A 54,668-nucleotide genomic window follows, 5' to 3' on the forward strand; every position below is an offset into this window, starting at 1 on the left:
ATGCTGGACTGGGCGCTCGCGGCGCCCGCGAGGGCGAGCATGCCGACGAGCAGCACCGCGAGCGCGGTGAAAGGCCGGAGGAACCGGCGGGCGTTCGACTTCAGGCCGTGGATCGTGTTGTTCGCAACCATGTGCGTCACCAGGCTAACCTCGCCTCGGGGGGTGATAAGCAACCTGGATGCGGGTGTGAAACGCCTACGGCAGCGCGACGAACGGCGCGTAGGAGAAGGTGGCGGCGGCCCGGTTGTCTTCCGGCCGCGCGTCGCCCGCGCGCGGCTCCATCGTGACCGTCACGCGATACTGGTCGGCGGGCATCGGCGTGAGGCCCGCGCAGAACGGAGCGAGGTCGGCCTGTCCGCAGAAGCCCGAGAAGTCGCGCGTGAACGTCGCGCGCGCGCCGGGGGCGAGGCGATGGGGGTTGCCCCAGGAGCACACCTCGCGTCCGAGGGCCGCGCCCACCGGGGTCGTCGCGCGCACGCAGGCGTGGAGCTGCGCGTCCACCGACCCTCCGCCCGTGTTGACGGCCTCCACCGTCACGCGCAGATAGGGGCTCGCGAAGCCCGCGGGACCGACCGAGAGGGCGGTCACGACGAGGTCGTGCGGTCCGCCCGCCGCGTGCGCGGGGGCGACGAGCGCCGCCGCGATCGCAAGGATGACGGCGAGCGGGCGCGCGTGCACGCGTCCGCGTGGGCTTCACGCCCTATAAGCATAGGCCTGTCCGCGCGGGAGGGGGCGGCCCGGACCTTGGCACGGTCGGCGAGCCTTCCCCGGAGCATGGGGAGCATGAGGTCGGCTCGGGCGCGTGTGACGGACGCGCCCATCGGGTCGCGCGCCGCTCCCGGCGGCACGGGCACGGCACCCATCCTGCGGAGGGGTCATAAGCGTTGAGCCAGGGGGCCCGGACGTGTGGTTTTCCCCTGGAAAAGGGGGAGAGAACGGGCGATCCGGAAGTCCCGGGAAAACCCCTGCGAGCCCGGACCGGGGGCCGGGCGGAGGGCGCTGCCGCGGGTCATCCGCGATCGATTCCCGCGACGCTCCGGGCTCGGGGCGGGCTGGGAAAGCTTAAAAAGGGCAACGGACCCTAACGGGGCCCGAGGGCCTATGGCGAAGGAACAGAAGGGCGCTGGATTCCAGCAGGCGGCCGGTCTCATCCGCTATTTCGATGCGGAAGAGGAGACGGCCATCCACATCGACCCGCGCATCGTCCTCGGGCTCGCCCTCGGCACGGCCTTCCTCGTCCTCTTCCTCCACTGGTACGCGCCGGTCTGAGGAGGCGTATTGACGCTTCTTGCCGGCTCGATCCGGGGTCCTGACGGATTCTTCGAGGGTTGGCTCCGCGTCGACGACGGCCGCATCGCGCGGGTGGGCCGCGGCCCGCCGCCCTCGACCCCCGACCTCCGGGGCGTCGTCGTGCCGCGGCCGCTCAACGCCCACACCCACGTCGGGGACCACGTCGCGCGCGGGCTCGCCCCCGCGGGCGCGACGCTCGCCGACCTTTTCGAGCCTCCGCACGGCCTCAAGCACCGCGTCCTCGCCTCGACGCCGCCCGAGGCCCTGGTCGAGGGGATGCGCCGCGCCATCTCGGAGCTCGCCGCAAGCGGCGCGCGCGCCGCGCTCGACTTCCGCGAGGGCGGCGCGGACGGCGTCGCCCTCCTCGCGAAGGCCCGCGCACCGGACGCGCCGCGCGTCCTCGCGTTCGCGCGCCCGCCGCCTGGATCGGCCCCGGGCGATCGCCGCGCGATCCGCGAAGCCCTCGCCGAATCCGACGGGCTCGGCCTCTCCGCGCTGCGCGACGTGGGGATCGAGGCGGCGCGCGCGATGGCCGAGGAGGCGCGCGCGGCGCGCCAGCCCGTGGCGCTCCATTTCAGCGAAGCCGAGCGGGAAAGCGTCGAAGCGGCGCTCGACCTCCGTCCCGCCTTCGTCGTCCACGGCTCGCACATGACCCGGGACGATCTCGCGCGTCTCGCGGACGACGGCGTGCCGCTCGTCGTCTGCCCTCGCTCCAATCTGCGCCTCGCGAAGCTCGTCGACCTCGCGACCGCGCGCGGGGCCGGCGTCAGGATCCATCTCGGCACCGACAACGCGATGCTGCAGACGCTTTCACCTTGGGAGGAAGCCCGGACGCTCCGCGACGCCGGCGTCGCGGTCGATCTCGCGCTCGAGGCGCTTCTCGGTCCCGCGACGGGATTCGTCCTTGCGGGCATCGATGTGACGCCGGTCGAGGAGGACGCGCCCGCCCACCTCGCGGTTCTCGCCCCGCAGGGGACCGATCCACGCGCGGCCATGCTCGGACCATCCCCGCCCGTGCTCCTTGGCGTCGTCGGCGAACATCCATGAGGGAGGTCGGCGCTTCCGCCGCGTGAGCCGCCCGGACGACGCGTCTCTCGCGACCTTCGAGGACAAGACGCAGAAGGAGACGTTCGTCCGCGGAACGTTCGACGCGATCGCGCCGCGCTACGACCTCTTGAACCGCGTGATGTCCATGAGCCTCGACCGCTCGTGGAGACGCGCGGCCGCCGCGCTCGTCGAGCCTCGGGCGGATGGAACGTATCTCGACGTGGGCTGTGGCACCGGGGACCTCGCCCTCGCCGTGCTCCGCCGAGCCCCCGGCGCCCGCGTCGTGGGCGTGGACCTCGCGCGCGCGATGCTCGTCGAGGCTCGCCGCAAGGCGCCCGCGCTCGAGACGGCGCACGCCTCCGCCCTCGCGCTTCCGTTCCCGGACCGATCGATGGACGGGGCGCTCGATGCGTTCGTCCTCCGGAACCTCGCGGATCTCGACGCCTTCTTCCAAGAGGCCCGTCGCGTCCTGAAGCCAGGCGCGCGTCTGGTCAACCTGGAGATCGGTCGTCCTCGCGGGCGCGTCTTCGGCCCCCTCTACCGATTCTACTTCTACCGCGTGATGCCGCGTTTCGGTCGCGCGCTTTCGGGGAACTCGACCGCGTACCAGTATCTCGCGGACTCGGTCAAGGTGGTGGAGACGCCGGAGGCCATCGCGGAGCGCATGCGCCGCGCGGGCTTCGCGGACGTGCGCGTGAGGAGCTTCATGCGCGGCGCCGTCGCGGCCATCCACGGCCGGGCGTGATCACGCGGGCGCGGCGCCCGCGGACGGCGCGGGCGCGGGTTCGGCGAGGGGCTCGTCGGGCTTGAACGACAAGTAGACCCGCAGGACGAAGAGCGCGAGCGCGGTACCGATGGGCGCGTAGAGGAACGTCGCCGCGAGAAGGCCTGGACCCTCGCCGACGGCCCGCTGAAGCGGGCCGAGGAGGACGCTCGCTCCGCCGGTCGCAAGAAGGAGGAAAAGGAGCATGACGAGCGAGGTGCCGAGATGGTCGGCGACGAGGCGCACGCTCCCGCGGATCGCCGCGACGGGGCCCGATCCTTCCTTCACGATGATGCACGGCGCGAAGATGACGAGGAACTCGACGAGGAAGGCGCCGAGCGCGTAGTTCGTGAAGTAAGGCGTCCGGGGCGCCGCGAACAGGACGAAGATGGCGAGGCCCGCGAGGAGGAGGCGGTACACGAGGAACGCGCGGAAATGCCGACGCGCCCCTTCCGCGAAAACGTCGACGAACGAGGCGACCGGCGCGTCGGCGCGGTCTTCGTAGACGCGCATGAGGAGGGCGATGAAACCGCCCTCGGCGTAGGCGGTCACGATCACCATGAGCGCAAGGAAGGCGAGCGCAGGGGCGATCCCTGCGTCGCGGAGGAAGGCGAGCGTCGCCGCATTGTGGACGTCCGCGACGGAAGGCATCGCCTCCGGGATGGCGTAGGGAAACGTGGTGAGGCGATAGCCGCCGGGAAGCATCGCGGCGTCCCCGAAGGCGCCGAACACGAGGAGGGCGACGACGAGGCCCACGAGGTCGAAGAGCGCGACGGCGACGGCGGGGAACGGACGTCGAAGCACGGCATCGAGGCTCGACCCGAGCATCTCGCCGACGCCGAGCGCGCGTTCCATGCTATTCCTTGCTCTTCTTCTTGCGATCTTCCTCGACGATCCAAGGGAGCTTGTTGTTGCCCTTGCGCGCGGGCCGGAACCGGTACGGCTCGACGGCGCGACCAGCCTTCACGTGCTCCTCGAGGATGCGCCTCGCGCCCTCCTCGTCCACCCCGGCGTACCAGACGCCTTCGGGGTAGACGACGAGGTTGGGCCCGTGGCCGCACTGGTTCAGGCATCCGGCCGCGTTCACGCGGACCTCGTCACGGAGCCCGGCTTCCTTCACCCCGTCCTTGAGGATCGCCCGAATCGCGTCCACGGGTCCGTCCTTGCGGCACCATGGGCCTGCCGTGCACACGAAGACGTGGCGTTCGTAGGGTCGTTCGAGCCCCTCGTCACCCATCGTTCGCGGGACGTCGGTCGGTGGCTTAGCTTTTCGGCTCCTTTCCGTCGGCTTCTCCGTTCCCCGCGGGAAGCGTGAACCGGAACGTCGCGCCCCCGCCCGGCCGACCTTCCGCCCAGACGCGCCCGCCGTGGCGGCGGATGATGCGTTCGACCGTCGCGAGACCCACGCCCGTCCCGGGGAACTCGCTTGCGGGATGGAGCCGCGAGAAGGCCTTGAAGAGGAGCGGCGCCTGCGAGGCCTCGAATCCGACGCCGTTGTCCATCACGTGGTAGACGCGCTCGCCGCCGGTCTCCGTCGCGCCCACGGCGATGCGCGCCGAGGATACCCGGCCCGTGTACTTCCACGCGTTTTCGATGAGGTTCTCCATGACCGCGCGAAGGAGGACGGGGTCTCCTCTGGCCGGCAACCGCCGCGGTATCGCGACTTCCACGACACGCCCGGGCTCTCGCGCGCGCAGATCCGCGACCACGTCCCGCGCGATGTCGGCGAGGTCGATGTCCTTGCGATGGAGCTCGGTCCGCGTGACGCGGGAAAGCTCGAGGAGATCATCGACGAGCAGGCTCATCCGCGACTCTTCGGCAAGGATCCGGTCGACGAGCTCGAGCGCTTCGTCGTCGAGCGACTCCGTGTGCTCCTCGCGGAGGATGCGCGCCATGTATTCGATGCCGCGCAAGGGCGCGCGCAGGTCGTGGCTCACCGAATAGGAGAAGGTGTCGAGCTCCTCGAGGGCCGCTTTGAGATCCCGGTTCGCGGCCGCAAGCGCGCGCGTGCGCTGCCGCACGTGCTCCTCGAGCGCTTCGTTGAGCCGCCGAAGCCTTGCCTCGGCAAGGTGGCTCGTCGTCACGTCCTCGTGGGATGCGACAATCGTTCGCTGTCCCGAGGTGTCCCGGACGCCCTGCGCGTGGAGGACGAACCAGCGCTCCGCGTCGGGGCTGTGGCATGGGTACTCGTAGGTCCATCGCTCTCGCCTCCCGTCGAGGATCTCGCGGATTCCCTGGGCGACGACCCGCGCGTCCTCGCTTCCATCGCCGGTGGCCTCCTCGCAAAGCGCGACATAATCCACGCCGATCCCGTAGTTCGGAAGCGCAAGTCCGTTCTCGTCGCCGAACCGCCGCCACGCGACGTTCACCGCGGCAATCCTCCCGTGACCGTCGAGAACGGCGATGTTGAGCGGGACCGCGTCCAGGGATGCCTGGAGCAGGCGATCGGCGACGGCTAGATCCGTCTTGTTCTCCTCGTCCTGGAGCACGAAGACCGCCGCGCGGTCTCCGTCGCGCTCGACCGAGACGCCCGTGACGGTGACCGTGGCCGTTTTCCCTCCCGGGCGTCGGACGACGTCGCCGAACGAGCGCGCGAATTTCTCGCCTTCGAGGATGCGCGCCGCGGCGCATTGGTCGCGCGGATGGTCCTCCGCCGTTGCCCTGGGACGGTGGAGGAGCGCGAGAAGCGATCGACCCTTCTCGTTCTCGCTGGCGGGGAGGAGTTTCACCGCGGCGTCGTTCATCTGCTCGACGAAACCCGCGGCGTCCGTGACGACGACCGCGAAAGGCAACGACGCGAACAGGGCCTCCTTCAGGCGATATCGGCGTGTCAGGTCGTCGATGAGGGTGAGGGCGCGATCCGGGTCGCCATCGGTGAGCGCGGTCCGGGCGCGGTCGATCATTTCGACATCGCCTGACGTCGGCCGGACGGTCGGGGGCTCCTCGAGGGGCCGCTTGGAATGCACCTCGTGTTCCTCCTCGCGGACCCGTGGGGCCGCGATCGGGCCATGTTTCATGCGGCTCGTGCTTTAGTATTCTGGACGGGCTTCAGGCGGAGGCGGCTTCGAACACCTGGGTGAGAACGCGGACGAGCTCGGGCCAGCTGCGGTCGCCCGACCATCGTTCGGCCTCCCCTTTTCGGCGGGCGAACAGCGCTCGCCGTTCGCGCACCACGACGGTGGTGGGAACGCTCTTGACGCCGTAGCGGCGCGCCACCTCCGGGACCGTGTCCACGTCGACGGTCACAAACGTGAACCGGAGATCGGGGAAGCTGCGGCGCATCTCGCGGGCGGCCCTCAGGAACTTTGGCGTGTACGAGCGGCAGGGGGCGCACCAGGTGGCGCTGAAGTCGATGACCACGACGTCGTGCTCCCGGAGAAGGGCGTCGAAGTCGGTCTCGGTCGGATTCTCGACCACCGTCGCCACGGGTCCCCGTGTGCCCGTCCTCCGACATATAGCCTTGCCGCAACCGATCGTGATCCGTCCCTTTCATGACCACCTCGGGCGTTCGGCGCGTCATGCTGTCCCGTCGCCGCTCGGGCCGGGCCGCGATCGCGCTCGGCGTCATCGGCCTCGCGCTGCTTGCGCCCCTCGTGGTCCACGCGATCCAGTCCTCCCTTGCGGGAGCGGGCCGTCTTGCCACGTGGCAGGTCGTCGCAAGCGCGCTCGGCGCCGTCCTGGGGATCCTCGGGGGAGCGACGCTTCCGCGCACGGCGCGCGGCGCCATCCTCGTTGCCGCCGGGGGCGTGATCCCGATCCTCTTCCTCGCGCCCCTCGTCGCGTCCTCCTTCGCGTCGCTCGGTTCCTGGGAGAGTCTCGCCTTCGTCGCCGTCCACTTCTGGGCCTTCGGCCTCCTCTACGTCGGGGTGTCCGCGGCCCGGGGCCTCAGGCTCGAGGCCCGCGAGAAGCCGCTCCACTGGCATTCGCCGTGAGACCTACTCGGGAACGGGCGTCTCGGGGGCGGTCGGCCCGCGGGATCGCCTGAAGCCCCCGGCGAGCGTCGTCGCGAGGGCCCAGTCGGCGGCGTGCAGCGCGAGGGCCATGACGGGGCCCGCGATGATGCCGTCCGCGAGGCCGTCGCCTCCGATCACGAGGTAGCCGCCGACGGCCGCGGTCGCCGCGACGACGTCGGGCGCGAACAGGATGTGGAGCGCGTCGCCGCCCACGAGGAGCCCCAGGAAGCTTCCCGCGAAGGCCGTCCGGAAGCCGTCCGCGGCGCGGTTCGTGCGGACGCGGACGTGACGGGCCGCGAGGAGGGCGGCCGCGACGACGAATCCCAGGTGCACGACGACGCCCCGGCCCGGGACGAGCGTGCTCGCGAAGTAGGCGACGACGACGAGCGCGCCCGCCGAGAGGAACGCGACGCCCTTCCGGGGGAGGAAAATGAGCGACGCGCCGAGGAAGACAAGCGAAAGCCAGGTCATCTCGACGCCCGTCGCGAGCGGGAAATGCGCGTTGAAGGGATCCGTGGGCCCCGCGCCCAGGGGAACGCGAGCGCCGTCGGCCGCCACGCGGTACACCGCGAGGGAGGCGAATTCCGCCGGGAGGCCCGCTCGGCGCTCGGCGTGGTCCACCACGGCATACCATTCTCCCGCGCGCGGGACGGAGAAGCGCACGTCGAACGACCGCACGTCGGCCCGCTCGAGGTGCGGTTTGAAAACCTTGCCCTCGCGAAACCTCTGGAATCCCTCGGCATCGAGGACGAGGAGACGCACCTCGGGGCCCGCCTGGACGCGACCGGTCGCGGCGAAGTTCTCCCCGGGGGCGTCCGCCCGCACGGTGAAGTAGAGGAAATGGCCGGGTTCGAGCACCCGGACCGGCGCGGCCTGCGCGACCGCGGGGCCGGCGACGAGCGTCGCGAGGAGGAGGGCGAGGAGCAGCCGTGCGCCGGCGCGCATGGCCCCCCGTTCTCTCCCCGGGGCGGGATAAGCTGCGTGGGCCTCCCGAAGAGTACCTGTTCCCCTTCGCCCATAACCGAAGCGTGGACCCCCGTCGCCGCGCCCGCATCGGCATCGCCCTCGGCATCATCGGCCTCCTCGCCTTCCCGGCCGTCAACGCCCTCATCCTCTCGGGAGGCGTCTACACGCTGCTCGTCGGCCGCCTCGGGTCGAACACGCTTGCGAACGTGACGCTCGTCCTGTTCCTCGTCGCGCCGCTTGCGGGTCTCGTCGGCGGCGTCGTGACGCTTCGCGGAGGCCGCGGCGGGTCCTATTTCCGGGCGGCCGGCATCCTCGGATCGCTCGCGATGCTCATCGTCGTCGTCTCCGTTCTCGGGAGCGGAACGCCGAGCGACGTCACGCTCAAGATCCTCGTCGCGAGCTTCTGGGCGCCCGCCCTCCTCGCGCTCGGCCTATCGCGGAAGGCCCGCTGAGGGGCGCCAGAAGCCTCGCACCTCGGCCAGGAGATCGCGGGCGACCCGCGGCTCGAACCCGTCGGGATACGCGTCCCGGTATGAGCCCCACGCGAACCGCTTGTCCATGAGCACGACGACGCCCCGGTCCCCGGGGCCACGGATGAGACGACCCGCGGCCTGGAGAACGCGGGACATCGTGGGATAGACGTAGGCGTAATTGCGGCCGTTGGCCTTCCCGAACTTCTGCTCGTAGTACGCGATGAGGCTCTGCACCTCGAGCGTGGGCGCCGCGAACGGCAGACCCACCACGACGACGCCTTTGAGGAGGTTGTTCTCGTAATCGTAGCCCTCGCTGAGGCTCCCTCCTTGGACGCCCATGAGAAGCGCGTCCGCGGGATCGTCGCGCAGGCGCGCGACGAGCGCCTGCTTCTCGCTCTTCCCGAGCTCCCGCGCCTCGACGACGAGGGGCTTCGCGAGCTTGTCGCCGATGCGAAGGCGGACCTCTTCGAGGATGCCGTAGCTCGGGAAGAACGCGGCGACGTTGCCCGGGATCGCGTCCGCGACGCCCGCGAGGCGCGTGGCGATGCGGTCGTACATCTCGGGCGAGCGCTCCTGGTAGGACGTCGTCACGTCGCCGTCCACGAGGACGAGGCGGTTCTCGCGGGGAAACGGCGAGCGGTACGCCTTGAGGACCGCGCGCGCGTCCCCGAGCCCGAGAACGTCGCGCGTCATCTCCATGGGATGGAGCGTTCCGCTCATGATCACGGAGGCGTGGACGCCCTCGAACACGGGACGCGCCAGCACCGACGGATCGAGCACGAGATACTGCAGCGTCGGAGCGGGGTCGCGTTTCCACACGCGCGCGAGGCCGCGGCGCTCGATGCGCCAGTTCGCGAGGAACTCGCGCAGGGTGTCGATGCCCCGCGGCCCTTCCTTCTTCTCCTTCTCGTACGCGGCGCCGGCGGCCTCGAGCTCGTCGACGAGCCCGTCGTAGTCGACGCCCGCGAGCGAGAGGCCCCGCACGCGCCCGAGGTGCTTGGAGACGCGTTCCATGAACTCGTCGCGCGGAACGAGCCGCTCGGCGCCGGCGAATCCCCGCTTCTCGTCCGCGAAGGCCATGAGGACGTCGTTCCCGACCTTCTTCGGCGCCTCCGCGAGGTCCGGCAGCAGGTCCTTGAGCGATTCGACGAGGCGCGCGACGCGCGAGGCGTCGATGTCCATGAGCTCGTCGATCGCGTTCGCGATCGCGTGCTCGTTCAGCTCGAGCGTGAGATGGTCGCGGATGCGATCGGGCAGGTTGTGCGCCTCGTCGACGACGAGGATCACGTCCGAGAGATCGATCTTGAGGCGCTCCGCGATGCCCGATCTCAGGTCGCTGAAGAAGTAGTTGTAGTCGCACACGACGACGTGCGCCTGCGCGGCGACGTCGAGGGCGGCCTGGTGGGGACATACCTCCATGTCCGTCGCGACGATCACCGCGTGCTCGACGTGGTGGATGTCCTTCTTGAGAAGCTTCACGGCCGCGCCGTTGGGATTCTCCCAGTAGCGGCACTCGCCGCTCACCTGCTGGCGATGGCAGAATTCCGAGAACCGGCGCGAGAACATCTCGCGGGCCTCGCGGCGGGGGCACATGTCCTGCTTGCCGATGACGTCGCTCACGACGAAGGGGACGCCGGACTTGCGGCGCATGTCCTTCAGCGTGTCGACCGCGAGGCGATGCTGGGACTGCTTGGAGGTGAGGAAGAACACGCGCTTGCGGTGCTTCAACGCGTACGCGACGAGCGGCGCGAGCGTGGAGACGGTCTTCCCGAGGCCCGTCGGCGCCATCGCGACGAGATGCCCGCCGCGCTCGGCCGTCTCCTTCACGTCGGCGATGAGCGCGCGCTGCCCTTCTCGGACGCTCGCGTAGGGAAAGAGGTCGAGGCCTGCGGGGACCTCGAGGGTCGCGGGCGCCATCGGCTCCCTCGGCTGCGGTTCGCGACGCGCCGGCGCCGCCGCGCGCGGAAGCGCGGCCTGCCGGGCCCGCGCGGGCCGCGCGACGGGCATCGCGCCCTCGCAGCGGGGACACACCGCGTGGTCGCTCCCGGCCCGACGTTTGAGGAGCCCCTTGCACGTCGGGCAGAACACGCTGCCCCCAACCGGGGGATCCGGCATAAAGGACGCGGGGGGAGTGGGCACGCGCGCCGAACGTGGCGCGGCGCCTTCAGGCGTCTCCCGAGGTCACCCGCCGACGGCGGCCACGCGCGCCGCGAGGTCCGCGGGCGAGAACGGGCCGCCGCGCGAAAGCCGGTCGACGAGGTCCACGACCGGGCCCTTCCGGACGCGGTCGAGCGCGGCGTCGCGGTCGAGGCCGCGCACGAGCGCGAGATCGCGCGTCGTTTCGAGGAACCTGAGCACGTCCCGCACGACCGCCGGGATGCGGGCCGCGACCTCGGCCGCAGCGAAGGAATCCGTGTAGGTCGCGGCGAATCCCGCCCGGTCCGCGGCGTCGGGCGCGAACGCGTCCGGGCACTTCGCGGACCAGGCGGCCGCGGTGCCTCGAATGAGCACGGGATACGCCCGACAGACGGCGGGCCGTTCCTCGTAGGCGCCGCAGAGCACGACGGTGCCGTCCTCGCGCGGACGCACGGGCGGCGGGAACTCGGAGGCAATGCGCGAGACGTGGAGCGGGCACGCGCGCGTCGCGAGCTCCCAGACGAGGACGATCACCTGCTCGCGATCGATCGCGACGAGCGAAGGGACGAAGGCAATCGGGACGCCGCGACGTTCGGCGGCGTCCATCATGCGTCCCCGCTCCCAGCTCCAGACCGGGAGCCCCGCCCTCGTGGGGAGACCGTAGAGGCCGAAAGGCGCGAGCGTGTCGAAGGAATCGGGCCACGCAGGCGCGTCGCGCTCCTCCAGGTTGAGGCAGCACTTGCCGCAAAGCGTGCACGCGAACGCCGTCACGCGCGAGCCTCCTCGAGGTCGGCCGCGTCCACGAGGCGGCCCGAGGCGAGCGCGCGCGCGAGCGCTTCGCGCGGGAGCGCATGGCGCGGCGCGACGAGGCCGCGCGCCTCGAGGCGCTGGAGGCGCTCGACGGCCTCGGCGGGCGCGCGCCTCGCGGCGATGGCCGCGGGCATGCACGCGGCGTACGCCTTCGGCCAGTCGCCGTTTCCCGGCTCGAAGGCCGCGTCGCACGAGGCGCTCGCGGTCCAGCCGCCCCTGCTGTGCCGGAGCGGATACGCGCGGCACGCGGTGGGCCTGCGGTCGTAGATGCCGCAGCGATTGTCCTCGCCGACGAAGGGGCAGACGTCGTGCTCCGCCTCCCACGCGAAGGCCACGAGGCCCAGACGCTCGTCGAGGGCCGCGAGCGAGGGGCGGAAGGCGAGCCCGAACCCCCGGCGCTTCGCCTCCGCGAGCATGACGCGCCGTTCCTCGCTCCACACGGCGAGGCCTCCGCGCGACGGCAGGAGGTAGAGCCCGAAGGGGGCGAGGTCGTCGAAGGCCGCCGGCCAACGGGGGTCGGGGAGGTCGACGAGGTGACGGCAGCAATGGCCGCATCCGTTGCACGCGAAGCGCGCTCCGGCCGTCCCGACGGGGATCACGTCCGCTCATCGGGCGGTCGCGCTCAAGTAGGTTTCGAGCCCGCGAGGAATCCCGCGAAAGCGTCGAGCGCGCGGCCGCGGTGGCTCAGCCGGTTCTTCGTTTCGGTGGGAAGCTCCGCGAACGTGAGCGACTGGCCCTGGGGCACGAAGACCGGGTCGAAACCGAATCCGAGGCCTCCGTCGCGGGCCGTCTCCGCGATCACGCCCTTCGAGATGCCCGTGAAATAGCGCTCGCCCGCTTCAGGCGACCAATATCCGATCACGGCCTCGAATCGCGCGGTGCGGTCCGGCGCGCCTTCGAGGAGCTTCAGGATGCCCGGGACGCCGATGGTCTTGAGCGCGTGCGCGCTGTAGACGCCCGGGAATCCCTTGAGCGCGTCGACGAAAAGCCCCGCGTCGTCGACGAAGAACGGCTCGTCCACGATCTTCCGGGCCGCGGCCACTTTGCCGCGCGCGACCTCCTCGAGCGTATCGGCCTGGAGTTCCGGGAGGTCGAGGGTCCGCATCACGCACGCGTGGCCAAGGCGCGCAAGCAGGGCCGAGGCTTCGCGGTGCTTGCCCGCGTTCCCGGTGACGAAGTGGATCCGCACCTCACGTCCCCCGGTAGCGTCCCCTGCGCGCGATCTCCTCCACCTTCTCCTCGACCGCCCTCGTGCCGCCCCCCGCGCGGTAGCCGTCGAGGACCCGGGCGAAGGCGTCGGGGATGTCGGCGTGGGTCGCCGTGAGTCCCTCCATGAGGACGTGGAGGTCCACGCCCTTCGCCTCGTCCTCGTCCGTGGGGGACGCGAGGCCGAAGTCGATGAGCGCGAGCGCGCCGTCGGGCTGGACGAGCACGTTCGAGGTCGTGAGGTCGCCGTGGACGAGATGCGAGGCGTGGAGCCTCGCGCACGCCTCGCCGAGCGCGCGCAGGAGCCCCTCGGCGCGCGCGGGCTCGCGGTGGAGCGTCTCCTTGAGCTGCTCGCCTTCCAGGCGCTCCAGCACGAGGAGCGATTCGGCCTCGTGCAGGTCGTACACGAGCGGCGTGCGCACGCCCGCGCGACGCGCGCCCACGAGCGCGCGCGCCTCCGCGCGGGTCCGGGCCGCGCGCAGGCTGCGGTCCAGGAGCGCGTGTCGGTATGGCTTCGGCGATCGGCGCTTCGTGATCGCCGCGCGCTCGATGAGGCGCGTCGCGGCGACGACGGCTTCGGCGCCGTGGTAGGCCCCGTCCACCGCGCCGAGGAAGACCCTCCGCTCGGGGCCGCGCCAGCTCACGGCGATGTCGTCGGTCCGCTGGCGCTGGTCCACGATCGTCTCGCTGAGATCCTTCGCGGCGTGCGCGCGCTGCATGTATCCCTGATGCGCGATCATCGCGCCGTTGTCGATGAGGAGACCCTTCGCGGGTCGGTACGCCTTGGCTCCGCGCGCCTCGGCCATCTCGCGCGTCATCTGGAAGAGGCGCTCGTTGCACGCGACGCCGCCGCCGAGCACCACCTCGTGCTTCTCGGTGTGGGCGAGGGCGCGCTCCGTGACCTCGGTGAGCATCGCGAAGGTCGTCTCCTGGATGGAGAAGCATACGTCCGCCATCGATTCGCCCTTCGCGAGGTGGGCGCGCGCGGCGGTGAGGATGCCGCTGAAGGCCATGTCCATTCCGCGGATGCTGTAGGGGAGCTCGAGAAGCTTCGAGCCGCCCTTCGCGATCTTCTCGATCTCCGGCCCGCCCGGAAAGGGAATGCCCTCCTCGCGCGCGAACTTGTCGAGCATGTTGCCGACGCCGACGTCGAGCGTCTCGCCGAAGACGCGGTAGCGACCCTCGGTGTAGGCGATGATCTGCGTGTTGCCGCCCGAGGCGTAGAGCAGCACGGGGTCGTCGGCGGGCGTGACCGCGCGGCCGATCTCGAGGTGCGCGACGCAGTGGTTCACGCCGACGAGCGGTTTCCCGGCGGCGATCGCGAACGCGCGCGCGGCGGTCGCGGCCGTCCGCAGGCACGGGCCGAGGCCCGGGCCCTGGCTGAAGGCGACAAGGTCGATGTCGCGCGCCGCAAGCCCCGCGGTCGCAAGGGCCTTCTCGAGGATGGCGCCCGCGACGTCCGCGTGGTGGTTTGCCGCCTCGCGTGGGTGGATGCCCCCCGACTCGGGGCGGAACATGTCGAGCGCGGAGGCGAGGATCTTCGGATCCCGGCCGTCCTCCCGCGTCTCCTCGACGATGCCCACGCCGAACGTGTGGGCGGTTCCTTCGATCCCGAGGACCTTCATCGGGCCTGCATGGCGGGTTCTGCTGAAAGGGGTTGCGGCGACCTCCCCAGGCGCCTGAGCGGCATCGCGAGGTGGCGTCGCGCCCTGGCGGGCGCCTCGTGCCACCCGAGCGGGACCCGGCGGGGCTCGTCCGACCACGTCGCCGCCTCCTCGCCCGCCTTGGCCCCGCATCCCTTGCACCGGTGGCCCGCCCCGCGCCCGGCGCTGTGCATGCTGCGGTCGCAGGCGCTGCACCGCGGGTTCGCGACCTTGACGCGCCGCGGGGCGAGCGCGTCGATGCGCAGCTTCTCGAGGCCGAGCGTGAGCCCGTTGTCGGGCGCCGCATGGAGTCCTCCGCAGGCGATAAGCGCGTCCCCCGGCCGGAGCGCCATGACGATGTCGCGGAGCGCGCGCGTCGGCGCGTAGGCGGCGAGCGTGACCCGGGCCCCCTCGTCGCCGAAGGCCACAAAGGCGTGGCCGCCGGCGCGCCACGGCTCGCCGAGGACTCGTCCCGGCATCCGCGCGCTCGCGAGCGCGCGGGCTTCGGACGGTCGGAGGTCGACGAGGTGCTCGTCGGTCGCCTGGTTGGTCTCGAAGAGCGTCCACTCGGCGAAAGATTCGCCCACGAGCGTCGCGAGCGCGCGGGGGAGCGCGTCGGGATCGTCGCCCCTCAAGCCCGCGAGGACGGGACACGGCGACGAGGGCACGCACACCACCTCGTCGTTCACGTCGTCGTAGGAATCGAACGTGCTCGGGAAGGCGCGTCCGATCGCGGCGACGGAGGCCTCCGACACGTCGCGGGGCGATCCCCAGCGCGGCTTCGCGCGGTACGCGATGGCCTCGAAGGTGCGGTCGAGCGGCGTCCAGGCAAGGGCCGCCGCGGCGCCGATGAGTCCGCGTCCTCCCTTGAGTCCCGAGTACCGGGCCCCGGCGGCTTCGAGCGCCGCGCGCGCGTCGCCGAGCGGCACGATGTCCGTGACGGCGCGCTCGTAGAACGCGCGCGGCGGCCGCGCGCGCGAGACGACCCAGCCCGGCTCCGTGCCCTCGGCGTCGGTCCGGGCCCATTCGGCGAGGACCGCGCCGAGCCGCTCGAACGCCTCGTCGGGATCCACGGGGTCGTCGGGGGCGGCGCGCGCGTAGGCATGTCGCCTGCCGGCGGGAAGCGAGGCCGCGACCGCGATCGGGTCGCCCGCGCCGCGGCCGAGTGCGAGCGCGAGCGCGGCGTTGCCGCGCGTCTTCCACGGAACGTTCGGGTTCAGGCGCACGAGGCGCGGAAGGCCGACGGGATCGCATTCGGGGAAGGCTTCGAGGACGCGGTTCACGAGGAACGTGCTGCACATCCCGTCGCGCGCGTCGGTGTCGTCGAACGCGAGGTGGAAGGGCACGCGGCGACGAGGGCCGGGATGGACGATAAAGGAGAGGAGAAAAGGGGTCGGGCCCGGCGGCGCGCCGGGCCCTGGCGATCGCTCAGTGCTCGTGGCCGGCGTCGTCGACGTCGTCGGCGACTTCCTCGAGGATCGCGCGGTCGTACGTCAGGGAGTGGATCGAGACCTCCCCGAGCGCGACGAGGCCGTCGATCGTGAGCGTCCAGGCGCCGGCGATCATGGCCTCGGGGTTGACCCGGGTGTGGCTGTAGCCGTCCTCGCCCCAGACCTGGAAGCCCGAGTCCTGCCAGGCGGCTTCACCGGCTTCGCTCGCGAAGCGGGCCGAGAGGCCGGTGGTCGTGCCGGGATTCGTGAGCGTCATGCGGATCGCGAGCGGCGGCGTGGGCATCTTGAAATCGTACTTCTCGTGCACGCCGAGCGGGGACTGCAGACGCGCGGTGCGGTTGACGCTCTCCACGAGGCTCAGGTTGCGCCAGGCGAGGATGGGCATCGCGCCGCCGTCGAGCGTCGCGAGGACGTCCGTCGCGTGCTCGGCAACGTAGACGACGTATTCGCCCGAGCGCTCGACCGCGATCTCGGCGACCGCGTCCTTCTCGGCGAGGTCGCCCGCGGCGATGAACTCGTCGAGGGGCCCGTACACGACGAAGCTCGCGCCGTTGAAGCGGTGCTTGTAACCCGAGGGTCCCCAGGGGTAGGCCTGGCCGTGCTTTCCGCTGCCCTGACCTTCTTCGAGCGGGCGCGAGAGCGTGAGCGTCGAGACGCCCTCGGGGACGTCGATCGCGACCGCGGTGCCGCGGGCGATCGTGACGCCTTCGAGGACGACGACGTCGGGCTTCACCTCGATGGGCGTCGCGACCGGCTCGATGACGACGCGCTTCACCGAGAGCGTCGTGAGGTAGAGGATGCCGTCGAAGCGATCCGCGGACGCGGTGACGTCGACCGCGCCCGCCGCGAGGTTCGCGGGGTTGATGGTGCGCTCGCCCGAGGCGCCCATGACGAGGCCGGGGCCGTGCGAGGTGCCCGACTCGCCGCGGATCGTGACCGCGGGACCCGAGGCCGTGACGGCTTCGGCGACCAGGTTCTCGACGGCGCCCTCGTAGAGGATCGTCATGAAGACCGGCTGGGCCTTGAGGTTCACCGTCAGGATCTTCGAGAACGCGCCGCCCTCGTCGGCGGTCGCGATGCGGTGGTCCTGGCGGTGGACGAAGGCCTTCTGGAGCTTGAGCGTGCCCGGCGCCTCCTCGGAGCGGAGGCGGAAGGAGAGCGAGCCCTCCTTCACGTCGTACACGTAGACGATGTACGCGCCCGCGACGGGCTCCACGATGTTCGCCGCCGAGACGGCGTTCGAGAGCTCGTAATAGCCGACGCGCGCGTCGGTCGGGTCGAGCACGGAGAACCTCGCCGCCGCGGCGTCGCCGGTCGGCGTGAGGAAGACCTCGAGCGCTTCGGCTCCCGGGGGCACCGGGACGAGGTAGCCGGCCCCGGCCGTCGCGCGGCCTTCGTATTCGAACCACTCGGCGCCGAGGGCCGTGCCGGCGAAGACGAAGCCGGCGAAGCCCGCGAGGACGGTGGCCACGGCCACCAAGGTTACCTTCGATCGCTGCATGGAGCGGATCACCGACCCGCGAGCCGGGGGTGCGCATATAGGGAGATTGGACGGCTCCTTGAATTCTCGAACCCGGCGTTGTCGCGATTCAAGGCCGCGACCACAAACCCTAAGGAGGGTTCAGGCGGCTTCAAGAAGGGAAAGTGGAGGCTCGCCACCGATGAAGAACGCCGGAATTCTCGTTCTCGCCGCCATGCTCGTCGCCGCCCCTCTCGCCTCCGCGGCCTCCCCGGGCGAAGCGACCGACGCCGTCGAGGACCGGCTGGACCTCGGGTGGCTCTTCGGGTGGTTCGGCTTCTCGGCCCCGCCCGAGAACCTCCCCGTCTTCGTCACGGTTCCCCGCGCGGAGGACGTCCTCGCGACCGCCGACGTCCCCAACGAGCCGCGGTTCATGATCTTCGAGTCGAAACAGGATCCCCCCGCCGCGCGCGAAACGTCCCCCGAACCCGCGCGCGAGGAGCCGCGCCGAGCGCGCGCGCCCCTCGCCGCGCCCCCCGACGCCGCGATCGTCGTCGAGGCCGTGCGCGAGGCGCCCGGCGCGGCGACCCATCCGATCATCCGCGCCCTCGACGCCGTCGCCGGGCTCGCGCGCGACGTCGGTCGTCTCCTCGGGATCGTCCCCGCGGAGGAGGCGCGCGACCTCGAAGCCGCCTCGACGCCCGTTGCGGGCGTTCCGGTGCGCGAAGCGCCCGGAGCCGCCGTCGGCGAGGCCGCGGCCCTCGCGGGCCTCGCGATCGTCGCGGTCGCCGGAGCCGCGGCCGCCGCGAAGGGTTCAGGGGCCTCCGGCCTCCGGCGCCTCATCGCGCTCCTCGCGTTCACGCGCCTCGGCAAGGAGGACGTCCTCGGCCACGCGGCCCGCGACGCGCTCTATGCGCGCGTGAAGGCCCGGCCCGGCCTCTCGCTCCACGATCTCGTCACGGGCTCCGAGGTCGGCCGCACCGCGGTCCAATACCACCTCGACGTCCTCGAGCGCGAAGGCCTCGTCGTCTCGAAGCGCGCCGGTCGCGTCCGCGTTTATCACGCGGCGGGCCAGCGCGTCGACGAGGCGGCCGCCGCCATCCTCGACCACGCGACCACCCGGACCATGGCGCAGGTCATCGCGCGCGAACCGGGCGTCGACCAGCGCGGCCTCGCGGAGCGGCTCGCCATCTCCACGAGCCTCGCCCACTGGCACCTCGCCCGCCTCGAACGCATGAAGGTGGTCGCGAAGGTCCGCGACGGCCGCCGTGTCCGCTATTATCCTGGCGAGGGTTTCGCGGCGCTCTCGCATCTCGTTCAGTGATAGGTCCGGGGCGCGAGCAGCCTCCACGAATAGGCCCGCTCGAAACCGAGCGAGCGGTAGAGCGCCTCCGCGTAGGCGTCGCGGGTCACCTGGAGCGTCAGCAGGCCGCCCCCGGACTCCTCTTGGTCCCGGATGATGCGACGCAGGATGGCGGTCGCGACGCCGCGACGACGGGCGGAGGGTTTCGTGCCCATGTTGTAGACGCCGCCCACGTCTTCGGATCGCGAGAGCAGGCCGCACCCCACGACTTCGCCGTCGAGCTCCGCCACGTAGGCGCGGCCGCCCGACTCGACCCAGCCCGCGGTGATGTCGAGAAGCCCCGGGAAGAAACCGCGCGACATCCCGAACGTTTCGAGCGTCACGTTGAGGAAGAGCGGCAGCTCGCGCGCCTCCAACTCGCGCACGCGGAGGTCGCCGGGCGCCGCCCGCGGCCGCGCGCGAGGCTGCATCGCGGGGTCGTGCACCATCACGCTCAGCTCCGAGAGGAGCCGGAAACGGCCGAGGCGGCTTTCGAGGTCGGAGGGCCTCGTGAACGGCGTGACGTGCACGCACCACGGCAGGCCGCGCTCGCGGAAGAGGTCGTGCGCGTCCTCGACCATCTCCCCGATCCGCGCCGGCGGGACGTCGATGGACGCGACGCGGTTCATCGACGGGCTCGCGAGGCCCGCGAAGCCGACGAGCGTGTAGCCGTCCCGTCGCCGCTCGAAGTGGCGGGCGGAGCCCTGGGCGAGGAGCGCAAGGTAGGCCGACTCCAGCGTGTCGTGGAGACCCCGCAATCCCCCGTCGGTGACGACGGTCACGGCCTTGCACTGGGCGGACGGGATACATGTTGGTTTCTCCAAGGATCGGCCGAGGCGCCGTCATGTTAAGGACGGTCGGCGCCTTCCCCAGCAGCGTGGCGGCGACGACAGAGCGGTATCGGGGCGACGCGGAACGGCTGGAGGCGCGCCGACGCGCCTATCTCGATCCCGCGTTCCTCGCCTCGCTCCCTGCGCGCGCTGGCCTCTCCCCGGGAGACCGCGTGCTCGACCTCGGCACGGGCGGCGGCTTCCTCGCCCGGGCCCTCGCGCGTTCGATTCCGCTCCGCGTGACGGGTCTCGATCTCGACGCGGGGGCGCTCGCCTGGGCCGCGCGCGCGGTCGCGGACGAGGGCCACCGCTGGATGGACCATGTGCAGGGGGACGCGACGCGCTTGCCGGTGAAGCCGGGGCGCTTCGACGCCGTCGTGTGCCTCACCCTCCTCTGCGTCGTGCCCGACCCTGCCGCCGTCGTCCGCGCCGCGCGCGAGGCGCTCAAGCCGGGTGGACGCTTCCTCGCGATCGAGTGGTCCGGGGTGGGCTCCTTCTCGGATCCCGCGGACCGGGAGCACGAGGTCCTCGCGCGCGAGGCCGCCGCCGCGTGGGTGCGCGGGTTCGACGCGGCGCACGGCGCCCGTCACCACCTCGGCGGCGACGTTCCGGCGCTCGCCCTCGATGCGGCCCTCGACGACGTGCGCGTCGGAGGCCACCTCGCCGTGTTCTCGCCGGCCGACCGATCGCGTCCCCTCGCGGATCGCGTGGAGGCGGTGCGCAACGAGCGCGCGGAGATCGGCCCCTCGCTCGAGCGCCGGCTTTCGACGGGCGGGATGCCCGAGGAGCGCATCGCGCGCTATGTCGCGAAGCGCTCGGCGGCGCTCGACGCGCTCCTTGCGGACCCCACGGAGGCGCGCTTCGCGCGCGCCGCGTGGGTGCAGACGCTTCCGATGACGGTGGTCTCCGCGAAGCGCTAGGCCCGATCCGCCTCGAGGAGATGCGCAAGCACCTCGCGCAGGTCCTTTCCCTCCACGACGCGCGTCGCGGCCTTGCGCACGCCGTAGTCCGCGGGGTTCACCGCGACGGAGAACGAGGCCTCGGCGAACATCGGCGCGTCCCACACGCTGTTTCCGACCGCCGCGACGCGTTCCTTCGGAACGCCCAGCTTCGAGAGGACCTCGCGCGTCGGGCGGCCCTTGTCGCGGATCTCGACGAAGCAGATGCCCTTGCCCGCGACGCGTCCGGCGTCGTCGAGCGCGAGGCCGTTCGCGACGTACATGTCCATGCCGAGGTCGACCGCGACCCGGTGCGCGAGGACGTCGAGCCCGCCGCTCATGATGCCCGTCGCGATGCCGCGGGCGTGGAGCGCGTCCATGCATTCCTTCGCGCCGGGCATGAGCTCGGCCGTCGCGAGGATCGACTCGATCTCCTCGACGTGGATCTCGCGCCCGCCGAGCTTCCAGAGTTCGATGTCGGAGCGCATGAATTCATGGTCGTCGATCTCGCCGCGCGAGTAACGCTCCCAGTTCGCGGCGTTCGAAACGCCGAGCGCATGATGGATCATCTCCCAGCTCGACAGCTTGTCCACGAGCGTCCCGTCCATGTCGAAGAGGACGAGCTCGAATCGCCCGCGGCGGTCGGGATGGATCTCGTCGCGCGGGGGCCGGCGGTGCGTGGACACCATCTGGAGCCAGCCGTTCGCGAGGTCGATCGCTTCGCGACGGGAACGGTGCGTCGGCGTCGGCATGGGATTGTGGCGCATCGGGCGGCAAGCGACTTAACGTTTCGCGGGACGAAAGTGTCTTGCATCCGAAGGCCGAACACGGGGACGGGGTCGCGCGTGGTGGACACATCCGTATGGGAGATCCGTTGCAGCGATTGCGCGTGGCGCGCGCCGCTCTTGAGCGAGCAGCAGGAGCGGGCCACGACACGCTGTCCGAAATGCGGCTCGACGTACCTTTACGAGCTGCCGATGTCGGACGAGCCCCTTCCCGGCCGCTTCCACTGAGCGGCGTACGCCTCCTTCTCCCCGGCGAATCGGGTCAGGTCCTCCTCGAACGCCTGCGCGAGCGCGAGGGCCGCGTCGCCCGCCTCGCGCTCCACCTCGGCGATGCGGTCCGTCGCGATCGGGCAGCGCCCCTCGTGCCCCCGGTCGACGAGGAGCCTGAGGGGTCGCCCGAGGACCTGTCCGCGCGTGCCGGCGGGTGACGGTCGCTCCCGAGGGTCGAAGGCGCCGTCGTCTCCGGCCATTTCGTAATAGAAGGGGAAGAGGCGGCACATGAGGGGTTTCGACGCGTGGACGCCGCAGCCGCCCGCGGCGTCGAGGAAGACGCACGCCCCGTCCTCGCGCTTGAGGAGCTGCGGAACGCGACCGTCCGCGAGGGCGACCCGCGTGAAGAGAAGATTTCCCTCGCCGAAGGCCTCGCGCTCCCACGCGGGAAGCGGCGCGAGGCGCGCGAACGACGCGCGCGCTCGGCCGGTCGCGCGCTCGAGCCGCTCGACGTCGCGCGGCGTCACGAAGACCGTCCACGGCATCCTGCAGCACGCGCCCCCGCAAGGGCCGCACTCGCGGAAGTCGACGCGGCGGCCGAGGGCCGCGAGCGTGGCGTCGTCCGGGAGGGTCACGAACGTTCCGAGGCGGCGAGGCGTCAAGAAGGTGCCGGAGGCGTCACTTGACGGGCCGCCCCTCGAGGTGCGCCTTCAGGCTCTTCAGGAAGGCCTCCCAACCCCAGGCGAAGCGATCCATCCATTCCTCCTTACCCTCGAAGCCCTCGTGGCGCAACGCGACACGCGTGCCGTTGCGCTCCGTCGAGATCGACCACGTGACCCGGCCCCACCAGGGCGGATTGTAGTCGGTCACGATCTGCGTGGGCGTGATCTCGCGGTAGGTGGCCGTCACGGAGCCCTCGGGCCCGTTGAAGGCGAGCTGGCCGCCCACGCGGAAATCGACCCGCGCGTCGTCAAAGTACCAGATCCGCAGGCGCTCCTCGTTGCGGAAGGCGTCGTAGACCTCGTCGGGGGGAGCCCGGATGAGGATCGACCGCGCCACCGCTGAACCTGTCGTCCCCGTGCTCCTTCTCATGCTGACCCGGGGCGGCTTCGGCCCGGGCGGGGATAATGGTTTCTCCTAAGATCGGCGCTTCGAGCCCGCGAGCTTGACGGGAAGCACGAACTTCTCGTCCTGCAGCATGGTCGAGATGATGGCGCGCTTGAACTGGCCGTTGATCTGGTAGAAATCGCACGTGAGCTTGCCCGGAGGAAGGATCCGATGCTGCGTGCATCGTCCCATCCAGTGCAGGCAGTTTCCGCAATCGGCCTGGAGCATCCGTACCCGGGAGCGAGAGGCCGCCCCGGCTTATCAAGCACGCGATGCGGTGCCGCCCTTCGCTCAGGCTGTTATCCTTGACGGCCGGGACGGGGTAGGCGCAAGCGATTTTCACGCCCGCGTCCCACGCACCTCCGCATGGCGGAGCGACGCAAGTCAAAGCGCCCGATGACCCTCAGCGAGGCCGGCCGGAAGGGCGGGCAGGCCGTGAAGCGCAAGTATGGCGCCGGCTTCTACCAGAAGATCGGCAAGAAGGGCGGCGAGAAGGGCGGACAGGTCCGCAAGCGCGAGCTGGGTCCCGAAGGGTACCGCAAGCTCGGCCACAAGGGCGGCGCCGCCGTGGTCGACAAGTACGGTCCCGAGCACATGTCCAAGATCGGACGCAAGGGCGGCCACAAGGGCGGCGAGGCCCGCGTGGCGCAGTCGCGCGCGGCGGAGCGGACGACGCGTCGCCGACGCTGACGACCGGAAGCCTTTGGGCGGGGTCGCGCATGCGGGATCGATGGCTCCGTGCCCCGCGTGCCTCACGCCCCACCCGCAGCATTTCGTCGTCAAGGCCCGCACGGACAAGCCGTGGCGCGGCAAGAGCTTCGACGCCGACGCGGCGGTGGGAGAGGCGGGCATCGCCATGATGCGCGCCCTCGACCTCGACCCCGCGAATCGCGCCGCCTTCCTCGATTTCGCCACCCACGTGCACGTCCGGGCCGTCCCCGGGGAGGCCGCCCCCGCGCGCCTCGGGACCGACCGATGGGACATCCACGTGGGCGTCTCCGGCACGATCCCGGCCGCCCTCGTCCCGAAGCTCCGGGAGGCGGCCCTCGCGGCCGTCCGGGGGAGCCGGGGCTTCGTCTCGGCCGAGCCCGCTTGAGGTTCCCAAGTCCCCTTTTCCCCTCGTCACCTGGTCGCCAGGTCACCAGGGCGCCTTTGGGAGGGTCCTTGTCGGGGACGATCCGAACCCGTGCGATCCCATGGTGGCCGGACGTACCCCTCTCATCGCAGCGGCCGTGGTGGCCTTCCTCGCCGCGACGGGCCTCCTCACCGCGCTCATCCAGCCGTCCGACGGCGAAGTCGAGGTCACGCTCGATGCGAACCTCGGCTCCTCCTCGGGCCACGCGCTCTTCTCGGGCCTCGGACCCGTCTCGATCCAGGTCTCGCGCTCCTCCGTGGGCTTCGGCTCCGTGAACCCGGGCGAGCGCTCGGCGGTGGTCGAGGTGCAGGTCTCGAACGTGGGCGTGCTCCCCGTCGAGATCCGCGTCGAGGTCGGCGACCTCGTCTCCTCCGCCACCGGCGCCTCGATCCCGGCCGAGCGCGTCAAGGTCTCGACGAGGGCCCCGGCCGCCGACGGATCGGCGCCCGCGCTCGGCTCGCTCGCGATCCAACCCGGCGCGTCGACGACGCTCCGCCTCTGGCTCGACACGCCTCGCGGCACGGCGCAGTACATCCCCGCCGGCGACTATTCGGGCCCCATCACGATCGTCGCGAAGGGGGTGGACGCGTGAGCCGTCTCCCCCTGATCCTCTGCGTTCTCCTCGGCCTCGCCGTCGTTCCGCACATCGCGGGCGCGGAGAACATCGACGCGCGCGCAGGCGTCCAGAACGTCGCGCCCCGCCTCCTCGAGGTCGGATTGGGCGATCTCGACGACGATGACGACGACGAGGGCGACCAGGTCGACCCCTCGCCGGGCGAGGCCCGCAAGATCGAGGTCTGGGCGCGGGCCCAGGACGACAACGGCTGGAAGGACTTCGCGTCCGCGAGCTTCGTCGTCAAGGCCCCGAGCGGCGCGACCGTCGCCTCGGAGGTCGAGAAGGACGGCAAGGACAAGTCCGGTCGGACGCTCCGGTTCGAGACGGAGGTGGAGCTGCCGGAGAAGCCCGAGGCGGGTCTCTACAACTACGACGTGGAAGTCGTGGACGTGCACGGCGCGAAGAGCAAAAAGTCGGGCTCGTTCCTCGTGACCGAGATCGTCGCCTACGCGATCGACGGCAAGAGCGTGGTCTTCGCGAGCGGTCCGCTCGCGCCCGGCTCGTCGACGCGCGGCAACCCAGCCTCGCTCGCGATCCGCAACACGGGCAACGTCCCGCTCCACCTCCAGATCTCGGGCACGGATCTCACCGCCGTCGGCTTCGACGCGAAGATCGCATCGGAGCGCATCCGCTACGCGCCGATCGCGAGCCTCTCGGGCGAGCGCGGCCTTCCCAAGGGCCCGTTCGTGGACACGTCCTTCCTCATCCCGGTCGGCGGGGCCGCGAAGCCAATCTATTTCGCGATCGACGTTCCGACGGGCGACGAACAGTACATCCCGGCCGCCGATTACACCGGCAGCATCACGCTCGGGGTGGTGGTCGCCCGATGAAGGCCCTCATCGCCGCGCTTCTCGCGGCCCTCGTTGCGGCGCCCCTCGTGGCCCCGTTCGCGTCCGCCCAGGACACGGCCGGCGGCGGCGGTTTCGCGATCTCGCCCGCCGAGCTGCGCGTCCCGAACGCGCTCTTGCGCGGCGGATACTACGAGGCGACGATGCGCCTCCAGAACTCGCACGATCACGCGGTGACGATCACGCCGTCCGGCGCGGGCGCGATCGCGTCGTGGATCCGGACCGACCCCGCGGAGCCCTTCTCGATGGCGCCCGCCACGTCGCGCACGCTCCGCGTCATGGTAACGGTCCCCGAGGACGCCGCGAACGGCCCCTACGAGGGCGCCGTCCGCATCGACATCTCGGGGCACGGCGCGCCGACGGAGACGGGCAGCGTCGCGAGCGTCAACATGGCCTTCGCGCCCGCGGTCAAGCTCTCGGTGTCCGGCGACCAGGTCCGCCGCCTCGCGTTCGAGCGCGCCCGCGTTCTCGACGCGGAGGCCGGCCAGCCCGTGACCTTCGTGTTCGACGTCGTCAACACCGGCAACGTCCGGGCCGCGCCCTCGTTCGCCGTCGCGATCGAGGACGCCGAGGGACGCAAGGTCCACGAGGAGACCCTCAAGGGCCTCGAGATCGCGCCCGGCGTCCGATCGGCCATCGCGCTCAAGACCTCGCGCGGCCTCGCCGTCGGCGCCCACGAGGCGACCGCGGCCCTCGTCGCGGACGGCGAGCCCCGCCCCCGCGAAGGGCTGGCCTTCGAGATCCACCCCGCCGGGACCCTCTCCCGATCGGAAGGCAAATCGGGACAGCTGGCGGGGCTCTCCGCCGACGCGCGGCCGCGGGCGGGCTCGCTCGTCAAGGTCACGGGCGTGTTCGCGAGCGATTCGACGCGCGCGATCGACGCCGCGCGCCTCGTGGGTGAGGTCAGCCGCGACGGCGCGCGCGTGGCGCTCCTCGCGGGCGACGGGCTCGCCGTGCTTCCGGGCACGTCGCGCCCGCTCGACGCCTACTGGACGCCGACCGAACCCGGCGTGTACCGCGTCAAGGTGTGGGCGACCTACGACGGCCTCGAAACCGAAGCGCGGGAGATCGATCTCATCGTCGAGCCTCCCGCGGGCGGCAAGGTCCCCCCGACGGGCGCGGGCACGACGGACGCCTCGGGCGCTTCCGCGCAGAAGCCGAAGGGCATCCCCGGCCCGGGCGCGCTCGCGATCCTCGGCCTCGCGGGCGCCGCGGCGTGGGCGATCCGGCGACGGGCGTGATCAGGGGCGGGCGGACTCGCGCGCGAGGGCGTCGAGAAAACGCTCGCTCGGAAAAAGGCCCCGACCGCGCCACCGTCGCGCTTTCAGGTAACGACCCTCGTCGAGGCGCGACACGTGGTAATAGACGACCCGTTGCGAGAGCGCGAGCTGCTCCGTCAGCGCGCGCACGGAGATGCCGGGCGTATCCGCGATGGCGCGAGCGACGCGCGCCCCCGTGCCGTGGCGGGGGAAGGCGACCTCGTGCCTCGGCGGCACGCCGGCCGCCGCGTCGTACACGTATCGGCGGCGCCCGACGTTCACTGAGCGCACGAGCCGCGCCGCGCGGAGCGTTTCCAGGTGGAGGTAGAGGCTCGCCCATCCCACGCCGGATTCCCGCTGCAATTCGCTCAGGCCCAGTCCCGGCTTGCGGCGCACGCACGCGAGGATCCGGAGCGCGGCCTCGGAGGGCGCCGCGGGGCGGACCGCTCGAGCGAGGGCGCCCAGGAAGGGCGCGGCGACAAGGGTTCCCGGCAGGATGTCGAGGGGAAGCATGGGACCACGGCCGCGGGGCAGCGGATGGTCGCCCGGTACCCGGTGCATGCTCTTGACGATTGTGGAGAATTAAGTTGCAAGGCGTGCATTCGCCTTGTTATTTTACATCATTCCTCCAACGCGACGTCAACTTTTCCCGCCCCGGTTCTCGCGACCGCTTCGTCCGCGAGGCGTTCGGCGAGCCGAGCCGTCGACGTCCTCGACGAGCCGCTCGGGAGGGTTGTAGGCCACGCGCAGGGGCAGGCCGAGATCCGCGACGAGCGTCGCGACCCCGGGGCCCGGATGGGCGGCGACGTGCAGCGCGATCGCGCGCCGGGCGCGACGCAGCGGCTGGGGCGGACGGGGGCCTTTGCGGGGGACCCCGCGTCCTTCACGACCGGGTGGAGCTCCTCGCGCCGCCCCTCGGACAGGGATCACGTGTCCCTCGCCCTCGAGGACCGCGAGATGATGGTCGAGGGAGCCCCAACCCCCAAGGAGAAGCCGCGCGAGCTCGCTGACGGCGATGCCCGGCGATTCCAGGATCAGGGCGAGGAGGGCGCCGCCTGCGGCGTCCCCTCCGCGTTCCGCCCGAAGACGGCGCGGCGTCCACGAGGAACCACGCCACGAGGCTCGCGAGACCGGGAAAGCCGCGCCGCAGGATCCCCACGCATCCTCGAAAACTTGGCGCGCCACGGAGGCCCTGCGGGCGCGCGCCGCCCTGGAACCCGGGGTGGGCCGGACAGGAGAAACCAGCGCCCCGGGCTCCACGGAGGGGATCCGTGGATCCAGCCTCGGATGCGCGGTTCACCGCATGAAACCTGGCCAAAGGGACGAACATCCCCCGTTTCCCGGCGGGTCAGCGAGGTCTCACGGCGGGGGCACACACTCGACCGCAAGCAGGAACGGGGGAATCTCGCCGAGCCTCAGCTCGACGTGGATGCAGTTCGTCGCGGCCACCGCATCGCCTTCCGCCCCGTCGATCACGGCGGAGACCGCGTAACCGGCATAGACGTGGTTCGTCACATGCAGGTTGGCGGGCGTCTCCTCGATGAGCGTCCGGGCGCCGCTCGAAGAAACACCGTAGACGCGGTAAGCCTCGGCGCCCACCACGGGATCCCACACGAGCGCGACCGTGCCCGCCTCACCGACCGCGAACGAACGGACCCAATCGGGAACGTCGTTCGGATCGGCCGTGGCGTTCAACGGGACGACGAGGGCGATGGTCAGGGCGCACGCGAGCCAGCTCGAAATTCGAAGCATCGCACCCTCATCGCGCTTACAGCTCATCATGACCGCCGTTGTTTGTCACATGGTCCCTCCATCAGGCTCTTGGGGGGTGGAGGCCATTGGAGGCTCGTTGGCACGACCCAGCGAGCTTCTCCGAGCGATCGCAGCCCTGGTCCTCCTCAGCGCTCCGTCCGTGGCGGCCACCGCCACGACCGGGGAGTTCGGCATCGCCGGCCCCGCGACGTTCGAGGGGCCCGCGACGCTCGGGGGGCCCCTCCTCGCGGCGTATGGCCGTCCCGAGCCGCAGGCGCTCCTCCTCCAGGCCGCGCGCGCCACCCTTTCGGTCTCCGTCTACGAAGCCACCTACGTCGATGCCGGAGCCGGGACGAGCACGACGCCCGAGAAGCGGACGTTGGCCTTCGAGGTCGCCCATGTGACCCTCGTCGGCGCGCGAGAGGGTTATCTCGCGATCCTTCCGAAGGACGGCACCCGGGGGACCCTCACGGGCGACGCGCTCCGCTTCGAAGCGAAGGACCGCACCACCTTCGGCGCCGCGGTCGTCGGACAACCCGCCGACGAGCGGACCCGGATCTTCTCGCACACCGTCAGCACGCCGCACCTGCTCGCGAACGATTTCGAGGCCTCCATCGGCCCCCGCTTCGCGCTCAAGCTCTACGGCCCCACCCTGATCGTGGAGACGCCCGAGGGGCGGGAGGAATTCGCCACGGGCCGATTCCCGGACCCCATGCTCCCCCGCGCCGCCACCGGGCGCGACGTCTGGCTCGTGGCCGAGGTCGCGGCCGAAGCCTCGATCGGCCGTGGCGCCGACCTCGCGCTCGCGCTCGGCCCCTCCCACGTCCGCTGGTCGGACGCCGTCGATTTCCTCGCCGCGCACGGCCAGCTCCAGGCCGATGGCCTCCACCCGCTCGAGCGTCCGGGGCGCGTGCGCCTCGAAGGCGACTTCGAGGGCCGCGTCGAGCCGGCGCCGCCGAGCGCGGCCACGCTGACCTTCGCGGGCGATCTCCGACGCGCCGTGTATCCGACGGGGGTCGTCGCCACGGGGCAGACGGGGCCGATCGTCCCGCCGGCAGGCGACCTCCTGCTTCCGGGCCTCGGCGTCCTCGCCCTCGGGGCCGTCGGGGCGCTCGCCGTCCGCGCGCTGCGCGGCCGGCGGGTCCGCTCCGCGCGCGCCGACGCCGCGCGCATGACGCCCGAGGATTGCCTCGCGGAGCACGCGCGCGCCGTCGAAGCCGAGGACTGGTCCGCGGCCCTCGCGTGGACGCGTCGGGCGCGCCGCCTCGCGCCCGCGAGCGCGCGACTCGCGCACGACGAAGCCTTCGCGCTCGAGCAGCTGGATCGCCTCGACGCCGCGTTCGAGACCTATGCGGAAGCCGCCGCGATGGGCACCGACGGTTTCGCGGATTTCGGCGCCGCGCGGTGCGCGGCGCGGCTCGGACGGCCTCGCGACGAGATCGTCACGTGGCTCGCGCGCGCCCTCGAAGCCGATCCGGGGCTCTCGATCGACGTCCTCGCCGACCCGGACCTCGCGCCGCTCGCGCGCGACCCGCGGCTCGCGGATCGGTTCCGTCGCGACTGACGGCGAGGCCCCTCGTGCCCGGCGAATTCACAATGCTTCTCCAAAAGGGCCATCCCTCGCGAAGCCCATGGACGGGCCCGTCTGCCGCGGCGGACCGACCGCCTCGGGGGGTCGGGGTGGGCCGGACAGGAGAAACCGCGCCCCGACGCCCCCCGAGGAGGGTTTCGAAAAGACGGGCCGGATTTACATGGAATCTCCAATGAGATGAAAGGCTGCGGGAGCAATCCCGCTTGTCGCGGCGTTTATCGCCCGCCGCGGCGTCAACTCGCGGAGTCCGGGCGTGCCGACCTGCGCGCTCCGGCTCCAAGAGTCTTTCACAGGGACTCACGAAACCATCAGGCGAATGTCTTGAGGAAAAATGTCGGTCTTGAGGGCTCCGCGTCGACGCGTAGCCTTGGGCCTGCGGCGCCGTACCTTGGGCGCCGTTCCCCACGGCCGACCTCATGCGGTGTTGTGACGCCATCCTGCCCAATGTTGGGACCCTTTGGAAATTCACATGTTCTCTCCAGAATTGTCAAGGCGTCGCCCGCGCTCCCTTCCGTGATGGTGGCGAGGCGGGAGTCGATGACGGTCCTTCTCGCAATGTTCCTCTCGGCGACGTCGGTAACGGCGGCTGTCGCACACGAGGGGAGTTCGTTGGCCGAGGACCGACAGTCCCTCAGCGGCCCCGTTGAAATCGATGGATTGTGGCTTGCGTCCTTACTTTTCACGGACGGATCCGAAGGCCGAATCCTGGATGTCCATTTCGACGCGATCCGCGTCACCGTCTATGAACGCCCTTTCCTCGAGGCGCACGGCGTCGATGCGAGTGTCCGGCAGTTCCAAGAGAATTTCTCCTTCGGACCCGGGATGGTTCAGGCGCAGGGTCACAAGCCCGGCCTGCTCGGCATCATTCCGGCCTCGCGAACCATGGCCTCGATCAAGCATGAATCTCCATCCTTGGAAAGGCGCGAACGCGGTCACCTGGGTTCAAACGGCACGAGGGAATCCATTCCCGACAACGCGCCTGCCTTCGGCATGACCATCGACGAGCCCCACTCCCTGATCAAAGGGGGCGTTCTCAACGGCACTTCCCTCTGGCGCATGAAGGTCTATGGCCCGAGGGTCATCGTCGAATCGGAAGGCGATGTCGTCGTGTTCACGACAGGGAGAGAATATGAGCGCGTCGGTCGGGCGCTCACAGCCGGGCGCGACGTCTGGCTCGTCATCGAGGCCGAAGGACGAGTGGTCGTCAGAAGTCACGCCGCCCTCACGACCGCCCTGTCGAATCCCTGGATCTCTTGGAGCCCGGAGATCGCCGCGGCCGAGCCCCACGTTGTCGTCGCGGAGCGTCCCGATTTCCTGCTCCCGGGCCTCACCATCCTCGCCGTCGCCTTCGCGGGCGCCGTCGCGCTGCACGCTCGATTCACGCGCGATCGGGAACCCTCGGGGCGCGTGCCGACCTCGAGCCTCACTCCCGAAACGTGCCTTGCGGAAGCCTCGCACGCGGCGACCGCGGGCCAATGGGGCCGGGCGCTCGAATGGACGCAGCGCAGCCGCCGGCTCGCGCCAAAAAGCGCGCGCCTCGCGCTCGACGAGGCCTTCGCGCTCAAGCAGCTTGGCGACGTGGACGGCGCGATCGAGGCCTACGGCGAGGCGGCCGCGCTCGGCGACGACGGCGTGGCCGAGTTCAGCGCCGCGCGCCTCGCGGCCTTCGCGGATCGGCCGGCCGTGGTCGTCGCGATCTGGCTCGAACGCGCCGTCGCGCGGGACCCGGGCTTCGCGGACGAAGCGCGGCTCGATCCGGACCTCGCGCGGTACGCCGGCGACCCCCGGGTCGCGCGGATCATCGGATCCGGCTGAGGCCTACATCCCGCCCGGCAGCCCGAGCTGGCGCGCGATCACGATGTGCTGAATCTCCGAGGTCCCCTCGTAGATGGTCGTGACCTTCGCGTCGCGCATGTAGCGCTCGACGGGATAGTCCGTCGTGTAGCCGTTGCCGCCGTGGATCTGCACCGCGGTGATGGCGGCGCGCTGCGCGACCTCGGTCGCGTAGAGCTTCGCCATCGCGGCTTCCTTCGTGAAGGGTCGGCCCATGTCCTTGAGGTACGCCGCGCGCTGCACGAGAAAGCGGGCCGCGTCGACCTGCGTCGCCATGTCGGCGATGTAGAACTGGATGGCCTGGAAGGCGCCGATCGGCTTCCCGAATTGCTCGCGCTCCTTCGCATAGGCGAGGCTCGATTCGAGGCACGCGCGGGCGATGCCGAGGCCCTGCGCGCCGATGCCGATGCGCGAGGCGTCGAGCGCCTTCATTGCGAGCTTGAACCCGTCGCCCTCCTTCCCGAGGAGGTTCTCGGCGGGCACGCGGGCGTTGTCGAGGACGATCTCGCTCGTGACGCTCGCGCGGATGCCCATCTTGTGCTCGACGCTCGTCGGCTTGAAGCCGGGCGTCTTCGAAGGCTCCACCACGAACGCGCTCAGGCCGCGGTTGCCGGCCTTCGGATCCGTGCGCGCCATCACGATGACGTGGCCCGCGTGGTGGCCGTTCGTGCACCACGTCTTCGTGCCGTTCAGGACGTAGTGGTCTCCGTCGCGCACCGCGGTCGTCGCGAGGCCGCCCGGGTCGGACCCGGCGCCCGGCTCGCTCAGCGCGAACGCGCCGATGCGCTCGCCCGAGGCGAGCTTCGGGAGGAACCGCGACATCTGCTCGGGCGACCCCGCGTCCACGACCGGGTGGACCGCGACGGAGGTGTGCACGCCGTAGGTGACGCCGACCGCCGCGTCCCAGCGCGAGAGCTCCTCCATGATGAGCGCGTAGGTGCGCGCGTCGAGGCCCGCGCCGCCGTATTCGACGGGCGTGACCGGGCCCAGAAGGCCGAGGCCGGCCATCTTCTTCAGGATGTCGTGCGGAAACTCGGCCGTCTCGTCGCGACGCTTCGCGGTGGGGCCGACTTCGCGCTCGCAGAACTCGCGGACGGTCTTGACGATCAGCTCCTGCTCCTCCGAGAGGTCGAAGGCGTAGCCGTCGCGGGCGCCGGTCATGAGGCGCCCAGAGGGGGGCCGTTACATAACCTTAACCGGAGGGCGGCGCGCGGTCTCACCGCTTCCAGGCGCCGTCCGGGAGCGCGGTGTACACCGCGTCCACCTCGGCCTCCTCGTAGGCGGCCTCGTCGTCGACGAACGCCCCGGAGGCGGCCTCGATGCGGTCCGCGCGCAGGAGCCAGTAGTGGGTGCGCCACTCCTGACCGTTCCAGAGCAGCGTCTCCTCGCTCCTCGTGGTGAGCAGGCCGTGGGCCTGGAGGAGATAGAACATCTGGCGCTCCTCCGGCTCGAGGAGGTTGTCGATCACCTGCGACTCGAATCCGAAGAGGTCGAGCACCTGCTCCGCCTGGCTTGCCGCCGACTCGCGAGGTATGCGCAGCCGCTCCGCGATCGCGCCCGCGAGCGACTCCAACGTCAGGATCCCCATAGCATCCCACCTGCCACCCGGGGAGTCGGCGAGTGTGCTACTTGGCGTTTTCGATTTGCATCGGCGACGGCGACTCGCGCCTCACTCGATCGTGGCGATGATGTCCTTGGACTCGACGCTCTGGCCGAGCTTGACGTGGATCTCCTTCACGACGCCCTCGACGGGAGAAGGGATCTCGTTCTGCATCTTCATCGCCTCGAGGACCGCGACGACCTGGCCGGCCTTGATCGCGTCGCCCGCCGCGACCTTGATCGCGACGATCTTCCCCGGCATCGGCGGCTTCACGCGGCCGCCGCGCTTGCCGCCCGCGCCCGCTGCGTGGTTGCCGGGGACGCCGCCGGGGCGGAAGTCCTCGACGCGCACCTCGGCCGCGCGGCCGTCGACCGCGATGCGGTCGCCGTCGGCTCCGATCACGAAGGTCTGACCGCCGACGGTGGCCTTGACGCCGCCCTGGAAGGGCTCGGTCCTGACCTCGAAGATCTCGCCGTCCACCTCGACCTTCACGACGTCCGCGGTCTTGGCGACGTAGAGGTCGAACGTCTTTCCGTCGACCGTGAGCGTGACGTGCATCAGAGTCCCCTCCGCGCGGCGAGGGCCCAGGGGGAGACCGCGGGTTCGGTCGCGGCGGGAGCGCGCGCCGAGGCGCCCTGGCGGTGGTGGTAGCCGCGGATGCCGCCGCCGGGGAGGCGCTCGAGCGCCGCGGCGATCGCGGCCGCGCGCCGGCGCTCGGCGGACTCGAGGTCCTTCGCCTCCTTCTCGAGGCGCTCGACGATGCCGCGGTGGCCGATGAAGCCCGTCGAGAGGTCGCCCTTCAGGAACGCCTCGTCGCGGACGACCATCTTGTGGAACGGGATGTTGGTGATCGGACCTTCGAGGACGAACTCGTCGAGGGCGCGGCGCATGCGGTCGATGCACTCCGCGCGGTTCGAGCCGTGGGAGAGGAGCTTCACCGCGAGGCTGTCGTAGAACGACGGGATGGTGAAGCCCTCGTAGAGACCGGAATCGACGCGCACGCCGGGGCCGCCCGGGGTCGCGTAGCGCGTGACCTTGCCGGGGGATGGCGCGAAGCCGTGGTACGGGTCCTCCGCGTTGATGCGGACCTCGAGGGCGTGGCCGCGGAGGACGATGTCCTCCTGCTTGTACGGAAGCGGCATGCCGGAGGCGACGCGGATCATGGTCTTCACGAGATCGACGCCCGTGATGAGCTCCGTCACCGGGTGCTCGACCTGGAGGCGCGTGTTCATCTCCATGAAATAGAACTGGCCGTCCTTGTAGAGGAACTCCATCGTGCCCGCGCCCGAGTAGCCCACGGACTTGGCGAGCTTCGCGACGCGTCCGCCCATGTCGGCGCGCATGGCGGCCGTCATGACGGGCGAGGGGCCCTCCTCGAGGAGCTTCTGGTTGCGGCGCTGGATCGAGCACTCGCGCTCGCCGAGATGGATGACGTGGCCGTGCTCGTCGCCGATGATCTGGAATTCGATGTGGCGGGGGTCCTCGATGAACTTCTCGATGAAGACCTCGTCGGAGCCGAAGGCGGAAGCCGCCTGCGCGGAGGCGTCGGCCACGGCCTTCTCGAGCTCGTCCATGCGGCGCACGATGCGCATGCCCATGCCGCCGCCGCCGTGCACCGCCTTCACGATGACCGGAAGGCCGATGCGCTCGACGACGTCCTTCGCGTCGGAGGGGTCGACGGGACCGTCGCTTGCGGGGGCGACGGGGACGCCCGCGCGGATGGCGTTGCGCTTCGCGCTGACCTTGTCCCCCATGGCCTCCATCGCCTTCGCGCTGGGGCCGATGAACTTGATGCCCGCCTTCGTGACCTTGTCCGCGAAGGTCGCGTTCTCGGAGAGGAAGCCATAGCCGGGGTGGATGCCCTCGGCGCCCGTCGCGAGCGCCGCCTCCACGATGCGGTCCTGGACGAGGTAGCTCTCGCGGCTCGGGCCGGCCCCGATGTGGACGGCCTCGTCGGCCATCCTCACGTGGAGCGCTTCCCGGTCCGCGTCCGAGTACACGGCGACGGTCTTGACCCCGAGCTCCCGGCACGCGCGGATGACGCGGACCGAGATCTCACCGCGGTTGGCGATGAGGATCTTGCGGAACACGCGCCGACGACGTGACGGGCAGATAAAAAGGCTTCTCCCCCGGCCGCGGACGGCGGGCCGTCGCCTTCAAGGCTCCACCGGGGGCGCGGGGGCGACCGGCGCGGTCTCGGCCCCCCGCTTGGCCCGCGCCGCGCGCAGCGCGCTCGCCCGGATTCCGTACACCGCGTAGAGGACGAGGCCCACGCCCATCCAGGCCGCGAACCCGTAATGGATGAGCGGACCGAACGTGGCCATGAGATAGAGACAGGCCCCCACGCCCGCAAGCGGCACCCAGGGCGACCCCGGGCAGCGGAACGCGCGCGGCGCGTCGGGCTCGGTGCGCCGGAGGACGACGACCGCGAGGCAGACAATGGCGAAGAAGAAGAGCGTCGCCTCGTTCGTGAGCATGATGAGGAAGTCGAGCGGGAGCGCCGCCGCCGAGACCGCGACGATCGCGCCGAGGATGAGCGTCGTGCGGTTGGGCGTCGCGTGCTTCGCGGAGACGGCCGCGAGCCACGAGGGGAGGAGCCCGTCGCGCGCGATCGCGAGCACGATGCGCGTCGTCGCGAGCTGGAAGACGAGGAGCACCGAGAGCGTCGCGAGGAGGCCGCCCACGTTCAGGATGACGGCCGCCCATCCGAGGTCCGCGTACCGCAGCGCGAAGGCGAGGGGCTCGCCGCTCCTCAGAAGCTCCGACGGCGCCATGCCGGTGAGCACGAGCGCCGCGGCGACGAAGAGCACCACGACGATCGCGAGCGACGCGAGGATGCCGAGCGGGACGTTGCGGCCGGGATTGCGCGTCTCCTCGGCGGCCGTCGAGACGGCGTCGAAGCCGAGGAAGGCGAAGAACGCGAGGCCGGCACCCGCGACGATGCCTTCGACACCCTTGGGCGCGAAGGAGGTGTAGTTCGCGGTATCGATCGCGGTCGCGCCGAGGACGATGAAGAGGAGGAGCGTGCCGATCTTCATCACGACCAGCGCGGAGTTCCAGGAAGCGCTCTCCTTGACGGGCCTCAGGAGGAGGATGGTGACGAGGCCGACGACGAGCGCCGCGGGCACATCCACGAGGCCGCCCGCCCCGGGCGTCGCGGTCCAGGTCTGAGGCAGGGCCATACCGAAGGCCTCGGATAGACCGGACAGGTTGTCGCTGAAGCCGCTCGCGATGGCCGCGTTCCCGACGCCGTAGCTCGCGATGAGCGCCCACGCGACGAGCCACCCCACGAGCTCGCCCATCGAGGCGAAGGCGTACGTGTAGGCGCTGCCGCCGAGCGGCATGAGCGTCGCGAGCTCCGCGTACGCGAGGGCGACGAGGACGCTCACGAGCGCGGCGACGACGAAGGAGAGCGCGACGCCGGGGCCCGCGTAGTCCGCCGCGACAAGGCCGGTCACCGTGAAGACGCCGACGCCCACCATGGCGCCCACGCCGAGCGCGGTGAGGTCCCACGCGCCGAGCGTGCGCCGCAGCTCCGTGCCTTCGGCCTTGGCCCGCAGCTCCGCGAGGGGCGTTCGGACGCCATAGCGCTCCCGGACCGCGGACCAGAGACCCACGTCGATCGCACCGCGATGGGCTCGGGGGTATAAAACGGCCATCCGCGCGTCGCGGCGCGGATGCCTTTTTCGACGCGACGTGGCTTCCCCGCCGTGGCCCTCGTCCCGACGCCGCCCTGGTTCTACCTCCGTCCCGACGAAACCGTGATCGCGCGCGGGAAGCCCGAGCCCGGTTGGTTCGGCGTCCTCGCCGTTCCCCCCGTCGCCGTCGGCCTCGCGCTCGTCGCCGTCCTCCTCTACGGGCACGGCTTCCTCGGGACGCTCCAACCCCGCGCGGCGCGCGAGGTCGCGCCCTTCGTCGCGCCCGCCCTCGGGCTCGTCGTCGGCGCCGTCGCCGCGGCCGTAGTCCGCGCGTGGTTCCTCGTGCGGACGTCCGAATACGTGATCACCGACGCGCGCGTCTACAGCCGCGTCGGGCGCCTCTGGACGCGCGTCCACTTCACGACGCACGACAAGGTCACGGACCTCTGGTACGGTCGGAACGTCCTCGACCGCGTCTTCGGCACGTCGACGCTCGTCCTCATGACCGCGGGCGGGGACGTCGCGATCCGCGGCGTCGCGGACGCGCTCGCCGTGAAGGAACACGCGGAGGCGGCGCGCGAACGATTCATCGCGAAGCTCCTCGAACGCGTCCCCGCGACGGCCCGCGCCGCGCCCCGGCCCGTCGCCCGCGCGACGCCCGACGTCGCCGCCTCGCCCGCGCCGGCCGCGGCTCTCCCGCCGCTCACGTCCGCGCCCGCGGGCGCGCGGCCGGACTACGTCCAGCAGGGCGACCGCGTCCTCTGGAGCGGCAAGCCCACGCTGCGCGTCGCGGCCGAGGGCGCCATCGCGCCGTTCCTGCTGTTCGCCGCCTGGGCATTCTCCATGGTCGCCTCGACGGGCGGGAATTTTGGACCTCCGCCGATCCTCTTCGTCGCCGTACCCGTCATCGCCGTGGTCGTCGTCGGCGTCCGCCTGCTCGCGCTCAAGAGGATGGAGTTCGTCGTGACCGACCGCCGCGTGTACGTGCGCCACGGCATCGTGGGCACCGTCGTCGCGCAGCTCACGTACGACAAGATCACCGACATCGTGTACGGCCGCGACATCCCGGGGCGCATCCTCGGCTATGGCTCGCTCACGATCAACACGGCGGGAAGCGTCGGGGCGCCCGCGAAGATGATCGGACTTTTCGACGCGATCGCCGTGAAGGAGATCATCGAATCCGCCCGCGCCCGCGCCGTCGACGGTCCGGAGGCCGAGGCGTGACGCTCGACGACCTCGCTGTCGCGCACGTGCGGCCCGGAGAGCGCATCCGGTGGGTCGCGCGCCCGTCGCTCCTCGGCCTCGCGCCGATCCTCCTCGGCGGCGCGGCCGCGACGCTCGGCGGGTGGATCGGACCCTTCCTGGTGTTCGGCGCCGAGCCCGAGGCCTTCGGCCTCGCGACGTTCGCGATGCTCATCGTCTTCGGCTTCCTCCCCGCCGTCGGCAAGCGCGTGCTCGCCCTCGTCTTCTCGCGCTACGTCGTGACCGAGGAGCGCGTGTACGCCATCACCTCGTTCGTGAGCGTGAACGTGCAGAGCGTCCCCCTTTCGCGCCTTTCGCGCGTCACCGTCAGCCAGGGTCCGATCCTCAACTGGTTCGACCTTTGGACCGCGACCATCTCGGCTTATGGCGAAGCGGGGACCACCATCGTCATCCCCGCCTTCCGCGACGGCGGCCGCCTTCTCGCGGAGACAAGCGACGGCATCGAGCGCGGCGCGAACGTGGCGTGGATCGTGAAGGGCGACTAGATCGCGTCGAGCGCGAGGAGCAGCGCGCCCTGCAACGCGACGACGCCGAGAAGCGCCGTCACGAACGACATCTTGCGCGTCTTGTGCCGGAGCACCACCATGCCCACGGCGACGCCCGGCGATCCCCCCGCAAGCGCGAGGGCGAGAAGCACCCGCTCCGGCACGCGCGCGGCGCGGCGACGCGCCCTGATCTTGTCGAACGCCATCGCCGCGAACGCGACGACGCTCGCGAGGGCGACCCACGCGGAGGCCCAGGGCGGAATCACGGCTCGAGCCGCCCCCCGAGGACGATGCGGAAACGCAAGGCGGCCTCCGCGAGGAGCGTGTCGCCGTCCGAGAGGGTGGCGCGCACCCACGCGTCGCGCCCTTCGGTGCGCTCGACGCCCGCGCGCGCCACGAGGGCGCGTCCCGGCCGCGCCGGCGCGCGATACGTCACCCGTAGGTCCGCGAGGAGCCCCGTCTCTCCCGTCGCGGCCCAGAGCGCCCACACGCCGACGTCGTCGAGCGCCGTCGCCACGAGGCCGCCGTGCACGATGCCGGGCGGGCCGACGTGGTCCGGAGCGAACGCGACGTCGGCGACGACGGCGTCGCCTTCGCGGCGCGGGCGCAGGCCGAGGCCGCGCGTGGCGCGGGGCGAGCACGCAAAGCATGCGTTCCCGGGTTCGTCGAACGGGAGCGGCACGCTGGCCTCGCGGGCGCGCGCGGCCTCGCGTCGCCACTCGGGCGCGGTGATCCCGAACACGATCTCGTCGGCGCGGGTCCCGTCGTCGAGCCGGCGGTGTTCGCGCAGCCGCCCTTCCTCCCGGAAGCCGAGACCGCGGAAGAGGCGGATCGCGCGGTCGTTGTAGGCGAACGTCCGGGCGATGACGTGGTGGAGCTTCATCTCGTCGAACGCGAGCGCGAGAAGCTGCGTCACGGTCTCGCGTCCGACGCCGCGCCCGCGGCCTTTCGATTCGAGGACGATGCCGACTTCCGCGGTTCCGCTCACCTCCTCGATGTCGCGGAGCCCCGCCTGCCCGACGAGCGCGCCGTCGACCTCGACGCCAAGGAGCACGTAACGCTCGTGGAGCGCGTGCTGGATCGCGTCGAGCACCGCGCCGCGGTCCATGCGCTCGTGGCCCGTGAGCGCGAGGTGGCGGATCTCCGGATCGCTCCACCACGCGGCGACCTGGTCGGCGTCGGCGGCTTCGAGGACGCGCAGCCGCACGGCGGGTTCCTGCATGGCGGCCGCGAGCGCGCTCCTCACGCTTGAGGGAATCGTCGATCATCGATCCAATCCGCTTATCCCCCCGGGCGGCGGCGCGCCCCGCATGCACGCCCGCTTTGCGGTCGCCCTCGCCGTCGTCACGCTCGTCGCCGCCGCTTTTGCGGCCTCCGCCGTTCCCGCCGCGGACGAGCGCGAGAGCATCGGCCTCCTGGGTCAGGTCACGATGAAGAAGAACACGCGTCCGCTCGCGAACGGCAACGCCACCGTCGAGGCGGACGTCACGGTGAACGGCGCCGCCGCGCGCGACGCGGGCGCGCGGTTCGTGCTCGTGAGCGTCGGGTCGGACGGGAGCCACGGAGCGCCCGCCCCGGCGCCCGGCGGGAACGGGACGGGGAACGGGACCGGCGGCAACGCGACGAATCCGCCCGCGGCGAAATTCCAACCCATCATCAAGGACGGTCACCTCCGCGTCGCGAACGATCCGCGCACCGCCTACCTTGCGAAGGAAGGCGCCGGGACGAAGCGCCTCAACTTCTGGTACGAAGCCGCGCGGCTCGACGGCGTCATGGTCATCAAGGTCGTGGCGAACACGACCGCCGGGACGACGCCCGCCGACGTCGAGGTGATGATCATGGCCTTCAACGGCACCTACGGCCCGATCATGGGCGCCGACGGGAGGCCCCTCGTCGTGCAGTCGTTCACGACGCTCGGCGCGCGCGAGGCGACCCCGCCCCCGTCGAACGGCACGGGCGGGCCCGCCCCGAACGAGACGGTCGACGGCGATGGCGCCCCGACGTCCGCCCTCGGGCTCGTCGGCGTCGCGCTCGCGGTCGTCGCCGTCGCCGCGGTCGCGCGACGCCGATGAGCATGGCTTGAAACGGCCGCCCGGCGATGTCGGGCCGTGCTCCGTTTCGCCGCGCCGGTCCTGTTCGCCCTCGCGCTCGCGGGTTGCCTCGCCGCCGAGGACGCCCCGCTCGCGCCTTTGCCCGACAGCGGCATCTTCGTCGCGATGGCGTGGGCGTGCGGGACGCAGCCGCACCCGATGGGCGACCTGGTCGTCGTGGACGCGGACGGGGCGCTCCGCCACGTCGCGATCGAGGCGTCGGACGCGCCCTTGCGCGCGCCGAACCTCTCGATGCCGAGCGAGGAAGCCGCCCGCGTCGTCACGGAGGCCGTCGCGACAGGGCTCGCCATCGGCACCTATCACGAGCGCTGGCTCCACGCGAACGGAACGATCATCCACGCCGAGCGGGTCCCGCTCGACGCCTCCGCGTTCGAGCGCCTGCGCGGGCTCGTCGCAGCCGCGAGCTTCGCCGATCTCGCGCGCGAATACGACGGCGACACGCTCATCGCCGACGGTTGCTCCTACGGCTACGCGGCGTGGATTCATGGAGGCTATCGCGCGGTGGGGGCCATCGACGATGGCGGTCCCGCCGCGCTCGACGACCTCCGGGCGTGGCTTCTCGCCCGGCACGGGCGCGAAGCCTGGTGATCAGAGCGGGATGTTGCCGTGCTTGCGCGGCGGGCGCTCGACGCGCTTCGAAGCGAGGCTCTGGAGCGCGTCGATGAGGACGGCGCGCGTGTCCTGCGGCTCGATCACATCGTCGATGTAGCCCTTCTCGGCGGCCACGTACGGGTTCGCGAACGTCTCGCGGTACTGCCGGACGAGCTCGGCGCGCTTCGCGGCGGGGTCCTTCGCCTCGGCGAGCTCCTTCCGGTAGAGGATGTTGACCGCGCCCTCGGGGCCCATGACCGCGATCTCGGCCGTGGGCCACGCGACGTTGTAGTCGGAGCGCACGTGCTTCGAGCACATGACGTCGTACGCGCCGCCGTAGGCCTTGCGCGTGATGACGGTGAGCTTCGGCACCGTCGCCTCGCAGTACGCGTAAAGGAGCTTCGCGCCCTGGCGGATGATGCCGCCGTACTCCTGGCTCGTGCCCGGGAGGAAGCCGGGGACGTCCACGAACGTGACGAGCGGGATGTTGAACGCGTCGCAGAAGCGCACGAAGCGCCCGGCCTTCACGGAAGCGTCGATGTCGAGCACGCCCGCGAGGACCTTCGGCTGGTTCCCGACGACGCCGATCGACTTGCCGCCGAGGCGCGCGAAGCCGACGACGATGTTCTTCGCGTAGTGCGGCTGGACCTCGAGGAAGGATTCCCTGTCGCAGACGCGCGCGATGACGTCCTTGATGTCGTACGGGAGGTCCGGCGAATCCGGAACGATGCGCGCGAGGTCCGCGTCGCGGCGGTCCGCGGGGTCCGTCGTCGCGACGGCGGGCGAGGGCTCGAGATTGTTCGAGGGGATGTACGAGAGGAGCTTGCGGACGAGGAAGAGCGCGTCCTCCTCCGAATCGCAAGCGAAGTGCGCGACGCCCGACGTCTCGTTGTGCGTGTTCGCGCCGCCGAGGGTCTCGAAGTCGACCTCCTCGTGCGTGACGCTCTTGATCACCTCGGGCCCGGTGATGAACATGTGGCTCGTGCCCTTCACCATCACGATGAAGTCGGTGATCGCGGGCGAGTAGACCGCGCCGCCCGCGCACGGGCCCATGATGACGCTGATCTGGGGCACGACGCCCGAGGCCTGCTCGTTGCGCCAGAAGATCTCCGCGTAGCCGCCAAGCGAGTCCACGCCTTCCTGGATGCGCGCGCCGCCCGAGTCGTTGAGGCCCACGACGGGCGCGCCGTTCTGCACCGCGAGGTCCATGATCTTCGTGATCTTCCCGGCGTACGCGAGACCGAGCGATCCGCCGAAGACGGTGAAGTCCTGCGCAAAGACGTATGTGAGGCGGCCGTCCACGCGGCCCCATCCCGTCACGACGCCGTCGCCGAGGGGCTTGTTCTTCTCCATCCCGAAGCGCGACACCTGGTGCACGACGAATGGATCGAGTTCCCGGAACGTGCCGGGATCGAGGAACGCCTCGATGCGCTCGCGCGCGGTGAGCTTGCCCGCCGCGTGCTGCTTCGCGATGCGGTCCGCCCCGCCGCCGAGCCGGGCCTTCTCCTTGAGCTTGCGGAGCCCTTCGATGCGGTCCTCGACGCTCACGCCGCGGCGAAGCGGGTCGGCTTCCTTGAAGGTTGTGCGGGGACGGCGCCTCCGCGGCCGCAAAAGGGCCCGTCCGACCGCGCAAACCCCAGCCCCTCGCGAAGAAACTCTTATGACGGGGACGACGGCTTGCCGCCCGGGGTTTCCCCTCATGTCCATGTCCCCCCACGAGCAGAAGGTGTACGACGCGCTGAAGAAGGCCGCCGCGACCAAGCCCGAGGCCGCGAAGAAGGTCGACGACATCGCGAAGCTCGTGGCGCCGATGGGCAAGGGCCAGGTCTCGGCCGCGGTCGCGTCGCTCAAGCAGAAGGGCTTCCTCGACCTCGGCGGCGCCGCCCGCGCGAACGCGTACTACGTCAAGAAGTGATTTTCCTCACCCGGCGGCGAGCCTGACGAGAAGGCCCGCCGCCGCGGCCCCCGCGACCACCGCGGGGATCGGCACGTGACGCGCGAGCGCGAGCGCCGCGCCGAGGGCGATCGCGACGGTGGGGATGTCGACGAGGCCCGCGCGCGCGATGGGGACGATCGAGACCGCGATGAGTCCGATCACGGCCGCGGTGACGCCCATGAGGAACGCGTGGAGCCGCGGCGCGTGGACGATCCGCTCGAAGAACGCGTGCCCCACGAGCGTGAACGCGAACGCCGGCGCGAAGATGAGGACCGTCGCCAGAAGGGCGCCTGCGGGGCCCGCCGCAAGGTAGCCGACGAACGTCCCCACGGCGACGAGCGGTCCCGGGACGAGGCTCGTGATCGCGAGCGCGTCGAGGAACTGCGCCTGCGTGATCCACCCGTGCTCCTCGACCGCGCCCGCCTGGAGGAACGGGATCGCGGTGTACGCGCCGCCGAACGTGAGGAGGCCGACCTTCGCCGAGAGGACGGCGAGCGCGAGGAGGCCCGAAGCGCCGAGCGCGGGGAACGCGAGGCTCGCGAGGCCGAGCGGCGCGAACGCGAACGACCGCGCTGAGCGGACCGCGGTCGCGGCTAGGGCCGCGAGCCCGCCCGCGGCCATGATGCCGACGAGACCGACCGCGGGCGCAAGCAGGCTCGCGAGGATCGCTCCGACCGCGATCGCGGCGAGGAGCGCGGAATCCACGGTGCGGCGCGCGAGACGGTAGACGGCGAAGCCGACGAGCGCGGCGACGGCGGGGCGCACGCCGTAGAGCAAGCGGTGCACGTGGTCCGACACGCCCGCGATGGAGAGGTAGGCCGCCGCGAGGAGCGTCACGAGGACCACGCCGGGCAGCATGAACCCGAGGCCCGCGAGGAAGCCGCCGAGGCGGCCCCGCTTCACCATGCCGAAGTAGACCGCGAGCTCGTGCGCCTCGGGGCCCGGCAGCGCCTGGTAGAGCGCGAGGGTTTTGCGGAACCGATCCTCCGTGATCCAGCCGTCGCGCTCCACGAGTTCGCGGTGCATGAGGCCGATCTGCGCGACGGGCCCGCCCCACGCGAGGAAGCCGTAGCGGAGGAAACGCAGGAACACGTAGCGCGCGCTCGGGTCGGAGGGGTTGCCCGGCCCGAAGGGGGACGGCTCGCGCGGGGTCACGGACCCGAAGCCGACCCCCGCGGCTTAAGGGGGCGCGCGGGAGTGCGGGGACGTCCGGAAAAGGCTATTATAAGAGAGTGTTGTAAGTTGTAACGTGTCCACGATCGCGATCGACGACGAGGCCCACCGGCGCCTGGTTCATCTGAAGGAGGACTGGGGCGTCGCGAGCCTCAACGAAGTCGTGAAGCGGCTCCTCGACCAGGCGGACGGAATCCCCACGTCCATGTTCGGGGTCGACCCCCAACTCCCGCGCCTCGACCGCAAGACGCGCGACGCGATGTGGGACTGATGGACGTCCTCGACACGTGGGCATGGGTGGAATACTTCCAAGGCAGCCGGGCGGGAGCGCGGTTGCGGCCGCTCATCGAGAAGGGCGACGTCGCGACGTGCGTCCTGACCTTTGCCGAACTGTCGGACCTGCACGCCCGCGCCGATCGCCCCGGGCTCGAGGCGCGGCTTGCGTTCATCGCGCGACGAGGCCCCGTCCTCGATGTCACGCGGGAGGCGGCCCAGCGCGCCGGCCTGACAAAATGGGCCCAGCGCGCCGCTCGGCAATCGCTCGGTCTGGGCGACGCAATCATCTACGAGGTGGCCCGCGAGAACGGATGCGATCTCGTCACGGGCGACGAGGGCTTCCGCGGCCTCGACGGCGTCCGTTTCGTGAAGGCCTGATCACTCGGCCTTCGACCGCGCGCCCAGCTCCTTGTCCACCATGAGGAGCGCCGAGCGCGAATCGCCCGCCATGTTGAGCATGTCCACGATGCGAGAGGCCGTCTTCTCCTCCTCGATCTGCTCCGTGAGGAAGGCCTGCAGGAACGCGTGCGAGACGTAGTCCTTCTCGGCCATCGCGAGTTCGTAGAGCCGCACGATGTTCTCCGTGACCTTCTGCTCGTTCGCGTGCGCCTCCTCGAACGCGCGAAGCGGCGAGGTCCATTCCTTCGCGGGCGCGGGGAGCGCGCCGAGGACGACGCGGCCGTTGCGGTCATGGACGAAATCGTAGAAGCGCATCGCGTGGCCGAGCTCCTCCTGGGCCTGCATGCGCATCCACGTCGCGGCGCCGGGGAGCTTGGCCGTCTCGAGGTACGCCGCCATCGCGAGGTACGTGTAGCTGGAGGCCAGCTCGTCCTTGAGCTGGGCGTTGAGGGCGTCCTGGATCTTCGGGGGAAGCTCGGCGGTTCGGGCCATGTCGTCACCTCGCGCCAAGTCGGGCGCGGGTCGAGCATGCGGGCCGGCGGGTCAAGAGGGTTTCGCCTTGCGTGCGCGCGCGAGTCTTGCGCGACTGAGCGCCCCCGTGACGACGAAAGCCAGAGCGGGCGCGACAAGGAGCGCGAGGACGGCCGCAACCCCGCCATCGGGAACGATGCCCGCGAGGTGCGCCCCGGCCGCGGCCCCCGCAAGCCCCCCTGCGAGCGGCCAGAACCGGAAGCGCTCCGCGCGCCAGTGCGCCTCGACCCACGGGTGGTTCTCGCCGCCGAAGACGACGTGGAGGTGCCCCGCGTGCTCGCGCTCGCGCCGGAGCGCGCGCCCGTGCCAGACGGCGGCGCCGAGCATCGCGGCGAGGGCGACGAGCGCGGAGGCGGCGAGCGCGATCGGATCCATGCAGGGCGAGCGGAATCGGCGCGTTTCGCCCTTCCGGTCAGGCCGCGACCGCGACCGGCGGCGCGAGCCGTCGGCGGATGTCGCCCTCGAGCGCCTCGTGGTCGGCGAGCGTGAGGCCCAACTCCTCGCGCAGGCCCGCGAGGACGGCGGCCTCGCGCCGGTCGACCGTGCCGTCGCGGAGGATGCCCTCGAGCGCCGCGCGGTAGATTTCCATCCGGCGGAAGCTCAGGTACGCCGCGCTCTCCTGCACCCTCGGCATCGCGCGCTCGCTCACGCGCTCGGCCGCCCGCTGGAGCGGCGTGAGCGCGAAGAGCGCGACGCCCGCGACGACGGCGCCGCCCACCGCGCCGAATACGGAGCCGACGTGCTGCTCGATGAGCTGCTGCACGACGAGCAGGATGACGAGGCCGGCCCCCGCGAGGGTGCCGCTGCGGATGCCCCACTTGACCTTGAGGTCCACGTCGAGGATCTGGTACTTCAGCACGCCGTAACCAAGGATGGGGAGGATGAGGCCGTCGATGAGCAGGTGCGTCGTGACGCCGTTCACGTGGTGGCCCGCCACCGCGACGAGGATCTGAAGGACGGAGATCGGGATGAACGCGACGACGCCGAGCACGAGGAACCGGTCCTCACGGGTCTCCTCGCGCGGCCGGGTGAGCATCCGGCGGACGCTCACGCCGGCGACGCTCACGCCGGCAACGACGCAGGCGGCGTAGAGGAACGTCAAAGCCGTGGGGACCGCGGGGTACGCATCGCGGAACAGGTTCGTCGTCGCGTGCGCGAGGATGCCGACGCCGTCGTGGATGTTGAAGAACAGGTACGCGAGGAGCACGAACAGGAACTGCCCCTTGTGCGGCCCGGGCGCGGCGCGCGCCCACTTCGCGCCGAGCGCGATGGCGCCGAGGAGGTAGGCCGCCGGGATGATGAACGAGACGACGTTCAGCATCGGCGTCGCGGGCGAGAGGTCGGCGTTCATCACAAGCGGCGTCGCGACGACGAGGGCGGCGAGCGTGACCGCGATGGGGATGAAGGCCCACGCGACGCGCCACGCTGCTTTCGCGTGGAGGACGCGCGCCGGGTACGCGATGGCGAACGCGAGCGTCGCGCACATGAGCGTCCCGTAGGTGAGCTGGAACGCGGTGAAGTAGAACGGAGGATAGCCGCCCGCGAGCGGAAAGCCCCCGTGCGCCGCCATGATGAGGCCGGGGCCGCCGATGGCCATCGCGAGGAGGACGGTCGAAGCCCCGCGCGCGCCGCGCGCGAGGAGAAAGATTGCGAGACCCACGAGGAGGAGCCCCTGGACGAAGAGGAGCCCGTCGAGCCAACCCGCCACGAATCGGGAAAAACCGGACCTGACATGGATGTATCGGCGCCCAGGGTCCCGGGGTCCCTGGGGCCCTCGCCCTTTCCTTGATGGCCCCGGGGCGGAGAATGGGCCGCATGGCTGCGTCCCGCCCGAAGCTCGCGTTCGCGCTCGCCGCCGGCCTCGGGGCGCTCGCGCTCGTCGCCGCGGCGCTCCACTTCTACGCGGCGCCGCCGACCTCGAAGGTCGTGCTGTGCCCCTTCGAGGACGCGGGCTGCGCGAGCCCGCGCGACGCGGGCTGGGAAGGACAATCCGTCGCCGGCATCGCGCTCGGTCGGCTCAAGGTCGAGGGCGACGAGCACTTCCGCTTCGTGACGCCGGTTGCGGAGTTCCGCGAAGGCGAATACACGATCGACGCGGCAAACCGCACAATTTCCATGCTCGCGTTCCCCGGCGCGCTTCCGCCCTCGTATGTCAGCGCGCTCGAGATCGTGAAGGAGGGGGAACCGCGCCGCCTCGCGGTCTTCTCGGGCGTCGCCTGGATGACGACCGCCCCCCGCTGGAGCGAGACGCTTCCGAAGGCGCCCTTCGACCTCGCGCTCTCGCCGGACCTCCTGCGCCTCGGCCGCCATCAGGCCGCCTGCACGACCGAGATCCTCGAAGGTCCCGAGGCTCAAACGACCTTCTCGGGCATCGGCGCGATCATCTCGGGGCACCGCGCGCGCCTCGGCGGCGATGGGGCAGACTGCCCAACCGCGACGATCGCGCTCGAGAGCCTCGGGTCGTTCGCGGCGCTGCGCTAACGCGGCGTGTCGAAGAATGCTTCGTCCGCGCGATCGAAGACCGCGAGCGTGAGCGTGCTGTCCCGGCCCCCGTGCGCGAGGAGCACCGGCGCGGCCGCGGGCGAGGCGCGGTAGTGGTTGAGGATCGTCCCGTAGCCGCTCGTGTCGAACCCGATCGCGAGGCGCGCGCCGGCCGGCACGACGACGTCGGCGGGTTCGAGCTGCATCCGCAGGAGCAGGCGCTGGCCCGGGCTCACAAGGCTCGGCTCGTCGCCGCCCGCGGCGAAGCGGATGTCCATCTGCCCGACGCTCACGCGCGTCGCGTCGGTCCCGTTCACGACGTAAAGGCGCGCCGTGACATGGCCCGCGGCGCCGGTCGGGACGACGGTGACGTGCGCGAGCGGCGCCCCCGCGAAGCGCCACGTCGCGTTTGCGACCTCTGTGGAGAAGAAAGCGCAGCGCCGGCATTCCGGGGCAAGCGTCTCCAAGGCGGCCTCTGCCGGACCGACCGCGGGCGGGAGGAGCGCGCGGGCGGGATCCGTCGCAAGCGGCGTCAGGGAGGATCGCGGATCGGGCTCGGACGCGAGGCCGTCGCCTCCCGTGAGATAGTAGGTGACGGGCGTCGCGTCGCGCGGGGGCCACGCCTCCTCCGCGCGCCAGCGGCCCGTCTGGTCCGCGACCTCGACCGGCGGGCCGCGCGTCGCCGTCGCGTCGTCCTTGAGGTGGAGGTCGAACCAATGCGCGAGCTTCTCGGCCCAGTCCCATCGGAGGGTCGGATTGTCGTTCGTCTGGTCGGGATGCGTGTGGCCCCATTGGCCGTAGACGCGCTTCACGTCGAAGCCCTTCGTCGCGAGCATGCCGTACCAGGGCTCGACGAGCCGGATGTGCGCGACGTCGTCGCGGAACCCGTGGACGCCGAGGATGCTGCCGTTCCACGAGGCCTCGACGCGCGGCCTCAGGTCGCGCTCGACCCAGTATCCGCTCGCCCCGCGTCCGCCCGTCGCGAACGTCGCGAGGCCGGGGCCGAGATGCTCGGCGGCTTCGGGGCAGACGGCCGACGGCGATGGGGCGCGGGGCGGGCCGCGCACCTGGAAGAAGTGCGTGTTCGTCGCCGCCCAGGCATTGAACACGGGATTCAGGAGGAAGGTCGAGGCGGCGACCGTGCCGTTGCGCACGAAGAAGGAGTAGTGGTCCGGCTCGGCGCCGATGAGCACCATCGTGCGCAGGTGCGGGTTCCCCGCGGCCGCCACCTGGAGCTGCGCGACCGCGTCGAACGAGAGGCCGATGGTGCCGACCGCGCCCGTGGACCACGGCTCGCTCGCGAGCCACGTCACGGCCTGGTCGAGGTCGGCGCGCGTCGCCTCGCCGTAGATGTCCCAGCAGCCGCCGGACCCGCTCGACCCGCGCGCCGCGACGAAGGCCACTGCGTAGCCGCGCGGCACGAGGTTCTCCACGAGGAAATCGGAGCGGGTGTTCCACACGTTGTCGCGGAGCGTCCCCTCGCGCACCTCGGGGAGATACACGGAGAGGTGCGCGACGACCGGCACGCGCGTCCCCTCCGGGACGTCGGGCCGCACGAGGCCCACGCGGATGTCGACGCCGTCGCGCGCGCTTTTCAGCACCTCGACCGCGTCCGGGAGGATCGCGTGGGGCCCCGGCGCGAGGACGCGCGAGAAGTCGCCCGTCGTCGCGTAGACCCCGGGCGGGACCGCGGGGCCGGGCCCGGGAGCCTCGGCGGGCCCGACCTGCGCGGGCGTCGCGGCGAGGCAGCCCGCCGCAAGGAGCGCGGCTGCGAGGGCGAGGACGCCGGGCGCGGACGGGGCCATCAGGGGCTCGACGGCTTCGGGCCACTTGAAGGATCGCGTCGGGGCCTCACCGGAAGCCCGGGACGGCGGGGGCGAGCCGCGCGAGCCGGTCGTCGATGAGCGCGAGGAGTTCCGGCAGGAGCGCGTCGGCCTGGGCCTGCGTCCAGCGGTGCTCGTCGATCGCCTCCGAGGCGGGGTTCACGAGATCGGAGGCATCCTCCGTCTCCTGCTCCTCGAAGTACGTCAGCGTGAGCGCGGTCGGCTTGATCCAGTGCGGCACGCGCGCAGGGAGCTCGTACGTCGCGCCCTCGCGGTGGACGTCCGTGTGCCGCGCGAGCGTGTAGGCGCGGCCGCCGTGGAAGCGGTCGCCGTCGGGCGATTCGACCGCGCGGTACGTGTAGTGCTCCATGGCGCCCGCGAGCACGGTGCCGCGGATCCAGCCCGCGTGGAAGTGGATCGTGCCCCAGAAGCGGTCGCTGTACGAGCACCAGTCCGGATGGAAGACGTGGATGTTGCGCCACACGCCGTCGACGCGCGGGAGGCCCCACTTCAGCATGTCGCCGTACTCGTCCATCGAGGCCATGCCCCGCTCGACGAGGACGCGGCGCGCCTCGACGAAGAGCTCCGCGAGGCGCGCGGGGGGCGTTGGGCGTTCGGTGACGGGGTGGAATTCGAGCATGGGCGACTCGACCGGTTCTCGGAGGCGCCGCCCGATCATAGCCTTGTCTATGGCGCGGCAGCGAGCCAAGCCGAGGAGGCGGAGGTCGGCATGGGCGGGACGCCCTCGAGGGGGTCTTTCGAGGTGAGCCGCAGCGCGCGTTCAGCGCATTGCCGCCTCTTCGACCGCCTCCAGGCGTTCGTGCGACCGGTGCACGTCGATGCGGAGCGAGCGCCCACGATGGAGATGGGGTCGCGCTTCGCCGCGGGCGTGGACCGGCCGCCCGCGCTCGTCGTTCCCCTCACTTCCGCCCCGCGATGAACGCGACCCCGTCGATCTTCCGGAACGCCTTGTCGCCGGTCACGAAGGGCACGTCGCGTTCGCGCGCCATCGCGTAGCCGAGCGCGTCCGCGTAGCTGAACCCGGCCTTGGGGTGGGCGCGCTTGAAGCGGCTAGCGGCCAGGACGTCCGCGTCCGTCGCTTCGACCGCGAGGGATCGCAGGTCGCGGTAGACGGCATTCGCGGTGGCTTCGTCGCGAAGGCGCGCGAGCTGGACGTGGAGCTCGTAGAGGTGATACAGGCTCGTCGCGGCGTCCTCGAGCACGCCTCGGTAGTCGGGGTTGCCGTTGAGGATCTCCACGATCGCATACGTGTCGAGGAAGCGCCTCACTCGGCATCCTCCGCGCGGATCGCGTCCTTGACGGCCTGCGCGTCGAGCTTCTTGTTCTTGAACAGCCCGAAGAGGTCCTCCAGGCGTCGCGCCTTGCGGACCTCGAGGATCACCTCATCGCCCTCACGGAGGCCCTCGGCCTTGAGCGCCTCGGGGGGAATCACGGCGGCGAGGCTCGAGCCCCAGCGGCGGACGGTGGACCGTGTTTCAACCATCATCACATGAGATGTCTCATCTCACATATATGAATGTCCACCGGAAGAGGCACCGGACGCCGTCGAGGGCATTACGGATCAGCGGGCTCGTCCGTGTGGCCGCTGCCCCAGGGGTTGCCGGTAGCTAGGAGGGAGGCACTGAACGCCTCCTTCTACCTGGAGCCCGAGCCTTTCCTCTCGACGGCCAAGTGGGAGAACGCTTCCGCGTCGCTCGGCGTCAAGGACGAGGGAAGCGGGTGACGCGTGACGGCGCCGAACCGCGCAAGCCACCCGAGACAGGATCTCTCGGTCCGAAGGCTGAAACGCCTCAGGCGGGCGAGGCGGGTCATCGCCGCGGCTCATCAGGCGCCTCATTCGTCCGTGCTGCCGCGCCGATCTCTATGTCTGCCGTTCGGTGGGCGTCTGACGACGGAGTTAAGTCGCCGCGAAGGCGGTCCAGCGCCCGAGCGGTTAGCTGAACGACTTGCTAGACCCCATGCCTTCTCTCCTGTCCTTCGGGTCGAGTCCTGGGTCGGCCAGGCCGTCGGGAGCTTGGCTTCGCGGTGGGCTTCCTCACCTTCTGGGGCCCCCCGAAAGACTTATTATGATGCGTTACGAGATGTAACATGGAGTTACTCGACATGCCCAAGGCGGTCATCCACCTCTCCGACCGGGCGAACCGGGTGGTCAACGTCGTCAAGGCCAAGGAAGGCCTGAAGGGAAAATCCGAGGCCGTGGAGCGCATCGTCGAGGCCTACGAGGAATACATCCTGGACCCGAACTTCCGCCCTGAATTCGTGGACGAAGTCGAGAAGACCCGGAAGGGACGGTTCCGCAAGGTGAACAAGCTCGGCGACCTCCTCGAGTGAAGATGGCGTGGCAGTTGGAGGTCTCGCCGCACTTCGAGCGCGACTATCGGAAGCTCTGCAAGAAGGATGCGGTCCTTCGAAAGGCCGTGGACAACAAGGTTGCCCAGATCCTGGAACAGCCTCTCCACTACAAGCCTCTTCGGGGTCCGCTGAAAGGCGTACGGCGCGTTCACGTCGCAAGCTCCTTCGTCCTCCTCTTCGAGCCGAATGAACCGACCGGAACCGTCCGCCTTCTGCGACTCGCGCATCATGACGAAGTCTATGAGACATGATCGCGGGGCGGCGGGCGCGGATAACGATCGCGCTCAGCGGCCCGAAGCGAGCGGGCGAAGGCTGCTCGCGAAGGGTCCGTCTTCAGCGCACGGTTGGGCAGGCTACTCATGCCTTTTCGTCTATGCCCGCGCAAGCAGAACGTGCGTGCGCATCGGGTACCTGAGTTCACCGTTGGCCACGTAAGGCTCGAGCATCGCGCTCACGTCCTTGAGAAACGCGTCGCGCCCATGCTCGGGCAGAAGCGCCACAGCGTGCCGAGTGGAGGGTGAACCCAGGGTCATGCCGTCGATGAACGATTGGATGGACGCGAAGTGAGAGACTCCGTCCTCAGTGCGAAGTTCGATCGCGGAGAACCCCGCACGCGTCGCCGCGTCACGGATATCCTCCGGGTCGGCAAACCAACAGGCCCGCCTCGCCGCCGAAGCGTCGACCCCCTGACGTTCCAGGGCTCTAACCACGGCGTCATGACCTTTGTTGTCTTCGAGCGGTCCCCAGATGCTTGCCGCGAGCCGACCCGACGGCTTGAGCACGCGGTGGATCTCGGCGAGACCGGCCTGACGATCCGGAATGAACTGGAGGCCCTGGAGGCAAAGACAGAGATCGAACGTGGCGCTGTCGAAGGGCATCTTGAGCGCGCTTGCGCAGTGCCACTCCATCGGAATATCGAAGCCCTGCGCCATTTTTCGTGCCACCTCGACGACGCCCGGATCGATGTCCAGGCCCACCACCTTCCCTGCCGGGCCAACGCCGCGCGCGGCCACCCTTGCCCCAACACCCGTGCCACAGGCCACGTCCAGCACGCTTTCTCCCCGTTGCGGGGCGGCCAACCCCACCACACGTTCTGTCCAGTGAGCGAACATCCCCGGGACCATGTGTTTCTCGTACGCCTCGGCAGCCGTCGTGTCGATCGGGTGGTTTGCTTGGGACATCTTCGGTATACCTCCCTTCTCGCGAGTTGCTTGGACGGACTGCTTAACGACTGAGCTAAGCCGCTCGACCGGTGGGAGAGGTCGGCTTTAGCGATTTGTTAGAACGCGCGGTGTATTCTCATAGGCCTCCACCGGCGAGGAGCGACCATCGACTGGCCCGTCAGTCGGTGAGCTCAATGGTGTCACCAACCGCTCGGGCGTTTTCCGCCCAAGCAATCACACGGATTGCACCCCACGCGGCATCCAACCCCACCACGCGCCCAGGCTGATCCATCGAGTGGGTGACTTCGTGTCCGGGAGGGAGTTCTTCGACGAGAAGACCTTCCTCAATCGCTGTATCGGGCAGGCCGTGACCGTGGAAGGTGGCGCTTATCTGTACGTTTCGGGCGGCCTGTTCTCCCCTGTTGACGATCTTCAAGAAGAGGGTGCCGTCGTGGGTGTCGCCTTGGAGGCTGGATTCGACGGGGAGCTTGGTATGGCTCGTTCCGAGACGACCCCAAAAAAGGAACGTCGCGACGGCGATGACGGGCGCGATGATGAGGAGATCTCCCCATCCAGCGCCTCCGAAGACTCCGATGCTCCCTGTGTAGTAGTAGTCCTCGACGTGCTCGGTGTGGTGCATGATTTCAGTCAGGACATCGACTCCCACCAGACTGGCGAAGTAAGTCACCGAGAACACGGCGGCCACCGAGACCATCGTGTTGGCCGTGCGCTTGTAGGTCAGATATCCGTAGATGGCGGCCGGGATGGTCAGCCAGCGCGCGTCGAGGAGGAAACCGACACCCGGCACCACGATGGTGAATGCGGCCCCAACGATGGTTAGGACGATCAAGGACAGCCACCAGTGGCCCTGTTCCTCTTCGTCCACGTGCGCAATCCCGGTTGACGCGAGCGCGATGAAGAAGAAAATTAGGGTAGGTCCGGCGACTGCAACGCCTGTCACGAGGGGTACCTCCCAGTAATCTTGGCGAAGGAACAAGGTCCGAAGGAAGTCGTCCAAGCCTCCCGCCGTTCCGTCCGGCGTGAGCGGGATGTACCCCGACCGGACCGTCACATATCCACTCCCCGGAGCACCACCTGACGGGCTGGCGGAGTTGTCAATAACGAGAACGTAGGGTTGGTTCGCGGGAACTCTGAAGATGTGGCGGAGGGAGGTTTTCTGGAGGAAGCTCTCGGTCGGAAAGTACCGACTTGAAGCTCCTTGGTAAGCCTCGTATTGGATCTGGCTGAGGAGGAAGATGTCGATCGGACCGCTGGCCTGGATGAGGAAGTCGTAGCGGGTAACCCCCGAGGCGTCATCTAACTCATAGAACAGGTGAACACCCGGCTCAAGGGTCCGCCCCTCAGTCTCCGGGACGTAGATG

The 54,668-nt window shown here is 70.8% G+C and carries 64 protein-coding genes (1 of these 64 running past the window's edge); 25 read left to right on the forward strand and 39 right to left on the reverse strand.

All coding sequences use genetic code 11. The features are described from left to right. Window positions 1-195: 195 nt before the first annotated feature. Window positions 196-678: a hypothetical protein gene (locus VM889_05950; protein ID HVL48080.1), complete on the reverse strand. Its 483-nt coding sequence runs from the start codon at window positions 676-678 to the stop codon at window positions 196-198. Between the two features lie 423 nt (window positions 679-1,101). On the opposite strand from VM889_05950, the gene VM889_05955 reads away from it, so the two are divergent. The 3 genes from VM889_05955 to VM889_05965 are packed head-to-tail and all read left to right on the forward strand — an operon-like array spanning window position 1,102 to window position 3,082. Next, window positions 1,102-1,269, forward strand: coding sequence for a preprotein translocase subunit Sec61beta (locus VM889_05955; protein ID HVL48081.1), 168 nt, complete (start codon window positions 1,102-1,104; stop codon window positions 1,267-1,269). A gap of 9 nt (window positions 1,270-1,278) precedes the next feature. Further along, window positions 1,279-2,337, forward strand: coding sequence for an amidohydrolase family protein (locus VM889_05960; protein ID HVL48082.1), 1,059 nt, complete (start codon window positions 1,279-1,281; stop codon window positions 2,335-2,337). Between the two features lie 22 nt (window positions 2,338-2,359). Next, window positions 2,360-3,082 carry a ubiquinone/menaquinone biosynthesis methyltransferase gene (locus tag VM889_05965; protein HVL48083.1) on the forward strand — a complete coding sequence of 241 codons (723 nt, stop codon included), beginning with the start codon at window positions 2,360-2,362 and terminating at the stop codon, window positions 3,080-3,082. Here VM889_05965 and VM889_05970 read toward each other — a convergent pair whose 3' ends face one another. The 4 genes from VM889_05970 to VM889_05985 form a co-directional block, all read right to left on the reverse strand. Beyond that, entirely contained in the window at window positions 3,083-3,955 is an 873-nt protein-coding gene (locus VM889_05970; GenBank protein ID HVL48084.1) for a hypothetical protein, read from the reverse strand. A 1-nt stretch (window position 3,956) separates the two neighbouring features. Beyond that, on the reverse strand, window positions 3,957-4,337 hold the full coding sequence (locus VM889_05975; protein HVL48085.1) for a (2Fe-2S) ferredoxin domain-containing protein: 381 nt from the start codon (window positions 4,335-4,337) through the stop codon (window positions 3,957-3,959). A 25-nt stretch (window positions 4,338-4,362) separates the two neighbouring features. Then, complete coding sequence (locus VM889_05980) at window positions 4,363-6,066, reverse strand: ATP-binding protein (protein ID HVL48086.1); 1,704 nt, start codon at window positions 6,064-6,066, stop codon at window positions 4,363-4,365. Between the two features lie 82 nt (window positions 6,067-6,148). Next, window positions 6,149-6,526: a thioredoxin family protein gene (locus VM889_05985; GenBank protein HVL48087.1), complete on the reverse strand. Its 378-nt coding sequence runs from the start codon at window positions 6,524-6,526 to the stop codon at window positions 6,149-6,151. Window positions 6,527-6,618: 92 nt separating this feature from the next. On the opposite strand from VM889_05985, the gene VM889_05990 reads away from it, so the two are divergent. After that, complete coding sequence (locus VM889_05990; protein ID HVL48088.1) at window positions 6,619-7,032, forward strand: hypothetical protein; 414 nt, start codon at window positions 6,619-6,621, stop codon at window positions 7,030-7,032. 3 nt (window positions 7,033-7,035) lie between these two features. Here VM889_05990 and VM889_05995 read toward each other — a convergent pair whose 3' ends face one another. Then, the gene (locus tag VM889_05995) at window positions 7,036-7,998 is read right to left on the reverse strand and encodes a DUF1614 domain-containing protein (GenBank protein HVL48089.1); all 963 of its coding nucleotides are present in this window, start codon (window positions 7,996-7,998) and stop codon (window positions 7,036-7,038) included. A gap of 83 nt (window positions 7,999-8,081) precedes the next feature. Between VM889_05995 and VM889_06000 the strand changes: the two genes are divergently transcribed. Continuing rightward, window positions 8,082-8,471: a hypothetical protein gene (locus VM889_06000; protein ID HVL48090.1), complete on the forward strand. Its 390-nt coding sequence runs from the start codon at window positions 8,082-8,084 to the stop codon at window positions 8,469-8,471. On the opposite strand, the gene VM889_06005 is transcribed toward VM889_06000, so the two are convergent. From VM889_06005 to VM889_06035, 7 genes are all read right to left on the reverse strand, one after another. Next, window positions 8,451-10,580 (reverse strand): ATP-dependent DNA helicase, encoded by a 2,130-nt coding sequence (locus VM889_06005; GenBank protein ID HVL48091.1) that lies wholly within the window; start codon window positions 10,578-10,580, stop codon window positions 8,451-8,453. The genes VM889_06000 and VM889_06005 overlap by 21 nt on opposite strands. 93 nt (window positions 10,581-10,673) lie before the next feature. Then, window positions 10,674-11,399 carry a hypothetical protein gene (locus VM889_06010; protein HVL48092.1) on the reverse strand — a complete coding sequence of 242 codons (726 nt, stop codon included), beginning with the start codon at window positions 11,397-11,399 and terminating at the stop codon, window positions 10,674-10,676. Continuing rightward, the gene (locus VM889_06015; GenBank protein ID HVL48093.1) at window positions 11,396-12,037 is read right to left on the reverse strand and encodes a YkgJ family cysteine cluster protein; all 642 of its coding nucleotides are present in this window, start codon (window positions 12,035-12,037) and stop codon (window positions 11,396-11,398) included. Before VM889_06015 ends, VM889_06010 begins: the two co-directional genes overlap by 4 nt. A 23-nt stretch (window positions 12,038-12,060) precedes the next feature. Next, on the reverse strand, window positions 12,061-12,627 hold the full coding sequence (locus VM889_06020) for an XTP/dITP diphosphatase (protein ID HVL48094.1): 567 nt from the start codon (window positions 12,625-12,627) through the stop codon (window positions 12,061-12,063). Between the two features lies 1 nt (window position 12,628). Continuing rightward, the gene (locus VM889_06025) at window positions 12,629-14,269 is read right to left on the reverse strand and encodes a bifunctional N(6)-L-threonylcarbamoyladenine synthase/serine/threonine protein kinase (GenBank protein ID HVL48095.1); all 1,641 of its coding nucleotides are present in this window, start codon (window positions 14,267-14,269) and stop codon (window positions 12,629-12,631) included. Beyond that, on the reverse strand, window positions 14,266-15,633 hold the full coding sequence (locus tag VM889_06030) for a tRNA(Ile)(2)-agmatinylcytidine synthase (protein HVL48096.1): 1,368 nt from the start codon (window positions 15,631-15,633) through the stop codon (window positions 14,266-14,268). The genes VM889_06025 and VM889_06030 overlap by 4 nt, the downstream gene beginning before the upstream one ends. A gap of 82 nt (window positions 15,634-15,715) precedes the next feature. Then, window positions 15,716-17,215, reverse strand: coding sequence for a hypothetical protein (locus VM889_06035; protein ID HVL48097.1), 1,500 nt, complete (start codon window positions 17,213-17,215; stop codon window positions 15,716-15,718). A 184-nt stretch (window positions 17,216-17,399) separates the two neighbouring features. Between VM889_06035 and VM889_06040 the strand changes: the two genes are divergently transcribed. Continuing rightward, a complete protein-coding gene (locus VM889_06040; protein HVL48098.1) occupies window positions 17,400-18,521 on the forward strand; it encodes a winged helix-turn-helix transcriptional regulator in 1,122 nt (373 codons plus the stop codon). On the opposite strand, the gene VM889_06045 is transcribed toward VM889_06040, so the two are convergent. Then, window positions 18,515-19,321, reverse strand: a complete 807-nt coding sequence (locus VM889_06045) for a GNAT family N-acetyltransferase (GenBank protein HVL48099.1) — start codon at window positions 19,319-19,321, stop codon at window positions 18,515-18,517. The genes VM889_06040 and VM889_06045 overlap by 7 nt on opposite strands. 62 nt (window positions 19,322-19,383) lie before the next feature. Between VM889_06045 and VM889_06050 the strand changes: the two genes are divergently transcribed. After that, entirely contained in the window at window positions 19,384-20,289 is a 906-nt protein-coding gene (locus VM889_06050) for a class I SAM-dependent methyltransferase (protein HVL48100.1), read from the forward strand. Here the strand turns inward: VM889_06050 and VM889_06055 are convergent. From VM889_06055 to VM889_06070, 4 genes are all read right to left on the reverse strand, one after another. Continuing rightward, on the reverse strand, window positions 20,286-21,059 hold the full coding sequence (locus tag VM889_06055) for an HAD-IB family phosphatase (protein HVL48101.1): 774 nt from the start codon (window positions 21,057-21,059) through the stop codon (window positions 20,286-20,288). The two genes, VM889_06050 and VM889_06055, sit on opposite strands and share 4 nt — an antisense overlap. Window positions 21,060-21,271: 212 nt before the next feature. Next, a complete protein-coding gene (locus VM889_06060; GenBank protein ID HVL48102.1) occupies window positions 21,272-21,937 on the reverse strand; it encodes a YkgJ family cysteine cluster protein in 666 nt (221 codons plus the stop codon). A 43-nt stretch (window positions 21,938-21,980) separates the two neighbouring features. Continuing rightward, on the reverse strand, window positions 21,981-22,361 hold the full coding sequence (locus tag VM889_06065) for an SRPBCC domain-containing protein (protein ID HVL48103.1): 381 nt from the start codon (window positions 22,359-22,361) through the stop codon (window positions 21,981-21,983). A 78-nt stretch (window positions 22,362-22,439) separates the two neighbouring features. Beyond that, entirely contained in the window at window positions 22,440-22,637 is a 198-nt protein-coding gene (locus VM889_06070) for a hypothetical protein (GenBank protein HVL48104.1), read from the reverse strand. A gap of 138 nt (window positions 22,638-22,775) precedes the next feature. Here VM889_06070 and VM889_06075 point away from each other — a divergent pair, with 138 nt between their 5' ends. The 5 genes from VM889_06075 (at window position 22,776) to VM889_06095 (ending at window position 26,249) form a co-directional block, all read left to right on the forward strand. Then, entirely contained in the window at window positions 22,776-23,099 is a 324-nt protein-coding gene (locus VM889_06075; GenBank protein HVL48105.1) for a general stress protein, read from the forward strand. Between the two features lie 40 nt (window positions 23,100-23,139). Then, the gene (locus VM889_06080) at window positions 23,140-23,505 is read left to right on the forward strand and encodes a hypothetical protein (GenBank protein HVL48106.1); all 366 of its coding nucleotides are present in this window, start codon (window positions 23,140-23,142) and stop codon (window positions 23,503-23,505) included. Window positions 23,506-23,605: 100 nt separating this feature from the next. Further along, the gene (locus tag VM889_06085) at window positions 23,606-24,136 is read left to right on the forward strand and encodes a hypothetical protein (protein HVL48107.1); all 531 of its coding nucleotides are present in this window, start codon (window positions 23,606-23,608) and stop codon (window positions 24,134-24,136) included. Next, window positions 24,133-24,990: a hypothetical protein gene (locus tag VM889_06090; GenBank protein HVL48108.1), complete on the forward strand. Its 858-nt coding sequence runs from the start codon at window positions 24,133-24,135 to the stop codon at window positions 24,988-24,990. Before VM889_06085 ends, VM889_06090 begins: the two co-directional genes overlap by 4 nt. Then, the gene (locus VM889_06095) at window positions 24,987-26,249 is read left to right on the forward strand and encodes a hypothetical protein (GenBank protein ID HVL48109.1); all 1,263 of its coding nucleotides are present in this window, start codon (window positions 24,987-24,989) and stop codon (window positions 26,247-26,249) included. Before VM889_06090 ends, VM889_06095 begins: the two co-directional genes overlap by 4 nt. Here VM889_06095 and VM889_06100 read toward each other — a convergent pair whose 3' ends face one another. Both VM889_06100 and VM889_06105 read right to left on the reverse strand, forming a co-directional pair. After that, window positions 26,250-26,780, reverse strand: a complete 531-nt coding sequence (locus VM889_06100) for a hypothetical protein (GenBank protein ID HVL48110.1) — start codon at window positions 26,778-26,780, stop codon at window positions 26,250-26,252. Window positions 26,781-27,626: 846 nt separating this feature from the next. Then, window positions 27,627-28,019 carry a hypothetical protein gene (locus VM889_06105; GenBank protein ID HVL48111.1) on the reverse strand — a complete coding sequence of 131 codons (393 nt, stop codon included), beginning with the start codon at window positions 28,017-28,019 and terminating at the stop codon, window positions 27,627-27,629. Between the two features lie 97 nt (window positions 28,020-28,116). Here VM889_06105 and VM889_06110 point away from each other — a divergent pair, with 97 nt between their 5' ends. Then, entirely contained in the window at window positions 28,117-29,583 is a 1,467-nt protein-coding gene (locus tag VM889_06110) for a hypothetical protein (GenBank protein ID HVL48112.1), read from the forward strand. Window positions 29,584-30,282: 699 nt separating this feature from the next. Here the strand turns inward: VM889_06110 and VM889_06115 are convergent. After that, entirely contained in the window at window positions 30,283-30,510 is a 228-nt protein-coding gene (locus VM889_06115) for a hypothetical protein (GenBank protein ID HVL48113.1), read from the reverse strand. 156 nt (window positions 30,511-30,666) lie between these two features. On the opposite strand from VM889_06115, the gene VM889_06120 reads away from it, so the two are divergent. Next, a complete protein-coding gene (locus VM889_06120; protein HVL48114.1) occupies window positions 30,667-31,425 on the forward strand; it encodes a hypothetical protein in 759 nt (252 codons plus the stop codon). A gap of 3 nt (window positions 31,426-31,428) precedes the next feature. On the opposite strand, the gene VM889_06125 is transcribed toward VM889_06120, so the two are convergent. The 5 genes from VM889_06125 to VM889_06145 form a co-directional block, all read right to left on the reverse strand. Further along, on the reverse strand, window positions 31,429-32,604 hold the full coding sequence (locus VM889_06125) for an acyl-CoA dehydrogenase (GenBank protein ID HVL48115.1): 1,176 nt from the start codon (window positions 32,602-32,604) through the stop codon (window positions 31,429-31,431). A 55-nt stretch (window positions 32,605-32,659) separates the two neighbouring features. Then, window positions 32,660-33,016, reverse strand: coding sequence for a DUF6015 family protein (locus VM889_06130; GenBank protein HVL48116.1), 357 nt, complete (start codon window positions 33,014-33,016; stop codon window positions 32,660-32,662). A gap of 96 nt (window positions 33,017-33,112) precedes the next feature. Continuing rightward, window positions 33,113-33,601: a biotin/lipoyl-containing protein gene (locus tag VM889_06135; GenBank protein HVL48117.1), complete on the reverse strand. Its 489-nt coding sequence runs from the start codon at window positions 33,599-33,601 to the stop codon at window positions 33,113-33,115. Continuing rightward, window positions 33,601-35,133 (reverse strand): acetyl-CoA carboxylase biotin carboxylase subunit, encoded by a 1,533-nt coding sequence (gene accC, locus VM889_06140; GenBank protein HVL48118.1) that lies wholly within the window; start codon window positions 35,131-35,133, stop codon window positions 33,601-33,603. Before accC ends, VM889_06135 begins: the two co-directional genes overlap by 1 nt. A 66-nt stretch (window positions 35,134-35,199) precedes the next feature. Continuing rightward, entirely contained in the window at window positions 35,200-36,660 is a 1,461-nt protein-coding gene (locus VM889_06145) for an amino acid permease (protein ID HVL48119.1), read from the reverse strand. 93 nt (window positions 36,661-36,753) lie between these two features. On the opposite strand from VM889_06145, the gene VM889_06150 reads away from it, so the two are divergent. Both VM889_06150 and VM889_06155 read left to right on the forward strand, forming a co-directional pair. Next, a complete protein-coding gene (locus VM889_06150; GenBank protein ID HVL48120.1) occupies window positions 36,754-37,905 on the forward strand; it encodes a PH domain-containing protein in 1,152 nt (383 codons plus the stop codon). Then, entirely contained in the window at window positions 37,902-38,429 is a 528-nt protein-coding gene (locus VM889_06155) for a PH domain-containing protein (protein HVL48121.1), read from the forward strand. The genes VM889_06150 and VM889_06155 overlap by 4 nt, the downstream gene beginning before the upstream one ends. On the opposite strand, the gene VM889_06160 is transcribed toward VM889_06155, so the two are convergent. Continuing rightward, the gene (locus tag VM889_06160; GenBank protein ID HVL48122.1) at window positions 38,426-38,695 is read right to left on the reverse strand and encodes a DUF1294 domain-containing protein; all 270 of its coding nucleotides are present in this window, start codon (window positions 38,693-38,695) and stop codon (window positions 38,426-38,428) included. The genes VM889_06155 and VM889_06160 overlap by 4 nt on opposite strands. After that, window positions 38,692-39,651: a GNAT family N-acetyltransferase gene (locus tag VM889_06165; protein ID HVL48123.1), complete on the reverse strand. Its 960-nt coding sequence runs from the start codon at window positions 39,649-39,651 to the stop codon at window positions 38,692-38,694. Before VM889_06165 ends, VM889_06160 begins: the two co-directional genes overlap by 4 nt. 88 nt (window positions 39,652-39,739) lie before the next feature. Between VM889_06165 and VM889_06170 the strand changes: the two genes are divergently transcribed. Together VM889_06170 and VM889_06175 are read left to right on the forward strand one after the other, a co-directional pair. Further along, window positions 39,740-40,501: a hypothetical protein gene (locus tag VM889_06170; GenBank protein HVL48124.1), complete on the forward strand. Its 762-nt coding sequence runs from the start codon at window positions 39,740-39,742 to the stop codon at window positions 40,499-40,501. 36 nt (window positions 40,502-40,537) lie between these two features. Beyond that, window positions 40,538-41,128: a hypothetical protein gene (locus VM889_06175; protein ID HVL48125.1), complete on the forward strand. Its 591-nt coding sequence runs from the start codon at window positions 40,538-40,540 to the stop codon at window positions 41,126-41,128. Here the strand turns inward: VM889_06175 and VM889_06180 are convergent, their stop codons facing one another. Next, window positions 41,129-42,679 carry an acyl-CoA carboxylase subunit beta gene (locus VM889_06180; protein HVL48126.1) on the reverse strand — a complete coding sequence of 517 codons (1,551 nt, stop codon included), beginning with the start codon at window positions 42,677-42,679 and terminating at the stop codon, window positions 41,129-41,131. It lies immediately after the preceding gene. 151 nt (window positions 42,680-42,830) lie between these two features. Between VM889_06180 and VM889_06185 the strand changes: the two genes are divergently transcribed. Further along, a complete protein-coding gene (locus tag VM889_06185; GenBank protein HVL48127.1) occupies window positions 42,831-43,046 on the forward strand; it encodes a hypothetical protein in 216 nt (71 codons plus the stop codon). 6 nt (window positions 43,047-43,052) lie between these two features. On the opposite strand, the gene chrA is transcribed toward VM889_06185, so the two are convergent. Further along, window positions 43,053-44,222, reverse strand: a complete 1,170-nt coding sequence (gene chrA, locus VM889_06190; protein HVL48128.1) for a chromate efflux transporter — start codon at window positions 44,220-44,222, stop codon at window positions 43,053-43,055. A gap of 94 nt (window positions 44,223-44,316) precedes the next feature. Here chrA and VM889_06195 point away from each other — a divergent pair, with 94 nt between their 5' ends. Further along, the gene (locus tag VM889_06195; GenBank protein ID HVL48129.1) at window positions 44,317-44,511 is read left to right on the forward strand and encodes a hypothetical protein; all 195 of its coding nucleotides are present in this window, start codon (window positions 44,317-44,319) and stop codon (window positions 44,509-44,511) included. After that, a complete protein-coding gene (locus VM889_06200; protein HVL48130.1) occupies window positions 44,511-44,894 on the forward strand; it encodes a PIN domain-containing protein in 384 nt (127 codons plus the stop codon). The genes VM889_06195 and VM889_06200 overlap by 1 nt, the downstream gene beginning before the upstream one ends. Here the strand turns inward: VM889_06200 and VM889_06205 are convergent, their stop codons facing one another. Genes VM889_06205 through VM889_06215 form a run of 3 tightly spaced genes read right to left on the reverse strand, consistent with a single transcriptional unit; the run spans window position 44,895 to window position 47,154 of the window. After that, on the reverse strand, window positions 44,895-45,407 hold the full coding sequence (locus tag VM889_06205) for a ferritin (protein HVL48131.1): 513 nt from the start codon (window positions 45,405-45,407) through the stop codon (window positions 44,895-44,897). A gap of 51 nt (window positions 45,408-45,458) precedes the next feature. Beyond that, window positions 45,459-45,821 (reverse strand): hypothetical protein, encoded by a 363-nt coding sequence (locus VM889_06210; GenBank protein HVL48132.1) that lies wholly within the window; start codon window positions 45,819-45,821, stop codon window positions 45,459-45,461. A 37-nt stretch (window positions 45,822-45,858) separates the two neighbouring features. Continuing rightward, the gene (locus tag VM889_06215; GenBank protein ID HVL48133.1) at window positions 45,859-47,154 is read right to left on the reverse strand and encodes a hypothetical protein; all 1,296 of its coding nucleotides are present in this window, start codon (window positions 47,152-47,154) and stop codon (window positions 45,859-45,861) included. Between the two features lie 107 nt (window positions 47,155-47,261). On the opposite strand from VM889_06215, the gene VM889_06220 reads away from it, so the two are divergent. Next, complete coding sequence (locus VM889_06220; protein ID HVL48134.1) at window positions 47,262-47,927, forward strand: hypothetical protein; 666 nt, start codon at window positions 47,262-47,264, stop codon at window positions 47,925-47,927. Here VM889_06220 and VM889_06225 read toward each other — a convergent pair. Both VM889_06225 and VM889_06230 read right to left on the reverse strand, forming a co-directional pair. Further along, a complete protein-coding gene (locus VM889_06225; protein ID HVL48135.1) occupies window positions 47,924-49,732 on the reverse strand; it encodes a CocE/NonD family hydrolase in 1,809 nt (602 codons plus the stop codon). The genes VM889_06220 and VM889_06225 overlap by 4 nt on opposite strands. Window positions 49,733-49,778: 46 nt before the next feature. Next, a complete protein-coding gene (locus VM889_06230; GenBank protein ID HVL48136.1) occupies window positions 49,779-50,390 on the reverse strand; it encodes a hypothetical protein in 612 nt (203 codons plus the stop codon). 123 nt (window positions 50,391-50,513) lie between these two features. Here VM889_06230 and VM889_06235 point away from each other — a divergent pair, with 123 nt between their 5' ends. Beyond that, on the forward strand, window positions 50,514-50,690 hold the full coding sequence (locus VM889_06235) for a hypothetical protein (GenBank protein HVL48137.1): 177 nt from the start codon (window positions 50,514-50,516) through the stop codon (window positions 50,688-50,690). On the opposite strand, the gene VM889_06240 is transcribed toward VM889_06235, so the two are convergent. Next, on the reverse strand, window positions 50,671-51,039 hold the full coding sequence (locus VM889_06240) for a PIN domain-containing protein (protein ID HVL48138.1): 369 nt from the start codon (window positions 51,037-51,039) through the stop codon (window positions 50,671-50,673). The genes VM889_06235 and VM889_06240 overlap by 20 nt on opposite strands. Then, on the reverse strand, window positions 51,036-51,257 hold the full coding sequence (locus VM889_06245) for an AbrB/MazE/SpoVT family DNA-binding domain-containing protein (GenBank protein HVL48139.1): 222 nt from the start codon (window positions 51,255-51,257) through the stop codon (window positions 51,036-51,038). Before VM889_06245 ends, VM889_06240 begins: the two co-directional genes overlap by 4 nt. A 602-nt stretch (window positions 51,258-51,859) precedes the next feature. On the opposite strand from VM889_06245, the gene VM889_06250 reads away from it, so the two are divergent. Continuing rightward, window positions 51,860-52,102 (forward strand): DUF2683 family protein, encoded by a 243-nt coding sequence (locus VM889_06250; protein ID HVL48140.1) that lies wholly within the window; start codon window positions 51,860-51,862, stop codon window positions 52,100-52,102. A 2-nt stretch (window positions 52,103-52,104) separates the two neighbouring features. After that, on the forward strand, window positions 52,105-52,374 hold the full coding sequence (locus VM889_06255; GenBank protein ID HVL48141.1) for a type II toxin-antitoxin system RelE/ParE family toxin: 270 nt from the start codon (window positions 52,105-52,107) through the stop codon (window positions 52,372-52,374). A gap of 120 nt (window positions 52,375-52,494) precedes the next feature. On the opposite strand, the gene VM889_06260 is transcribed toward VM889_06255, so the two are convergent. After that, window positions 52,495-53,304 carry a methyltransferase domain-containing protein gene (locus VM889_06260; protein HVL48142.1) on the reverse strand — a complete coding sequence of 270 codons (810 nt, stop codon included), beginning with the start codon at window positions 53,302-53,304 and terminating at the stop codon, window positions 52,495-52,497. Between the two features lie 160 nt (window positions 53,305-53,464). After that, window positions 53,465-54,668, reverse strand: the 3' portion of a protein-coding gene (locus VM889_06265; protein ID HVL48143.1) for a hypothetical protein. 74 nt of this gene lie beyond the right edge of the window; only the last 1,204 of its 1,278 coding nucleotides appear in the window; its start codon lies off the right edge, out of view; the stop codon is at window positions 53,465-53,467.

Source organism: Candidatus Thermoplasmatota archaeon, assembly GCA_035540375.1.
In the GTDB taxonomy this organism is placed as follows: domain Archaea; phylum Thermoplasmatota; class SW-10-69-26; order JACQPN01; family JAJPHT01; genus DATLGO01.

Bases quoted from the DNA above. Each gene is read 5' to 3' on its own strand.
- VM889_06250 (HVL48140.1), top strand. From the start codon at position 51,860: ATGGAGTTACTCGACATGCCCAAGGCGGTCATCCACCTCTCCGACCGG.
- VM889_06070 (HVL48104.1), bottom strand. From the start codon at position 22,637: ATGCTCCAGGCCGATTGCGGAAACTGCCTGCACTGGATGGGACGATGC.
- VM889_05995 (HVL48089.1), bottom strand. From the start codon at position 7,998: ATGCGCGCCGGCGCACGGCTGCTCCTCGCCCTCCTCCTCGCGACGCTC.
- VM889_06170 (HVL48124.1), top strand. From the start codon at position 39,740: ATGCACGCCCGCTTTGCGGTCGCCCTCGCCGTCGTCACGCTCGTCGCC.
- VM889_06115 (HVL48113.1), bottom strand. From the start codon at position 30,510: ATGCTTGATCGAGGCCATGGTTCGCGAGGCCGGAATGATGCCGAGCAG.
- VM889_06255 (HVL48141.1), top strand. From the start codon at position 52,105: ATGGCGTGGCAGTTGGAGGTCTCGCCGCACTTCGAGCGCGACTATCGG.
- VM889_06080 (HVL48106.1), top strand. From the start codon at position 23,140: ATGGCTCCGTGCCCCGCGTGCCTCACGCCCCACCCGCAGCATTTCGTC.
- VM889_06105 (HVL48111.1), bottom strand. From the start codon at position 28,019: ATGCTTCGAATTTCGAGCTGGCTCGCGTGCGCCCTGACCATCGCCCTC.
- VM889_05975 (HVL48085.1), bottom strand. From the start codon at position 4,337: ATGGGTGACGAGGGGCTCGAACGACCCTACGAACGCCACGTCTTCGTG.
- VM889_06040 (HVL48098.1), top strand. From the start codon at position 17,400: ATGAAGAACGCCGGAATTCTCGTTCTCGCCGCCATGCTCGTCGCCGCC.
- VM889_06100 (HVL48110.1), bottom strand. From the start codon at position 26,780: ATGCTTCCCCTCGACATCCTGCCGGGAACCCTTGTCGCCGCGCCCTTC.
- VM889_06055 (HVL48101.1), bottom strand. From the start codon at position 21,059: ATGCCGACGCCGACGCACCGTTCCCGTCGCGAAGCGATCGACCTCGCG.
- VM889_06230 (HVL48136.1), bottom strand. From the start codon at position 50,390: ATGCTCGAATTCCACCCCGTCACCGAACGCCCAACGCCCCCCGCGCGC.
- VM889_06025 (HVL48095.1), bottom strand. From the start codon at position 14,269: ATGAAGGTCCTCGGGATCGAAGGAACCGCCCACACGTTCGGCGTGGGC.
- VM889_05955 (HVL48081.1), top strand. From the start codon at position 1,102: ATGGCGAAGGAACAGAAGGGCGCTGGATTCCAGCAGGCGGCCGGTCTC.
- VM889_06135 (HVL48117.1), bottom strand. From the start codon at position 33,601: ATGCACGTCACGCTCACGGTCGACGGAAAGACGTTCGACCTCTACGTC.
- VM889_06200 (HVL48130.1), top strand. From the start codon at position 44,511: ATGGACGTCCTCGACACGTGGGCATGGGTGGAATACTTCCAAGGCAGC.
- VM889_06260 (HVL48142.1), bottom strand. From the start codon at position 53,304: ATGTCCCAAGCAAACCACCCGATCGACACGACGGCTGCCGAGGCGTAC.
- VM889_05970 (HVL48084.1), bottom strand. From the start codon at position 3,955: ATGGAACGCGCGCTCGGCGTCGGCGAGATGCTCGGGTCGAGCCTCGAT.
- VM889_06095 (HVL48109.1), top strand. From the start codon at position 24,987: ATGAAGGCCCTCATCGCCGCGCTTCTCGCGGCCCTCGTTGCGGCGCCC.
- VM889_06220 (HVL48134.1), top strand. From the start codon at position 47,262: ATGGCTGCGTCCCGCCCGAAGCTCGCGTTCGCGCTCGCCGCCGGCCTC.
- VM889_06125 (HVL48115.1), bottom strand. From the start codon at position 32,604: ATGACCGGCGCCCGCGACGGCTACGCCTTCGACCTCTCGGAGGAGCAG.
- VM889_06120 (HVL48114.1), top strand. From the start codon at position 30,667: ATGAAGGTCTATGGCCCGAGGGTCATCGTCGAATCGGAAGGCGATGTC.
- VM889_06210 (HVL48132.1), bottom strand. From the start codon at position 45,821: ATGGATCCGATCGCGCTCGCCGCCTCCGCGCTCGTCGCCCTCGCCGCG.
- VM889_06165 (HVL48123.1), bottom strand. From the start codon at position 39,651: ATGCAGGAACCCGCCGTGCGGCTGCGCGTCCTCGAAGCCGCCGACGCC.
- VM889_05990 (HVL48088.1), top strand. From the start codon at position 6,619: ATGCTGTCCCGTCGCCGCTCGGGCCGGGCCGCGATCGCGCTCGGCGTC.
- VM889_06075 (HVL48105.1), top strand. From the start codon at position 22,776: ATGGCGGAGCGACGCAAGTCAAAGCGCCCGATGACCCTCAGCGAGGCC.
- VM889_06185 (HVL48127.1), top strand. From the start codon at position 42,831: ATGTCCATGTCCCCCCACGAGCAGAAGGTGTACGACGCGCTGAAGAAG.
- VM889_06050 (HVL48100.1), top strand. From the start codon at position 19,384: ATGTTAAGGACGGTCGGCGCCTTCCCCAGCAGCGTGGCGGCGACGACA.
- VM889_06205 (HVL48131.1), bottom strand. From the start codon at position 45,407: ATGGCCCGAACCGCCGAGCTTCCCCCGAAGATCCAGGACGCCCTCAAC.
- VM889_06225 (HVL48135.1), bottom strand. From the start codon at position 49,732: ATGGCCCCGTCCGCGCCCGGCGTCCTCGCCCTCGCAGCCGCGCTCCTT.
- VM889_06245 (HVL48139.1), bottom strand. From the start codon at position 51,257: ATGATGGTTGAAACACGGTCCACCGTCCGCCGCTGGGGCTCGAGCCTC.
- VM889_06085 (HVL48107.1), top strand. From the start codon at position 23,606: ATGGTGGCCGGACGTACCCCTCTCATCGCAGCGGCCGTGGTGGCCTTC.